Origin of the sequence: Rhizobium sp. B230/85 (assembly GCF_019355735.1) — a bacterium.
Lineage (GTDB): Bacteria > Pseudomonadota > Alphaproteobacteria > Rhizobiales > Rhizobiaceae > Rhizobium > Rhizobium rhododendri.
Genome location: NZ_CP072156.1, coordinates 477,501 through 534,223 on the forward strand (window position 1 = coordinate 477,501; position 56,723 = coordinate 534,223).

The following is a 56,723-nucleotide window of genomic DNA, read 5'->3' on the forward strand; positions in this document are numbered from 1 at the left end:
CGACATTCTTGCCGCCGACCTCGTGGACGACGTCGGCAAGGACCGTGAAGCTTGCAACGACATCCAGCGTCTTTGCCGAAGCCGTTGAGGCCATGGCCGTCAACGCCATCAGCGCTGTGCTGGCGTATGCGATAGTGCGAAGATATGTCACGCTTTCACTCCTGTGTTGGCATCATCAGATGCGGCTCGGAAACAGGCGCCGGACGGCGCCCGAGGGGCAGAACAACAGCGACAGGCAATAGAGGGAGGCGGCGACCAGGATGATCGTCGGTCCCGATGCCAGGCCGAAGTGGAAGGAGACGATCAGTCCGACCAGTCCCGAAAGCGCGGCAACGCATGCCGAAATAGTGAGCATCACCGGCAGGGTTTTCGCCCAGAGCTGTGCGATCGAGGCTGGCAGCATCATCAGGCCGACGGCCATCAGCGTGCCCAGCGCCTGAAAGCCGGCGACAAGGTTGAGGACGACAAGAAACAGGAACAGCACGTGGTAAAACGACCCGTGGCCACGCACCGAGCGTAGGAAACCGGGATCGAAGCACTCGGCCACCAGCGGTCGGTAGACGATTGCAAGCACAATGGCTGTGAATGTTGCGATTCCGCCGACGAAGTAGAGAGCCGTGGCATCGATTGCGAGGATAGTGCCGAACAGCACATGCAGCAGATCGATGTTCGAGCCGCGGAGTGAAACGATCAATACGCCAAGGGCCAGCGATGTGAGGTAGAAGCTGGCAAAACTGGCATCTTCCTTGAGGACAGTGGTGCGGCTGACCAGTCCCGACAGAAGCGCGACAACGAGGCCTGCAACGATGCCGCCGAGACCCATGGCCGGCAGTGACAGGCCACCGGCAATGAGGAAGCCGATGGCCGCTCCTGGCAGGACGGCGTGGCTCATGGCGTCGCCGACAAGGCTCATACGGCGCAGCATCAGCAGGACGCCGACGGGCCCGGAGCCTAGCCCAAGGGCTACGCAGGCGATCAGCGCGCGGCGCATGAAGCCGTATTCGATAAAGGGATGGACAAGGGCTTCGTAGAGCATCACAGGGCTACCGGCTCCGGCTGTTCGATGGAGGCGTTTTCGGCCATGGCGCGCGCTTTCTGCAGGTTTCCGGTTGTCATGGTGCTTTCTGTAGGCCCCCAGCTTACGGCTTCACGGGCCATCAGCAGCGTTTGCGGGAAATGGCTGCGGACCTGCTCGAAATCGTGAAGCACCGCTATGATGGTGCGACCGTCATCGTTCCACTGGTGGATGATCTGCAGCAGGTCACGCGTGGTAGCGGCATCGATAGCGGTGAACGGCTCGTCGAGCACGATCACCTTGGCATCCTGCAGCAGCAATCGCGCAAACAGGACGCGCTGGAACTGGCCGGCAGACAGCGAACCGATATGCTGTCGCTCGAAACCGCCAAGACCGACCGCTTCGAGCGCTGCCCGTCCACGCTCGGCAGTCTCACGCGAAATGCCGCGGAAAGCGCCGCTGCGGTTCCAGGCACCAAGCATGACGGTATCCGCGACGCTCAGGGGAAAATGCCGATCGATCTCGGCCGCCTGCGGCAGGTAACCGAAATCCTTCGGTCGCAGGGCATCGAGATGGATGGCGCCCGACTTGAGCTTGAGGTCGCCCATCAGGCCTTTCAGAAGCGTCGATTTCCCGGCCCCGTTCGGGCCCGCGATGGCGGTCAGGCTTCCCTCTTCGAAGGTCCCGGAGATATTCTTGACCGCCAGGTTCTTTGCATAGGCAATCGAAACGTTTTCAAGGCGGATACGCTGCATCGTCATGGGAGACTTACCGCCCATGCAATAGCCAGCCAGAGCATGGCAAGCAAAATCGCCACGACTAGCAGCCGAGCGACGGAAGAGCGGCCCATCAGCGACCGGCGAAAGGGATCTGAGTTTGGTGACATCGCGATATCCACTGGCATCGATGGTTTGTTATAACATATCATTTTTTCTGTCGACTATAATTTTGGCATCCGAACCGTTTAGCGTGAGCATGCCCGCAAGGTGCGCGTCAGCATTTCATTTCCAGCCGCGTTGCGACGAGCTGCGAGAAGTTCGTGCCCATTGGGTCGTTGAAGAACAGGCTGGTCAGGGTCGCCTGGTTCTGCGCGATGATCTCGTCCGGGTTTGGCCGGACGACCTTGCGGCTGCAGTGGGAAAAGCCGGCGCCCGATGTCGCCATGTCGTTATCGCTGGCGAAATCGACTGCGGTATAAAGTGTCTGGTCGTAGATCCCGAAGATAGCCGTGCCCACCAGCTTGGTCTTGGTCACGGGCTTGAGAGAAAAGGTCAGTATCAGCGCGCCGTCCTTGTAATCGGCCTGTATGGACTCCGGCTTGGCCATGGGGACCGCTTTGCCGTTAACGGTGACGTTGGTGTAGTATTTGTATTGCTCGAGCGAGTTTCGCACCGTCTTGCCGACGGCCAGCAACTCTGATTTGTCGAGCGTGTTGTTTTCGTTCTTGTCGAAGTCCAGAAGCACCGAAGACGAGAAGACATCGTCGAATTTCCAGACGTTGCGAAGCTCAGTCAGTGTTCCGTCCGCCGAGGCGACGGCCTCGAACCTGGCGTCGATAAAGATATGCGGATGGGCAAAGGCTTGGGCGGGTACGCATGCGGCAAATGCTGCCATCAAGATCGTCAAGCGGACCACGAGGTCTCTCCGGGCTAACAGGATAGCGAATGACCGTCGCCGTCTTTTCAATGTTGCGATTTCGACGCGACCGTTGAGCGTTTCAACACTGCAATGGTGGCGACAAGGAGACGACATGGCCTCCCACGCGAAAAGCATTCTGTGCGACTAAGCAGGTCAGAGAGGGCATCTTCTGCGTCAAGCTCCTCCCAGCACGCGGGAAATTGCCCTTCCGCCGAATTTTCGTTTTCGCGCGCCGTCGGGATTTTCGAGTTCCGGCACGAAAATCTTGGCGACGGTTACCGGCATTTCCGGGCCGGATAGAGTAACGGCAACGGCTCTCCCTATCCCCGCCCGCCTCAGCCCGTCGAGTGAAATGGAGAGCAAAACTGCTGGACCACCCGATATCGCTACAGCTTCGATTGGGCGCAGGGCAGGGTCGATCGCAAAGCACTCCAGCGTTTCAACCGGCAGGGGCTGGGTAAAGCAACCGGGATCGATATCGTCGCGGGCGCCGCTGATAAACGTCAAGCGCGATTGCGCGGCTTCGGTAATGGCCCTGATTGCAGCGCGGATCGGATCTGGGTGTGCGCCACTGCCATGGCTGACATCGCGATAAAGCGGCTGGCGTCGCATCGTGATGTCTGCCGGGCCCAAAAGGGCCGAGTAGCAGGGAATTCCGATGTCGCTGGTGATATCGAACATGACGAGTTTCAGCCCGGCTTCGGTGATCTGCCTCTCAAGGCCGGCAATGACGGGGTCGCGGAAGGCGCTGGCGGCGATGCAGCGTCCATGGCGACGCTCGCGGCTTGTCACTTGCCATAAAACATAGGCATCGCGTTCGATCCTTTCCAACAATCCATGCAGCACGGCTTCATCACCGGTGTTGCCGGAGGCAAGGCCGTCCGATGACTGCCAGAACCGGCCCGACTTGGTTCGGTCGAGCACTGCGGCTTCGTAAGGGACATAGGTTGGCTCTCCTGACAGAAGATCGACGCCGGCGATCCATTCGACCGGCTCATCCGGCGCAATGTCGGCTTGTCCGGTGGCAACGAGACCGTCAAGCCGATCAGCCAATGCGCCAGCAGCGGTGAGCGAATTCCAGCTTCCCACGGATTTCTTAACGTCCGGCATGCCGGCGATGGCTCGCTCCAATGCTTCCATGGCAGCCGAGACCTTGGCATCAATATCCGTGATGCCCTTGCCCTGGTTGATGACAATCGAGCGGGCATTGGGTGAGACTGCATTCCAGACGGGAATGCCGATGTTGTCCAGGCCGGTCAGCCTGGAAAGCCGGGTGATGCCGTAGCGCAGCAGCAGCGGCGCAATTCTGCGCAGCGTTTCCTCAGGCGCGCAGCTGCGGTCGGAATAGAGCGATCGCAGGCTTTCGATGTCAATTGAGCTCGATACCAAGGCAACTCCCGTCAGGTCAGCAGGGCTGCGCCCAGAGGCTGCATGGCAGACATTATCGAAAGTTGATGCTACCAGACACCGTCGTGCAATGCGCTGGCTTCCTCGCAAAGAAGAGGCCCGACGACTACAACTTTCCGCTGGCCGGCCGCAAAGACGGTGCGGCAAGGGAGATCAAGCGTTGGGTTTTCCGGATGGTTTCCGGTGATATCCTTCAGCTGACTTTCGCTGAGGCCATAGACGACACGGCCGACGCCTGCCCAATAGGCCGCACCGGAACACATGGCGCAGGGCTCAGCGGAGGTATACATCGTGCAGTCTGCCAGAAACTGGGGCCGGTAGGCCTGCGACGCCCGTGTCATCAGAACGCGCTCGGCATGGCCGGTCATGTCCTGCGTCGGATTATAGGCGTTCTCCTGTTCCAACAGCACCGTGCCATCAGGCCCGGCGAGGATTGCCCCGAACGGATGGTTTCCATTGCTCCGGGCCCGGCTTGCAACCGCAAAGGCATGCCGCAGCAGGCGCTCGTCATTGGCTGCCCAGAAGGCTTGGTCTGTCATGCGATATTCCTTCACGAACGATGAAGATACTTTCGGTGATCGTCCACTGGCTGACAAGAACCCATTTTCGATGCTATCGTGCGAATAAACGCAACGCTCCTGAGGGGGATATCCGCATGCAGCTTATCTCCCAGGCCGCGTTGCTGCTGGACGCGGTGGCGCGTGCAGGCTCTTTCAGACGGGCCGCCGAACGTCTCAACCTTTCTGCATCGGCGATCAACCGGCAGATCCTCCGGCTTGAGGAAGACATCGGGCTTCCACTGTTCGAGCGGCTGCCGCGAGGGATCCGGCCAACGGCTGCTGGCGAGCGCCTGCTGGCCGACATCCGGCGATGGCGGCGGGAACAGGAGCGTGCGGAAGGACAATTGCGTGACCTTAAGGGCCAGCGTCGCGGCTCCATCGCAATCGGGGCAATGGAGTGCTTCGGCAATACACTTCTTCCGGACGTGATCAAGAAGCTCCACAGCGTCAATCCGCTTATTGAAGTCAGCGTACTGATCGGCGGCACAGACGAACTGCTGCGCAAGCTCAATCTCAAGGAACTCGATTTCGCGCTGCTGTTCAATCCGCCGCACAGGATAGCCTCGGATGCCGTTCGGCTGCTAAATGCACGTCCTGGGCTGGTCATGGCGGCAAACCATCCGCTTGCGCTGTCTCAAAGCCTCCGATTGGCTGACTGCTTGCAGTATGGCTTTGTCTTGCCAGACCAGTCTCTTGGCATCCGCGAATTCATCGACAAGGCTTTCGTCGACCTCGGGGTCGAGTTTGCCGGCATGGTCAGCACCAACTCGATCGCCCTGATCAAGTCTATGGTCAAGCTGGGGCAAACCATGGCTGTGCTGAGCATTTTCGATGTCTACGGAGAGCTGGTGCGCGGAGAGCTGGCTTTCGCCACTATCGAGGACCGCAACATCGAAGACGAGATTCTCGCCATCTGTGCTCCGGTCAATCGACCAACCTCGGCAGCGGCCCAGATGATGATCGATCTGGTCGACGAAAGCCTGCGTTCTATCCGCCAGCCCAGTCGGGCGGGCTCGCAGATCTGAGCGTTGCGTTTTTTCGCACGGTGCATGCGCAAATCAATTCTTGTTCAGCACGTGCACCGGTGAAATTCTCTTGCTCGCAAGAGTATCCATCGCATCGGAAACACGCGTGCCCCTGAATTTCAGAACTTTGCCCAAGGCAGAGATCCACATTCATCTTGAAGGCTGTTTTGACACGGCGACGATTGTCAGTCTGGCCGCTGAAAACAACGTGCCTTTACCGCGCCCCGAAGCCGAACTGCTTAAGTTCGACGGCCTCTCCGACTTTCTAGACTTTCTCGATTTCATCTGTGGCCTTTGCCGTACGCAAGAGCAGCTGGCGAGGGCGGCCTACGCCTTTTGCGAGCGAATGCGGGATGCAGGCACCGGATATGCCGATGTCATTGTCAATCCGACCCACTGGAGTGCGTGGAAGGGAAACCTCGGTGGCATGATCCACGGGCTTGACGCGGGCTTTGCTGCTGCTGAAGCGGATGGCCTGCCGCCCGTCGGCCTGTGCATCAGCCTGCTGCGCCAGCAGAGTGCGGCGGAGGCTGTCGAAGTGGTCGAGGAACTTGGCCGCTTGCGCCACCCTCGGGTCGTAGCGCTTTCGGTCGATGGCAACGAGGCTGCAGCGGGCAGGACCGGCGAGAAATTTGCCGAAGCTTTCCGGCTCGCCGGCAGGATCGGCCTGAAGCGCACAGCGCATGCGGGTGAATCCAGCGGCCCTGATGGCGTCAGGGATGCCATTTTCCTGCTTGAGGCCGACCGTATCGACCACGGGGTCCGCGCTATCGAAGATGCGGAACTGATGACGATCCTCGTCGACCGGCAGATCGCGCTGGGCGTTTGCCCAACATCCAACCTGACGCTCGGGCTCTATCCCGATCTTGGCGCCCACCCGCTCGAACGGCTGCGCAAGGCGGGCGTCCCCGTCTCTGTCAACACCGACGATCCCGCATTGCTGGCGACAGATCTTCCGGATGAGATAGCTGGCTGTGCGGCGGCCTACAGCTGGGACAAGGAAACCTGCCGGGCCGTGGCTGCAACCTCCATCAATGCTTCCTTCGCCAATCCCGACATCAAGGCCCGCCTGCTGAAGGATCTCGGCGCATGGTAGCCCGCGGCGCGGTATTCGGCTTCCTGCTGGCATTTAGCTGCGGACAGGCGCAGGCGGCCGAACTCGATCTTGCCGCATGGGCAAGGGCGCTGCCGCAGCATTTTACGGTGTCGGGTGTAAAGAACGAGCCGACCTATCTCGCCGCCATCGATATCGCCCGCGCCGGTGATATTTTCACCATCCGGGGTGGAGCGCCCGCGTGGATGGAGCGTTCTGTCGAGGCGGTCCGTGTCTCTGACGATGGCGCCATAACTCATGACATCTGCCCGGTCGGCATGGATTGCCGTCAAGTGAGCCGGCCAGCCGGCTTCCTCTCCGGCGCTGCACTGCTGTCGGCATCGAGACGCGGCCTGCTGCACGGCACCGCCATGCCAGAGGCCTACGGAGTATTTGAGGTCGTCTGCATTCCGGGCGAGCAACTGTCGATCAAGGATCCGATCCTCGATCCCTGTTTCGAAATCCGAAGCGGTGCAGCGATTGCCGAGAAACATCGCACCAGTCACCGTTTCGACGGTCCGTCTCTCGATCCTGTCTCTTTGCGCATCCAGATCACGTCCTCCGAGCCTGCAGCCTCACCATCCTCTCTCCTCCCAAAGGATAACGCTTCATGATTTCCCTTCGCACTCTCGGCCTCGCCGCAGCCCTGACTGTCTCCGGGCTTTTTGCCTCCACCGCCTTTGCCGATCCGCTGAAAGTCGTGTTGCTGGTTCCGGGCCACGCCAATGATGGCTCGTTCAACCAGGTGGCGCGCGAGGCGGCTGAGAAGCTGCAGAAGAGCGGCGACATCAAGTTCGAGTTGCGTGAAGCGATGGCCGATCCGAGCCAGTCCGAGCCGGTGATCCGTCAATACGCCGCGAAGGGCTACGACCTCATCATCGGCCACGGCATCGAGCTCTCCGAGCCGATCCTGAAGATAGCCAAGGATTACCCGAAGGTGCATTTTGCCGCCTCTGGAGGTCCCGATCTCGCCGATCGCCTTTTGCCGAATGCCGATGGCTGGACTTACGACTTCGGCCAGCAGGGTTATCTCGGAGGCTTCATTGCCGGCAAGATGGCCGGCGTCGAGACCGTCGGAATGGTCGGCGGACCGGAGCTCGCTTTCGTCAAGGCGTCGCATAACGGCTTCAAGCAGGGACTGAAGGAAGGTAATCCGGCTGCAAAGACGATCGAAACCTACACGGGCTCGTTCGACGATGCGCAGAAGGCCGCCGAGGTCACCCGCGGCATGATCGCCCAAGGCGCAAAGCTCGTCTGGACGTCCGGCGACGGGATCGGCAATGGCGTGGCTGCCGCCGCCGTGCAGGACGGGGCCGTGACCATCGGCGTCACCGGCGAAGCCGGCGGAAATGCCGCCAAGGTCAATGTCGCCAGCATCGTGCTCGATATGTACCCGACCTACAAGACCTATGTCGACGACATCAAGGCAGGCACTTTCGGAAAGAAATTCCTGGTTTCCGGCATCGCCAACAAGGGCCTGGTCATGACGAAGATCAACGCTGTCGGCGAAAAGCTGCCGGACGACCTCAACAAGCAGGTCGACGCGCTTGTTGCCGATCTTGCCTCCGGCAAGGTGAAGCTGCCGAACTTCTTCCAGTAGGACCGATGCGTTTGACCTCTGCCCCGATCATAGCCAACGCCGTCACCAAGCGCTTCGGCGCGCTGACGGCGCTCGACCAGGCCTCGATCACGCTCCGGCGTGGCGAGGTTTCGGCGATTGTCGGCGAAAACGGGGCAGGCAAATCTACCCTTGCCAAGATCATCGCGGGCATCCTTCCGGCAGACCAGGCAGCTATCATCAGCAATGGTGTGCCGGTTGCCACATGGTCGCGGCGGGAGGCGGTCGGTGCGGGCATTGCGTTCGTGCCGCAGAACCTGTCTTTCATTCCGACATTGACGATCGTTGAAAACCATCTGCTGGCCGAAAAGGGCTGGCGTCTGCAGCGAAAGTCGGCCGCTTACGCGCTTGGGCGCGCAGCCGAGGAAATGGGCGTCTCGCTCAATCTCACTGTCCCGGTCGAGTCATTGAGCCTTGCCGAGCGGCAGATGGGAGAGATCGTCTCTGCCGTTGCCGGCGGTGCAAAGATACTGTTGCTCGACGAGCCGACATCTTCTCTCGGTCCCGTGGAGGTCAGGCAACTCATTGCCACCATCCGTCGTCTCTGTTCAGGTGGAACGACGATTGGCCTGGTGACCCACCGTATCTCGGAGGTCATGGAAGGCGCCGATCATATCACCGTGCTGCGCGCCGGAAGGGTCGTTCTCGACGGCATCACCGCAGGGCTGAATTCCGATGCGATCGCCCGACTGATGGTAGGCGATCGGGATCGTCGTCCTCCGGCACGCAAGCCTGTGACATCGGACTGGAAGCGCCTTGAAGTCTCGGGTCTCGGCGTCAGGGGAGAGAGCCAGCCCATCCTGACCGAGCTCTCTTTTTCAGTGCGCCAGGGTGAAGTCCTGGCGGTTGCCGGCGTCTCGGGGGCAATGCAGCCGGCATTGGCGCAATGCCTTGCCGGGTTGCGAAAACCCGATGCCGGGACGATCCGCCTCGATGGCAGGGACACCACCGGCGATGCCGCGCGTGCTGCGGCATCTGGGCTTGCCTACATCCAGGAAGACCGTCTGGAAGGCGTTGCGCCCGATCTGGCGAATTCTGAAAATGCCAGTCTGTTCCGCCTCGGGCAGCCCGGCTTCCGCCGCTTTGCGATGCGCAACCGCGCTGCCGAGCGCGCGCTTGGCGAGGCCATCATTGCCGATTTCAACGTCCAGCCGCCCAATCCGGATCTCGCATCGGGAGGGCTGTCCGGCGGCAATCTGCAGAAATTGCTGGTTGGACGCGAACTCGAGTGCAAGCCGGGCATCATCATCGCCCACGGCCCGACGCAGGGGCTCGATCTTGCCGCCGCCGCGTCGATCCGGACGGCAATCGTCAGGGCCGCAGCCGAAGGTGCCGCTGTCGTCGTGATTTCGGCCGATCTCGATGAGCTTCTGGAAATGGGCCATCGCATGATCGTGCTTGCCAATGGCCGCATCACCGCCGAATTCGATCTCGACACTCAGGTGGACATGACTGCGCTCGGGCAGGCGATGATCGACAATAAAACTCTGGAGACCGCCGTATGAGTGATGTGAAGATCGATTTTCCGGCGACCGGAGCTGGCCTTGCCCCGACCGTTGCCGAGCTGATGAGGATGCGCCTTGTCGCCGCCGGCAAGGAAAGGCCGGACATGATCATTCGCGGCGGCAAGGTGCTGGCGCTGCATATTGGCGAAGTCATGGAGCGCGACGTCGTCATTTCCGGCCGTCACATCGCCGCTGTGACGCCGGTCGGCTATTTCGATGCCGACGAGATCGTTGATGCATCAGGCTATTTCGTCGCGCCGACCTTTATCGATACGCATCTGCACATAGAGTATACCAAGCTGGTGCCGGGCGAGCTGGCCCGCCTGTCGGTGCCGCGTGGCACGACGCTGGTTCTGGCCGATGCCAATTGTATTGCCAATGTGCTGGGCGAGGAAGGCCTCGACTTCATGGGCGAGACCAGCACGCCGCTGCGGATCCTCCGCCAAGTCTCCCACAAGGTGCCGCAGGCGCCCGATCTCGAGCTTGGCGGCGCTCATCTGACGACAGAGCAGATCGCCGCCCGCGTCCAGCGTCCGGATGCCGCAACGCTCGGCGAATCCAATCCGTTCAATCTCGATGAGAGTTCCGCGCGGAAGGCCGTTGCAGCGATTACCGCCGGCAAGCGCATCACCGGCCATACGGCACTGCTGGAAAACGAGCCTCTATGGAGCTATCTCGCCGGCGGCGTCAGCGACGACCACAATGCCCATATGACCAAGGATGTCGTCGAGCGCTTGCGCCTCGGCACCATGCTGACCGTCATGGCCGGCAGCATGAACGACAACGTTCCTCACGTCTTCGCCGATATCCCGGCCCTGAAGGACGGGCTCTTCCACATTTCGTTCTGCGCCGACGACAAGCTGGTCGAGGACCTCGATCGTGAGGGACATATCGACCATCACGTTCGCCAGGCGATTGCCTGCGGCGTCGAGCCGCTGAAGGCCTGGCGCATGGCCACCCTTTCTGCCGCTTCCTACTACCGGCTCGATCACCTGCTAGGGTCGATCACGCCCAGTCGCCTCGCCGATATCCAACTCGTCGACGATCTCGCCGAAGCACGGCCTCATCTCGTGATCGTCGGCGGCAAGATCGTGGCTCGCGACGGTCAGCCGCTTTTCGAAAATACCGACCCGGTGCCGGCTTTCACGCGCAACACCGTCTATCTGCATCCGGATATCGATGCCCAATCCTTTGCGACGGAAGCAAAGGGCGACAAGGCCTGGGTGCAGGCCATGGAAATGTACGACGGCTACTTCAAGCGTGCCTTTCACGCGGAGCTTGATGTGATCGACGGCATCGTCCAGTGCGATGTCGAGCGGGATATCCTGAAAGTCGCAATTGTCGACCGCCACCACGCCACCGAGACGGTCGGCGTCGGTTTCGTCAAGGGGTTTGGCCTCAAGCGGGGCGCGATTGCCGCCACTACCAATTGCGAAAACCAGAATCTCGTGATTGTCGGCACCTCCGACGAGGAGATGGAGCTTGCGACCCGCGCCATCGAGCGGATCGGCGGTGGTTACGTGACCGTTGCCGAGGGCCAGGTCCTGGCCAGCGTGCCGCTGGCGGTGGCCGGTTGCATGAGCGACCAGCCTTGGGAGAAGGTGCGGGACCAGTCACTCGCCTGCGACGCGGCAACGCGCACCATCGGCTGCACGATGCGGGCCCCGTTCCTGATCATGTCGTTTATCGGTCTTGTCGGCGTTCCAGATCTGGGGCTGACCGAGCGCGGCCTGGTCGAAACGAAAACGCAGACGTTCACAGATCTGGTCCTGGGTCTCGAGGGCGGCATGGTATGCTGCCGTTGCCCAAGCCATGCTCACGAGGTTCACAGGATGATGGATGCCGTCGGCTTCCAGGCCGTGGAGGTCTAAGGCGCCGTATGCAAAAAGCACCCACAAATCTCCCGCCGCTGCTCGGCGCCGCCTTTCCGCCAAACGGCATCGCGGTGGAATACATCTCCGACCTTCTTACCCTGCAGGCGGTGCTGGACGACGAGATCGCACCCCTGGCCGCCGAAACCGACCGGGTAGGCCGGTACCCGACAAAATCCATCGCAGCCTTGAAACGTTCGGGATTTTTGAAATCCGCCGTCCCCGTCGCTTTCGGGGGACGCGCCGTGCCCCATCGCGTCTCCATGGAGGCGCAGTTGCGTATCGCCATCGCCGATTCCGCAGTCGCCCAAATCTACAAGGTGCATGACGAGATCGTCCGCGAAATCCTGACCTACTGCCCGGCGGATCTGAAGCCACGCCTGTCACGCGCCATCGTCGAGGATAACGCCATTATCGGGCTTGCCGTTGCGGAGGCCGGCCGCAAGGTCGACGACCCCATGACGACGACGGCAACGCCAGCGACCGACGGCGGATTTATCGTTCACGGACGCAAGATATACACGACTGGCGCGGCTGGAGCCGACTACATCGCAACCTGGGCCTACAATGCGGCAGCTCCGGGCGTTGCCGCCAATCCTCTGGCCGGCATGCAGCTCAACCTGATCCCGCCAACGGCTCCGGGCATTACCATCCACCGCGATTGGGATGCCCTCGGCCAGCGCGGCACCGATTCGGGCACGATCACCTTCGACAACGTCAAGACTGACCCTCTTTGGAACGCTACCATTCCCGGCCTGTTTTCTCCGTCCCACCCATCGCTTCGCTATCAGGTCGGCTTTGCAGCCATCATGATCGGAATTGGGATTGCCGCCTTGCGCGAGGCGGCGGGCTTTGTGGCCTCAAGCAGTCGCCCGTGGCCATCGGCCGGCGTCGACAATGCTGCCGACGATCCGCACACGCGCAAGATCATGGGCGAATTGACTGCAGGCCTCTCTGCAGCCTACGCACTTATGCTGATGTCGGCGGATCTGCTCGATGCCTTCGAGCGCGGGGAGGTCAGCCGGGCGGAACTTGCCATCCCGGTCTATGCGGCAAAGGCCGCCGCCAACAAGGCGGCACTCGAGGCAACATCAGAAATCTTCACGCTGATGGGGACGCGCGCGGCAGGCCGCAAAAACGGTTTCGATCGCCATTGGCGCAATGCCCGCATCCTGTCCCTGCACGACCCGGTATCCTGGAAATATGCCGAGATCGGGCGCCACGTGCTGACCGGGTGGGAACCCGATCCGGGCCTTTACCAATGATCTCGCAACTGCTGAAACCGGCAACGCTTCAGATGCGGGCGATCCTTGCTATCGTGCTGGTCGCGGTTGCCCTGGCGCTGTTGATTACGCTCGCCGGTGCCAATCCGCTCGATGCGATCGCGGCCCTCTTCAGTGGGGCTTTCGGCGAACCCTATGTCCTTGCCGAAACGCTGGTGACGGCCACGCCGCTTGCCATCGTCGCCCTCGGCGTCATGCCGGCGCTCCGATCCGGCTTGTTCACCATCGGCTCGCAGGGCCAACTGGTGGCAGGTGCCGCACTCTCCACGGCGGTCATCCAGGCCAATGCCGGTGCAAGTGCGCCCGTGCTTTTGATCCTGGGCTGCCTGTCCGGCATGGCTGGAGGTTTGCTTTTTGCCCTATTGCCCGCTCTCCTGCGCGCCTACATGCACGTCAACGAAATCCTGTCGACACTGCTGTTAAATTACATTGCCGGCTATGGGCTTGTCTGGGTGCTGAAAGGGCCGTTGCGTTCATCGATGCAGACCGCGACGCCGCGCAGCGATGCGTTGCCGGACACTGCGCTGATCGGCACTCTTGTCGATGGCACGCGGCTGCACCTCGGCGTTTTCGCTGTCCTGGTTCTGGCGGTCGCCCTGTGGTTCTGGACCCGAACGCGTTCCGGCCTTGTCTATTCCCTCTTCGCCAGCCGACCACACCTCGCCGCGCGCCTTGGCCTGTCGCCGGCAAGGGCCGTGGTCAGGCCGATGCTGTTTTCGGGCGCCGCCGCCGGGCTTGCCGGCTGGATCCAGGTGGCGGGCGTCGCCCACACACTGTATCCGAGCGTCGATGGCGGGCTCGGATTTTCCGGTATTCTCGTGGCCGTCCTTGGCGGCCTCAACCCACTCGGCATCGTCATTGCGGCAATCCTCTTCGGCGCTTTGTCGACGGGCGCGCAGGGCATGCAGATTGGCACGTCGGTGCCGGCGGCGATTGCTATCGTCGCCCAAGGTTTCGTCCTGCTGGCCGTGACCCTCGCTGTCGGTAAAAATGTCGGTACAGCGAGCGCGGCGCCGCCCATGGAAAAGAGACCGGCGTCCGAAGCCGCAGGAGCCAATCCATGAGCTGGTCCGATCTGGTCTTCTGGCAAATCGTCCTTGGCGGCACCCTTCGGCTGGCGACGCCTATCTTCCTCGCGGCGCTCGGCGAGATGATTACTGAACGAAGCGGCACGATCAATCTTGGCATCGATGGCATCATGACTGCCGGCGCCTTCAGCGCGGTGGTCTGCGCCAGTATCGCCGGCTGGCAGGGCGGGCTGCTCGGAGCCGTTATTACGGGCACCCTCTACGGGTCGGTGATCGCCTTGTCAGTGGTCAAAGGTGGGGCCAACCAGATCATCACTGGCATCGCGATTTCGCTGATAGGCTCTGGGCTCACTTCATTTCTGTTCCAGCTTTGGCAGCCTTCAGGCCAGAGCATGATGTTCGTGCCGCTGGCGCCTAATATCACCATACCTTTCCTCAGCGACCTGCCCTTTATCGGCCCCATCCTGTTCAAGCAGAACCTCATAACCTACGCTGCACTGGTCCTTCTCATGGCTGCCATATGGCTGATGAATTTCACGCGCGTCGGCCTCGTCCTTCGAGCTGTCGGCGACGGGGCGGCTGCTTCCGCTGTTCGCGGCATCGATACCGATCGCGTGCGAATGGTTGCCATCATCGTCGGTGCCGCCCTCATGGGGCTCGGTGGCGCAGCGATCACCATCGGCTTTCTCGGCTCTTTCAACGATGGCCTCACCAATGGCCGGGGCTATGTCGCCCTGGCAGTCGTGATCATCGGTCGCTGGTCGCCGGTTGGCGCCGTTCTCGGTGCATTCCTGTTTGCCTTCTTCGATAGCCTTGGCCTCAGGGCCCAGAGCGGCATGGGTTTCCTGCCAAACGAGGTCTTTTCGATCCTGCCATACGCGATGACGCTTCTGGTGCTGATCTTCACGGCCCGCTCGAAGATTGCCCCGCGCGAACTCGGTAGATGATTGGCAGCCTCTGGTGCCGGTCAGAAAACCAAGGTGCTACCTCGCCGGGAGAGTCGTGGCTTTCGCACATCGGGCGTCGATCAAAAATGTGTTAGATCGGCTTGGCGTGAGGGTGCGGCCTTTGAAAATGGGATTTCTTCGGTATAGGAATTGATCGCAAGCGATGCAGGACCGAGGACGATGAAAAGATGACATTTGCGCCCGAGACTGCCGCGACCGAGATGGACCGAAAAGCGCATGGCTTGATCTATACGACGATCTCCAGCCTGCTGTGGCCGTCCTTTTTCATCGGCGGTCTGATCGGCTCCTATTTCGCCTTCAAGACCTCGGTTCCGCTGTTATGGTTCAACGTCGTTTATCTGACGGTCGTCATTCTCATCAGTCTTTCCGAACGCTTGATGCCCTACGAGCAGACCTGGCTGCGCCGGGACGGCGAGACTTTCAACGATTTCGCCCATACGCTGCTCAACAAGGGTGGTGTCCAGATCGTCGCAGCCATCGGCACCTCCTTTCCAATGGCCGTCGCCACCGTCGCCCAGCCTTTGTTCAGTCCGCCGACGTTTCTCTGGCCCCATAATGCACCATTGTTTCTGCAGGTCATTCTCGGGCTGATTGTTGCCGAATTCGGCCTCTACATCGCCCACCGGGTTGCCCACGAAAACCTGTCGCTCTGGCGTTTCCACGCACTGCACCACAGCGTTGAGCGCCTCTGGGTGATCAATACCGGCCGCTTTCATTTCATCGATTCGCTGCTGAAGATCGCGCTCAGCCAGATCCCGCTCTACCTGCTCGGCGCGCCACTGCCTGTCTTCCTGTGGATCGGTGCGGTCACCGCCTTTGTCGGGCTGCTGACCCACTGCAACATCGATGTCAGGACCGGTCCGCTCGACTGGATACTCAGCACGCCGCGCCTGCATCGCTGGCACCATTCCAGGCTGCTCGCCGAAGGCAACACGAATTATGGTGAAAACCTTGTTCTCTGGGACCAGATCTTCGGCACCTACTATAACCCGCCCCGCCCGTCCTCTGTGAACATCGGAATCAGCGGCAAGGTCGCCAAGGGGTTTCGTGCGCAACTCGCCCAGCCCTTTTCCGCTAAGGGGCGCCGGCAGATCATCGGCAAGGCCCCGAAGCCGACCGACGTCGTGCCGCCCGTTCTGCAAAGCGACTTTGCCAGGCTGGCAAGAAGGCTGCGACTGACCGGCCGCAAATGAATGGCTGACCGGCAGGATGCGGGTGACGCATTTCTGAATTATTTTAGATCTGATGCCCTCTAAATAGGCATATTAAGGTCCAGATACAGCGGCTCTACATTTTATGCATATCAGCCCCGCATATGGCAGTCTTTCCCTTGGCCTAGGGTGGACGCTACTGTCGGCTCAAATCTTGATAGAAGTCCGGGGCGCGAACTTATGGCTTATACGATGACGGCCGGCGGCCAGCGCTTTCGGTTCGACGATCTGAAAGATGTTTTGGCCGTGGCGTCGCCGGCCCGGTCTGGTGATGCTCTTGCGGGGATAGCGGCGCAGTCGGATGTCCAGCGCTTCGCGGCCAAGATGTGCCTCGCCGACCTGCCGCTCTCCACCTTCCTGAACGAGGCCGTCATTGCTTATGAGAATGACGAGATCACGCGGCTGATTATCGACAGCCACGATGCTGATGCCTTTCGACCGATCGCCAGCCTGACGGTGGGCGATTTCAGAAACTGGCTCCTGTCCGAACAGGCGACCCCGGCAGCCTTGAAGGCCATCGCGCCTGCCGTGACGCCGGAGATGGCAGCGGCAGTCTCGAAGCTGATGCGCAATCAGGATCTGATCCTCGCCGCAAAGAAATGCAACACGCCGACGGCTTTCCGCAACACGCTGGGACTTCCCGGCAGGATGGCAGTGCGCCTTCAGCCCAATCATCCAACGGACGACCTCAAAGGAATCCTCGCCTCGACCATCGACGGGCTCCTTTACGGCTGTGGGGATGCCGTGATCGGCATCAATCCCGCCAGCGACAATCCCGCAGTCCTCTCCGGCATCCTGCGGATGCTCGCCGAATTGATCGAGCGCTTCTTGATCCCGACGCAGACCTGCGTCCTGACGCATGTGACCTCTTCGATAGAGATGATCAATGCCGGCGCGCCGGTCGACCTAATCTTCCAGTCGGTGGCCGGTAGCCAGAAGGCCAACAGCTCGTTCGGCATAGATTTGAAAGTTCTGCAGGAGGGGCTGGATGCCGGGCGATCCCTGAACCGAGGCACTGTCGGCAACAATTGCATGTACTTCGAGACCGGCCAGGGGTCGGCTTTGTCTGCAGATGCCCATTTCGGCGTCGACCAGCAGACGATGGAGGCCCGCGCCTATGCCGTCTGCCGGCAGTTCGAGCCACTTTTGGTCAACACGGTGGTCGGTTTTATCGGCCCTGAATATCTCTACAACGGGAAGCAGATCATTCGCGCCGGGCTGGAAGACCATTTCTGCGGCAAGTTGATGGGCCTGCCGATCGGTGCCGACATCTGCTACACCAACCATGCCGATGCCGATCAGGACGACATGGACACGCTGCTGACCCTGCTGGCGACGGCCGGCGTAAATTTCGTCATCGGTGTTCCCGGTGCCGACGATATCATGTTGAACTATCAGTCGACGTCGTTTCACGATCAGCTTTATGTACGCGAACTTCTGGGCCTCAAACGGGCTCCTGAATTCGAGTCATGGCTGCAAAGCAGCGGTATCAGCGATGCCGATGGCCGGCTTCTGCCGCAAAGCGCTTCGAATAACGCGTTGATGTCGCTTGCCGAAGATACGATGATGGGAGCGGCAGCATGAGCAACGGTGACATCCCGGCCGGACGTCGCGCCTCGCTTGCAAACACCGATGGTTGGACCGGGTTGAAGAGCCACACCACCGCCCGCATAGCGCTCGGCCGCGCCGGCGCGTCGTTGCCGACATCGGAAGTCCTGAATTTCGGCCTGGCCCATGCACAGGCAAAGGACGCGGTGCATCTGGCATTCGACGCCGCTGCCATAGCGGCGATTGTCAAGTCGATGGGGCTCGAGCCGTTGCTCGTGGAAAGCGCAGCACCCAGCCGCGAAAGTTATCTGCGGCGGCCGGACCTCGGACGACGGCTTGCAGACGAAAGTCGGGCCAGGCTTTTCGCCGATCGGCAAGAAGGAGCGGATATCGGCATTGTCATCGGCGATGGTTTGTCGGCCACTGCAATCCACCGCAATGTTGAACCTTTGCTGAGGGCATTGACGCCGATATTGCGCGTTAAACATCTGGCGGTTTCGCCGGTTACCATCGCGCGCAATGCCCGCGTTGCTCTTGCCGACGAGGTCGGGGTGGCGCTCGGTGTCCGCTGCGTGCTGATGCTGATCGGCGAGCGGCCTGGCTTGTCGTCTCCCGACAGCATCGGCGCCTATCTGACCTTCGATCCGCGCGTCGGAAAGAACGATGCCGACCGAAACTGCGTCTCTAACATCCGGCCCGGCGGTCTGTCTTTCGGGGAAGCGGCCCACAAGCTGGTCTGGTTGATCGAGGAAGCGTTCCGCGTGCAGGCGACAGGGGTACAATTGAAAGACAACAGTCCGACATTTGTTCTGCTGGGATAGACCGCGTGCCCCTACGGAGTGTGTGAACGACGCTAGGCTTCCATCAATTGTGCGCTGGCTCCGTGATGGCGCGGAAAGGGAATTTGCGGCCACAATGGCAGCGGATGATCGAGCTTTCCTGAAATTTCGAGGCACGTTGCTCGTAGAAGCCACGCGGCATCACATCGATCGCAAAACCAGGGTTTTTCCGGTTGCGGTCGTCGTCCTCGGATGCTTCGGCAAAACCGGAATGTCCGCATTGAGGACAGATGAGCTTTTTTGAAAAGCGGTCGCGCGCGGCCATGTTAGTCTCCGATGTCGCCCCCGGCAGCTCGCACCTCACCGGGGTATCGACAATGCCATCAATCGAAGGGATGGCGGACAAGGTGGGATTCGAACCCACGGTACGCTTTCACGCACACACGCGTTCCAGGCGTGCGCCTTAAACCACTCGGCCACCTGTCCATCTGCACTTCGCATCCGGTAAAGGAGCAATCGTGGGAACGGCGCGATATATACCGAGGAACGCGCGGGGATCAACCCCATAAGCAAGAGTATTTTCGACTTCTCTGCACAAACCGTCCTCCAATGCTCATTGCGCAGATAGCGGCTCTGACATATCCATGGCAGGGGGTGGCCAAGTCGGAGGCAGTAGGCCATTGACCGCTGGATCCGGGCCATTGGAGGAATGGAATGCTTTTTCTGTTGCGCTTGGGAAGCCTCGTCTGCCTGGTCATGGCAACGATCGCGGGAACGATCGATTCCATCCGCTCGGTCGCCTCTTCGTCCGTAGTCATCACATCCTTCGCCGATCTCTGGAAGAGCTTCAGCCCTTCCACCTTCGAGCATCTGCAATCGGCAATGCCAGCCGGGGACGGCGGTAGAAAATTCTATCTGCCAGCCGTAGAGTGGTCTTTGTCGCAGCCGGCCTTCGCCGTGCTCCTGGCGGCATCGTTGCTGCTGTGGATGGTGGGCTACAGGCGGGTCCCGGCCACGGGCCGGTATTTGGCTTAAACCGTCCAGAGTAAGCCCGATAAGGCCAAAATCCTCGTTTCATGGATGGCATATCGAAGGCTATGGTCCAGCGCGTTTGGCGTGGAATAGCATCCCGATGACTAGAAAAGCCGCATATTAGCGTCCTCTGAGGTCAAAAATCAGCCAGCCAAGCTGCCTTTTCGGCAGTTCTCACAAATCTTTACCAACTGAAAAATTTCTGATGAATTTTAGATGTCAGCATGCAAGGATGCGCCCAAGCCAGGCCTCGGGGGAGGTCGGCGGTTCCGCAGACATGTCCCGGAAAACGGGCTTGCGGGAGGACCCCATCATAGCAACAACAGGGCTGCGCTAATGAAAAAATCTGTTTTGACCCTTTTTGCCTTGGCCGCGATGTCGGCGTCGGCTCTCGCTGCGGATATCAAGCCGGCAATCGTTTATGGCACAGGCGGCAAGTTCGATAAATCCTTCAATGAAGCGGCCTACAATGGCGCCGAGAAGTTCAAGAAGGAAACCGGCATCGCTTACCGTGACTTCGAGCCAAGCGGCGATACGCAGGGTGAACAGGCATTGCGCAACTTTGCCAGCAAGGGCTTCAATCCGGTTATCGCAGTTTCCTTTGCCTGGTCATCGGCACTGCAGAAGGTCGGCGCAGAATTTCCAAAGACCCAGTTCGTCCTGATCGACGACCAGGTCGACCTGCCGAACGTCCGTTCAGTTATGTACAAGGAAAATGAAGGCTCGTACCTTGCCGGCGTCATGGCTGCCATGTCTTCGAAGACAGGCAAGATCGGCTTCATCGGCGGCATGGATATTCCGCTGATTCGCAAGTTCGAATGTGGCTACGAGCAGGGCGCGCGTGCGACCAATCCGAAGATCGAAGTGTTGCAGAACATGACCGGCACGACAGGCGCAGCCTGGAACGATCCGGTGCGCGGCGGCGAACTGACCAAGAACCAGATCGACCAGGGTGCGGACGTTGTCTACGCGGCTGCCGGTGCCACCGGTCTCGGCGTCCTGCAGACGGCTGCCGACAACAAGAAGCTTTCGATCGGCGTCGACTCGAACCAGAACTACCTGCATCCCGGTTCGGTTCTGACATCGGTCGTCAAGCGCGTCGACCTCGCAGTCTACGACGCCTTCATGGACTCCAAGAACGGCAAGTTCACGCCCGGTGCCCAGCATCTTGGCCTGAAGGAAGACGGCGTCGCCGTTGCCATGGATGACAACAACAAGCCGCTGGTAACCGCTGAAATGCTGGCTGCCGTCGACAAGGCCAAGGCCGATGTCGTATCCGGCAAGGTCACCGTTCACGACTACACGGCCGACAACACCTGCCCGAAATGAGTTGACGGAAGGGCGTATGGCGAGCCGCCATACGCCCTTTTCATATCCGGACGTGCCGTTTCTGGAGCAGTATAGTGAGCCAACCGCCTGCCATCGAGCTTGTGGGTATCGACAAGAAGTTCGGTGCCGTACACGCCAATAAAAACATAGACCTGACCGTCGCCAAGGGCACCATCCACGGGATCATCGGCGAAAACGGGGCAGGGAAATCGACGCTCATGTCGATCCTATACGGATTCTATCAAGCCGATAGCGGCGAGATCCGTGTCAACGGCAAATCGGTCACCATCCGCGACAGCCAAGCCGCCATCGATGTCGGCATCGGAATGGTGCATCAGCATTTCATGCTGGTCGAAAATTTTACGGTCCTCGAGAACGTCATGCTCGGCGCCGAGGGCGGCGCCTTGCTTGCCAAGGGCGTGGCAGCGTCGCGCGCCGAATTGAAGCGGCTGGAGACGGACTATGGCCTTGATGTCGATCCGGATGCGCTGATCGAGGAGCTCCCCGTCGGGCTGCAGCAGCGCGTCGAGATCCTCAAGGCCATGTATCGCGGTGCCGAGATCCTCATTCTCGACGAGCCGACCGGTGTTCTGACGCCGGCAGAGGCTGACCACCTGTTTAGAATTCTCCGCGTCCTGCGCGACCAGGGCAAGACGGTGCTCCTGATCACCCATAAGCTGCGAGAAATCATGGCGATCACTGATACGGTGTCGGTCATGCGTCGCGGCGAGATGGTTGCGACGCGCACGACTGCCGACACCACCGTCGAGGAGCTGGCTGAACTGATGGTCGGCCGCCGTGTCCTCCTGCGGGTCGAGAAAGGCGCCGCCAACCCGGGCGAGATCGTCATGTCGGTGCGCAATCTCACCGTCAAGGACGGTCGTGGCGTCACGATGGTCGACAATGTTTCATTCGATGTCCGTGCCGGTGAGATCGTCGGTATCGCTGGCGTTGCCGGCAACGGCCAGTCGGAGTTGCTGGAGGCGCTGGCGGGGATCCGCAAGCCGACTTCGGGCGAAATCCTGCTGCATGGCAAGACCATCGACAAGGTCGATCCGGCCCATCTTAGGGCATTGGGACTGGCGCATATTCCGGAAGACCGCCATCACATGGGCCTGGTGCTGCCGTTCGAGGAGTACCAGAATTCCATCCTGGGGTATCATCGGGACCCGGCCTACAGCACCGGTCCCTTCATGAACCTCGAGGCGATCCGCAAGGACGCGGCGCTGAAGATCGAGAAATACGACATCCGACCGCCAAATCCCCGGCTGCGCACCGCCAATTTCTCCGGCGGCAACCAGCAGAAGATCGTGGTCGCCCGCGAGATCGAGCGTGATCCGAAGATGCTCCTGATCGGCCAACCGACACGTGGCGTCGATATCGGCGCCATCGAGTTCATCCATCGCCGCATCATCGAGATGCGCGATGCGGGCAAGGGCGTCTTGCTGGTCTCGGTCGAACTGGATGAAGTCCGCGCACTGTCGGATCGTATCCTGGTGATGTTCGCCGGCCATGTGGTCGGCGAGAAGACGGCTGATGCCGGTGAACAGACCCTCGGCCTGATGATGGCCGGTATTGCCGCGTGAGGCCTGAATGAGTACTGCATCCGTCCGCCTCCCCAGTTGGATCACCTACGGGTTGATTCCAGTCATGAACCTGTTGCTTGCTTTCCTGATTTCCGGGATTGTGGTTTGGATCATCGGCGAAGACCCTGTACAAGCCCTTGTGCTGCTGCTCCAAGGTGCGCTTGGAAACGGCGAGGGCATCGGCTTCACGCTTTTCTATGCGACCAGCTTCATTTTCACAGGGCTGTCCGTCGCCGTTGCTGTGCACACTGGCTTGTTCAATATCGGCTCCGAGGGTCAGGCCTATTTCGGCGGCCTTGGCTGTGCGCTGGTGGCATTGGCGCTCGACCGCTATGTGCCGTGGTACGTAACCATGCCGTTCGCGGTGGTGGGTGCTGCAATTTTCGGCGCAGCCTGGGCCCTCATTCCTGCCTGGCTGCAGGCCAAGCGTGGCAGCCACATCGTCATCACGACCATCATGTTCAACTACATTTGTTCGGCGCTTATGGTCTATCTGCTCGCGCATATTCTTATCGTGCCCGGAAAGATGGCGCCGGAAACGCGCACCTTCCTCGAAGGGGGACAGTTACCGAAGCTCGGATGGCTGATCGAGATGTTCGGCTCGACCATCGGCGCGGCACCCTTCAATGTCTCCTTCCTGATCGCACTGGTGATGTGCGTTCTCGTCTGGCTGCTGATCTGGCGCACAAAGCTTGGCTACGAGATGCAGACCCTCGGCATCAGCCCGTCGGCTGCCATCTACGCCGGCATTCCCTATGCCCGTACGGTCATCATCGCCATGCTGATCTCGGGCGGTCTCGCCGGCATGATGGCGCTCAATCCGGTGATGGGAGCTTCCGCACGCCTGCAGGTCGAGTTCGTCGGTGGCGCCGGCTTCGTCGGTATTGCCGTGTCGCTGATGGGGCGCAATCATCCCGTCGGCATCATCCTGGCAGCCCTGCTGTTCGGCATCCTCTACCAGGGTGGGGATGCGCTTTCTTTCGACATGCCGAACATCACACGCGAAATGATCCTGGTAATCCAGGGTCTTGTCATCCTGTTTGCCGGTGCTCTGGAATATATGTTCCGCCCGGCACTGGTGCGCATCTATCAAAAAATCGCCAGGACGGGAGGATAGCATCATGGATTATTACGACGTCCTCATCAGCATCATCGGGTCCACCGTCCGTCTCTCGGTTCCCCTGATCTTCACGGCACTGGCAGGTCTTTTCTCCGAACGGGCCGGCGTGTTCGATATCGGGCTTGAGGGAAAGATGCTGGCCTCTGCCTTTGCGGCCGCCTGTATTGCCTATCTTACCGGCTCGGCCTGGGCCGGCCTGGCCGGCGGCATCACCGCCTCGGTCGCGCTTAGTCTCGTGCACGGCTTTGCCTCGATCACCAACCGGGGCAATCAGATCGTGTCGGGCGTCGCCCTCAACTTCTTTGTCGCAGGTATCACTATCGTCCTAGGCCAGGCATGGTTCGGCCAGGGCGGCCGCACGCCCCAGGTTTCCGGCGACGGCCGTTTCTCGCCGATCATCCTGCCCGGTGCCGATCAGATCCGCAGCGTACCGGTTATCGGCCCTCTCTATGCCGATGTCCTGTCCGGCAACAACAGCCTGACCTACCTCGCCTTCGTCGCCGTGCCGGTCTCCTGGTGGATCCTCTATCGCACTCGGTTCGGATTGCGGCTGCGCGCCGTCGGTGAAAATCCCGGCGCCGTCGATACGGCCGGTATTTCGGTGAGCTGGCTGCGCTACCGCGCTGTCATCTGCGCCGGTATTCTCTGCGGCTTCTCCGGCACCTATCTGTCGATTGCCCAGTCAGCGGCCTTCATCAAGGACATGTCGGCCGGCAAGGGTTACATCGCCTTGGCAGCGCTGATCTTCGCCAAGTGGAAGCCTGTGCCTGTCATGTTTGCCTGCCTGCTGTTCGGCTTCCTCGATGCTTTCGCCAACTTCATGCAGGGCAAGTCCGTGCCGCTGATCGGCCAGGTGCCGGTACAGATTTTCCAGGCCTTGCCCTACGTCCTCACCTGCATCCTGCTTGCCGGCTTCATTGGCGTCGCGCGTCCGCCGAAGGCTGGCGGCGTGCCCTATACCAAGGAGCGATAGACATGTCGCACGATCTGTTCGAAGCCGCCCGCGCGGCAATGGCCCACGCTCATGTGCCCTATTCGAAGTTCCCTGTCGGCGCTGCCATCCTCGCAGATGACGGCAAGGTCTATGCCGGCGCCAATATCGAGAACATCTCCTTTCCGCAAGGCTGGTGCGCCGAGCCGACTGCCATCAGCATGATGATCATGGGCGGAGGCAGAAAGATCGTCGAGATGGCGGTGATCGCCGAGAAACTGGCGCTCTGCCCGCCCTGCGGCGGTTGCCGCCAGAAGATTGCCGAGTTTGCCGGCAAGGGGACGAAAATCTACCTCTGCGACGAGGCCGGCGTCCAGAAGACCATGACGATGGAGGAGCTCCTACCCTTCAGCTTCGAGACCGATATCCTCGGATGACCGGCGCCCTTATCAGTCTCTTGCGCGACCGGCTGGGTGGCCAGACACCGCGTACCGGTATCATCCTTGGTTCCGGCCTCGGAGCCCTCGTGGAGGAGCTGGATGATGTCGTGCGGATTGCTTATGGCGATCTGCCGGGTTTCCCGGTTAGCGGTGTCTCAGGCCATGCCGGGGAAGTCGTTGCGGGCTCGCTTGGCGGCGAGCCTGTGATCATGCTTTCCGGGCGTGTCCACTACTACGAAAAGGGCGACGCAAACGCCATGCGCGTGCCCATCGAGGTCCTTGCAGGTCTCGGCGTCGAGGAGTTGATCCTCACAAATTCTGCCGGCTCGCTGCGGCAGGATCTTCCGCCGGGCGCGGTTATGCAGATCACCGACCACATCAATTATTCCGGCATGAACCCGCTCATCGGTGTCGACAGCGACAAGCGATTCGTCGGCATGACCAGCGCTTATGACGCCGAACTGGCGTTGCGCATGCACAGCGCAGCCAAAAAATGCCGTATCCCGTTGGGGCAGGGCGTCTACATGTGGTTCTCCGGGCCGAGCTTCGAAACACCTGCAGAGATCCGCATGGCTAGGGTTTTGGGCGCCGATGCAGTCGGAATGTCGACGGTGCCGGAAGTCATTCTTGCGCGTTTCTTCGGTCTGCGGGTTGCGGCGGCATCCGTCATCACCAATTATGGGGCCGGCATGACCGGAGGCGAACTCAGTCATGAAGAGACGAAGGATATGGCGCCGATCGGCGGCGCCCGTCTCGCGGCGATCCTGAAGCAGATGATCGCCGGCGGAGGAGATGAGATATGACGGACCACACGCATCGGGAAACGGCCGCTTTCGCACTTTCCCTGCTCGATCTGACCAACCTGAAAGACGATTGCACCGATACGCAGATCGTCACGCTTTGCGCGCGCGCCCAGACGCCCTTTGGTCATAGTGCTGCAATCTGCATCTGGCCCCGTTTCGTCACCCGCGCGCGCAGTATTCTTGGCACCAACCATGCCGTGAAAATCGCCACCGTCGTTAATTTTCCGGCAGGCGACATGGAGGTTGCCGACGTGGCCGCCGAGACGCGGGAGGCCATCGCCGATGGCGCAGACGAGATCGACCTCGTCATTCCCTATCGCAAGCTGATTGCTGGCGACGAGCAGGCGGTGACCGCAATGGTCGCGGCAATCCGTGCCGAATGTGCGAGCCCCATTCTCCTCAAGGTTATCCTCGAAACTGGCGAACTGAAGGACACGGGCCTGATACGGCGCGCCGGCGAGCTGGCGATCGCTGCCGGCGCCGACTTCATCAAGACATCGACCGGCAAGGTCGCCGTCAATGCGACGCTGGAGACGGAGGATGTCATGCTGCGAACCATCCGTGACAGCGGCCGGAAGGTCGGTTTCAAGCCCGCCGGCGGCATCGGCTCGGTTGCCGAGGCAGCCCTTTACCTCCGTCTTGCCGAGACCATCATGGCACCGGACTGGGCCATGCCGTCGACGTTCCGCTTCGGTGCATCCGGTCTGCTGGATGATATTCTGTCGGTCCTTAGTGGCGGTCCGCCGATCACGCTCGCTGCCGGCTATTAGCAGATGATGCCGCAGGAGTTCATCCGGCGGAAACGTGACGGCGAAGCCCTGCGCGCCGCCGATATCGACAGCTTTATTGGTGCACTTGTCCGTGGCGAACTTTCGGAAGGCCAGATCGGCGCTTTCGCGATGGCGGTGTGGTTCAAGGGCATGTCGCGGGACGAGACGGTGGCACTGACGCTGGCGATGGCCCACTCAGGCGATAGCCTGAGCTGGAAGGGCCTCGATAAGCCGGTAGCCGACAAACATTCGACCGGCGGCATCGGTGACAACGTCTCGCTGGTGCTGGCGCCGGTTGCCGCTGCCTGCGGCTTGGCCGTGCCGATGATTTCCGGTCGTGGCCTCGGCCACACTGGCGGCACGCTGGATAAGCTGGAATCGATCCCCGGATACGACATCACGCCGGATGCGGCGCGTTTTCGCAAGGTGGTCGACGACGCAGGCTGCGCGATCATCGGCCAGACCGCTTCGCTCGCTCCGGCCGACCGGCGCCTCTATGCAATCAGGGATGTGACTGCCACCGTCGATTCGGTACCGCTCATCACGGCCTCGATCCTGTCGAAGAAGCTTGCGGCCGGACTTCAGACACTGGTCCTCGACGTGAAGATCGGCAATGGCGCCTTCATGACATCCCGGGAAGAGGCGGAAGTGCTGGCTCGCTCGCTTGTAGAAGTCGCCAACGGCGCCGGCTTGCGGACATCGGCATTGATCACCGACATGAACGAACCCTTGGCCGACGCTGCTGGAAACGTGTTGGAACTGCGCAATGCGATCGAATGCCTGAAAGGCGATAAACCAGGGACCAGACTTGAAACACTGGTACTGGCTTTCGCCGCCGAGATGCTGCTCGGTGCGAAAATGGCGGCCAGCCTCGAGCTCGGCGAGGAGCTGGCGCGTCAAGCGCTGGCATCTGGTGCAGCCGCAGAAGCATTTTCACGCATGGTTGCGGGTCTCGGCGGACCGGCCGATCTCATGGAGCGGCCAGACGCCTATCTCATTGGCTCGCCTGTCCAGAAAGCCGTTCTTTCCACTTCCGATGGCTGGCTTGCGGGCTGCGACGCACGCGCCATCGGTATGGAGGTCATCGCGCTCGGCGCCGGTCGTCTTCGGCCGGAGGATAAAATCGATCATCGCGTCGGTTTCAGCGATTTTCTGCCGCTAGGGTCATTCGTCCGGAAGGGTGACCGCATCGCCACCGTCCACGCAGCAGAGATGTCCGCCGCCGAAAGGGCGGCTTCCATTGTTTCGGCGACATACACAATCACCGAGGAGCGGCCCGATCAGGAACCGCTCATCGTCGCGCGCATTTCAGGATGACGAGGCTTATTGTTCCAGACGGAGCGCGCCATCCTCGACGCTGTAGGAAGCCAGCTTCTTCAGAAAGCTGACGCCGATCAAGGTTGAACTCAATGCTTCATCCTTCAGGACCAGCGCATCGACGTCGCGCACACGGATACCACCGATATCGATATGGTCGAGGCGCACATAGGCAGCCTTCGTCTGGCCATTGGCGGTGTTGACCGCATTGCGGAAATCGAGCGATGTCATCGCATAGCCAAGATGGCGGGCCGTCGTCTCGTTCAGGGCCACATAGGTAGCGCCCGTGTCGATCAGGCCCTGCACGGACTTGCCGTTGATCTTGAAATTTCCGCTGTAGTGACCTTGCGCATCTGCCCTGAGCTGTACATTGCCGTGGGCATCGACTGCCAGCGCCTGTTGTGAAGGTGCGGAGATGCTGAGAAGGGATGGTACCGGATTTTGGGCCGCGCCACTCGTTTGGAAGAACGAGGGCACCTGGGTGGCGAGCGTCGCGAAAACGCCAGCAAATACGAGGCTCCGTACAAGCATCGACAAGAATCCTTCCTGTATAAACCTGGCGTCATGCGAGGCGTGATGTGTTGCAACCCATATCTTAAGATTACTGCCAAGTTACTAATGCCGCGCGGCAGAATCGAGCAGATTTGAGAAACGAAATGCACAACTACAGGCATAGGTTAAGGAAGTATGAAGCCTATTTGGTCCCATACATCCTGTCGCCGGCGTCGCCGAGGCCAGGGACGATATAGCCCTTTTCGTTAAGGTGACTGTCGATCGACGCAGTGTAGACAGGCACATCGGGATGGGCGTCGGTGAAATTCTTCAGACCTTCCGGTGCGGCCAGCAGGCAGAGGAAACGGATGTTGTGAGCGCCGCGTTCCTTCAGCTTGTCGATAGCTGCAATCGATGAATTACCGGTCGCCAGCATCGGATCGACAACAATGATCAGTCGTTCGGCAATATCTTCCGGCGCCTTGAAGTAATACTCCACCGGCTGCAGCGTCTCATGGTCACGATAGACGCCGATATGTGAGACACGTGCTGAAGGCACGAGGTCGAGCATACCCTCGAGCAAGCCATTGCCGGCACGCAGGATCGACGCGAAGACGAGCTTCTTGCCTTCGAGGATCGGCGATTCCATCTCCTGCAATGGCGTCTCGATGGTTTCCATCGTCAGTTCGAGGTCGCGTGTGACTTCATAGCAGAGCAGTGTCGAAATCTCGCGCAGCAGGCGTCGAAAGCTGCCGGTCGAGGTGTCCTTGCGCCGCATGATGGTGAGTTTGTGCTGCACAAGCGGGTGATTGATAACCGTAACGCCGTCCATGATTTCAGCCTTCCGCTTGGATTCCAGAATAAAGCCTGTTCTTCCACGGAAGTTGCCCTCACCGCAAGAGAACGTGGCGATTCGGTTCCAAGCATCCCCAGTCTCTGATCGCCGACGGTCAAATCATCGCTAGCAGCCTTGAACGTGTCTCATCGTCTACAAAGGCTGCTTCCAGACCGGTGCGGGTCATCGCGTTGATCTCGGCCTCGCTGAAGCCGAATGCCAAACTCGCCAGCGCATATTCGCGTTCCAGCGACGTCTTGAAAAACGGTGGATCGTCGGAGCTGATTGTGACGCGGACCCCCGCTTCCTTCAGACGGCGTAGCGGATGCGATTTGAAGTCGGGAAAGACATTCAGAGCGATGTTGGAGCCGGGGCAGACTTCGAGGACAGTGCCGAGATCTGCGAGGCGCCTGACAAGCTCGCTATCCTCGATCGCGCGAACGCCGTGGCCGATGCGGCTCGGGCGAACGAGATCGAGGGCATCCGACACGCTGAAGGCCCCACAGACTTCGCCGGCATGGATCGTCAGGCCAAGGCCCGCGTCGCGCGCGATATCGAACGCCCGGGCGTAATCGGCAACACGCCCCATGCGCTCTTCACCTGCCATGTTGAAACCGGTAATCAGCGGATTGTCGCTCCGGGCGGCATATTCAGCAGCCTTGATGACGCGCTCAGGGCCGAAATGCCGTTCCCCGGTGACAATCAGCCGGGCCTCGATCCCGGTTCTCGCCTTTGCCGCGTGAATGCCGGCCGATACTCCGGCAATATAGGCATCGGCACCAAGGCCTATGCGGTCGCCGTGGTCCGGAGATACGATCAACTCGCTGTAAATCGTTCCGATAGCCGCCAACTCCTCGAGATAGGTCTCGGTCAGGAGGGCATAGTCTTCCTCTGTGCGGTAGACTGACGCAACCTGGTCGTAGGCGACGATAAATTCCGCGAAATCATTCCAGAGATAAGTACCATCGCGCAGGAAGCCGCTGGTATCGACACCGTATTTCAGCGCTTGCTCTGCCGTCAGGCTCGGCGGGGCGGCACCCTCGAGGTGGCAATGAAGCTCGATCTTTTTCAGGTGCGATGTCACAGAAAGCTCCTCCCGTAGGGTCCAGCGGCAATGCCGAGATGGGCAGCGACGGTCTCGCCGATATCGGCAAAGCTTTGACGAATGCCGATGGCACGCGAGCGGAGGCCGGGTCCGTAGGCGATGATCGGGACGCGCTCGCGGGTATGGTCGGTGCCGCGCCAGGTGGGGTCGCAGCCATGGTCGGCGGTCAGGATCACCAGATCGCCCGCCTTGAGCTTGCGATGCACCTCCGGAAGGCGCGCATCGAATGCCTCGAGTGCGGCAGCATACCCGGCTACATCGCGACGGTGACCATAGACCATGTCGAAATCGACGAAATTGGTGAACACAAGATCGCCGTCCTCGGCATATTCCATGGCCTTCAGCGATGCGTCCATCAAAGCGTCGTTGCCGTTTGCCTTGACCTCCGTCGAGATACCCTGATGGGCAAAGATATCGCCGATCTTGCCGATCGCATGGACTTTTCGGCCCCCGGCGACCAGCCGATCCAGCAGCGTCGGCTCCGGCGGCAGGACGGAAAAATCACGACGGTTACCGGTGCGCTCGAAATTTGCAGCCGTATTGCCGACGAACGGTCTGGCAATGACACGCCCGATATTGAATTCATCGAGCAGCGCCCGGGCGATGCGGCACACATGCAGCAGGCGATCGAGCCCGAAACTAACCTCGTGCGCGGCTATCTGGAATACTGAATCCGAGGACGTGTAGCAGATAGGCCTGCCGGTCCGCATATGCTCTTCGCCATGGCGGGCAATGATGTCGGTTCCCGATGCGTGGCAATTGCCGAGGATGCCGGGGATTTCGGCAGCACGGCAGAAGCTCGCCACGAATTCCGGGGGGAAGGCGTCGCCCTCCGCTGGAAAATAGCCCCAGTCGAAGGTTACGGGCGTACCGGCGATTTCCCAATGACCGGAGGGTGTGTCCTTGCCGCGCGACACTTCATTGGCGCATCCATAGAGACCATAAATGCGCTCCGGCATCGTCATTCCGGCGGGGTAGGCACCAGCCGCACTCTTGGCGATCTGCATCAGCCCCAGCGCCGACATGTTAGGGAGCATCAGCGGACCCGCGCGAAGGCCTGCACGGTCTGCCGCTCCTGCGGCGCAAAACTCGGCAATATGGCCAAGCGTATCGGCGCCCTGGTCGCCGTAGGATGCTGCGTCCGGGCCACCGCCGACGCCGAAGGAATCAAGAACGAAGAGAAAAGCGCGCGCCATGAGCTACCCGACAAAGACGATCAGTATCCGCAACGGATCTTCCGGCGGCTTGCAGGCGAGTACCCATATAGTGGCAGTAGGCACTTGGCAATTTCAGCGGGTGTCGTCGTCCTGCGTCAGTGCTTTAGCAATCGTCGCACTTGATCGAAGTTCCGGTGCGCTGACGGTAGAAATATTGCCGCTGCATAGTGATCGAATTCATGCCCGCCGGTAGGAAGTCCGGTCCAAAGCTGATGAGCTTGTAAGGCACCCCAAGCTCGGTTCTGACCAGGAACGAATTTGGTTTGTTGAGTGCTGTCGGCACCCCTGTCACAGCACTGTTGACCGCATAGGCAGTCGTCCCGTCCTGCTCCCACGACCAAAGCACCGTAGCCTTGCTGCTGGCATCGATCTGGATGCCGGTGATCTTCAGCGTCATGCCGGTAGTGGCGTAAGGCACAAAGATTGCATTGACGACGGATGGCATGGTCGAGAGGATAGATTTCGATACCGTCGACTGCTGCGTAACAATATCTGCGACAGTTCCTGCCGCGCGGCTCGTTCGCTGGGCAACGCTGAGCGCGACCGTCGTCTGCAGCGCGCCGAGGTACAGAAGCAGCAGGACCGGAACGAGTATGGCGAATTCGATGGCGCCAACACCGCCCTTGTCGCGCACCAGACGCAAACCGAGGCGCGCAATACGGCTATCGAGCGCCCGTTGCAGCCTCCGGCGAATCCCGTAACTGTGTAGATCCGGGGCGCTCAAGGGTATTTCTCGTTTTGAAAGGCCGTTGTGGCGATAATCAGGAAGTCGGTCGGCATCGAACCGTTGGCCGGTCGGATTGTGGTGATATAGGGCCGCACGATATCGGTTGTAATCTTCCAACGATAATAAGCTCGCACCATGTTGATGGAACTTGGGCCGCCTGGCGCAAATTTGAAGCCCGACGGATCTATGTCGGCGTACGCGGCAGTGGAGACGCGAGGAATTTTCACTGGAATGTCGGCGAAGGACGTGTAGGTCTCAACATCAAGATACAATTTCGCCGGTGTGGCGATCTCGCTCGGGGAGCAGCTGATCATGATGGCAATCTCGGCGCAGAATGCGGTCCGAAACTTCGTTTGATCCATGTCGGTCGCGGTGCGTCCCATCGCGTAGGTAATCTGTCCGGTGCGAAGCTTTCTCGACAGCGTATCCGTGGCATTGACCACCAGTTGTTCGGCAGTGAAGGCGACGAATGTCTCGATGATCGCAAAGATTATGATGAAATAGGGGACCGCCAGCAGGGCAAACTCAATTGCCGTCGCCCCATCTTTCGAGCGGACGATGAGTCTGAGGCGCTTCAGGATAGGATGCCGGACTAGCGCGGTGTCACCTTCGTCCTGCCCATCCACCGTCATCATGATTTCCACGCTTCTATCAACGCGCGGACCCTATGCGGACTTCATTGATATTCCGTTGCGTTTTCTCTTAAACTTCCGATGCCAAGACATCGTCTATGGCGTGGCGGCAACTGGTGCGGCAGCGCTGCTTTGCTGAGCGTGAACCTCGCAGTTCGGTGTGCAGGAAAGAACGGAGCGCTCCGTCTGGCGATAGACGCGAACCGTATTGCCTTCGTCGATCGATACAAGAATACGCTCGTCGACAATCGCGTTGCCGTCGGAGTCGAGAAGAACGATGTTCGTCGTGCCGAAACTGCGACCTGTCAAAACAATCGTCTTCGGATCCGCGACAGTCGCATCGGCCACCTGCGAGTTTCCGATGATCACTTTGCTGACCGGGCGATCTAGCCTCAGGATGCGCGCATGATCCATGAACACCCGCAGCATGTTGTCCCCGGCCACGGAGATCCCTGGCAAGAGTCCTGTCGCTGCGACGATGCAGCCGAATAAAACGGATCTGCCTTGCTGGAACATGAAGGGGGGCCTCTCGGGCGAATTCTCGGTGCTCGTACGCAACAGAATGAAAAGTATTAGTAAACTAAGCGTTAATATGCCGAATAATGCGTCGATTGATGAAGGTTGACGGCATCATATGCGTAGAAATGGGATTTTGAAGGTGAAATCTATGTATCGTAAGGAGCCGTCTGATTTACTCTGTGACATGTCTGTCGCTGCTGCGGCCGTGCAAAAGATGACTCGAAACAATACTATACGTTAATCACTCTCTTCGTTAACTACCATGATCGCGAAAGCCTATTATCATTTTGTTTACTACTTTTTTTAAGTCGATTGAAACAGCCGTTCGATAATTTCCCCTCATCCGATCAACGGCAAACAGTTGGCGGACTTGCTGTCAACATGTGGAGTAGGAGTTTCCATGACCAAGCTTTTCGCGCGTTTCTTGAAAGACGAATCCGGTGCGACTGCAATTGAATACGGCTTGATCGCTGCTCTGATCTCCGTAGCCCTGATCGCCGGTGCAACCACGCTCGGCACTGCCTTGAACAACCAGTTCAAGAATATTGCCCTCAAGTTGAACTACGCAGGCTGATAAGTCTCGCCGATAAATTTGAATGAAAAGCCGCATCCCCTCAGGGCAGCGGCTTTTTGCCATTTACGGCGTCGTAGACCGGTCATTCTTCCTTAGGCAATGGCTGTTACCATCATAGCGACTTTATGGAGATAAGCATGATCGGGGCCGCAATTTTCTTGATTTTTCCGCTTTGCATGGCGGTTGCTGCATTCTCCGATCTTTTCACCATGACCATCCCCAATCGGGTTTCCGTCATCCTCGTCGGGGCATTTCTGCTGGTCGCCCCCTTCACGGGCCTACCGCTGGCAGTAATCGGAATGCATTTTCTGGGTGCACTGATTGTCTTTGCCGTTTGCTTCGGCTTCTTCGCGCTCAACATTATGGGCGGTGGCGATGCCAAGCTCCTGAGCGCCGCCGCATTGTGGTTCGGGTTCGACCAGTCTCTTCTGGAATTCGTCGTGTATGTCAGCGTCGTCGGCGGCATTATGACATTGCTGATCTTCGCCATGCGCGCCCGCGCCGACATCCTTTCCGTCATCGGTATGTCGATACCCCAATCCCTAACACATGCTAAGAAGATACCGTACGGCATCGCGATCGGCATTGGCGGGTTTATCGCTTTCCCGTCGTCTCCCCTGTTTCTGGCTGCTCTCAATCAGTCATGATCTCGGGGTTGGAACGAAGTCTGTATTCATGACTTCTTAAGCTAAGTTGTAAGTCATTCATTAACCATAAGTATACCAATTGCGGTGCATCCTTGCTGGCGAACAGTCTTGTTCCCAAGGATGAATAATGAAACCCGCTCGCCTGATCATTCTCGTTGTTGCAGTTGGCGCGGCAGGTCTTGCCGGCATACTGGCAATGCGCCTTGCGGGCGGTCGCAATGTCGTTCCGGAAGTTGCAACGGTGATGCAGAGGGAACCTTCCGTCAAGGTTCTGGTCGCAGCCGCCAATTTGCCCATCGGCTCACGCTTGAACGATAGCTCGATACGCTGGATGGACTGGCCGGAAGCGGGTGTCGTCAAGGGCGTCATCACCGAGACGGACCGTCCGGATGCGTTGAAAGACATGCTCGGCGCAGTGGTTCGCCTGCCGATCTTCGAAGGCGAACCGATCCGCGAGGAAAAGGTCGCCGATTCCAACAGCCGCATCCTTTCCTCGCTGCTGCCCGCCGGCAAGCGGGCCGTGGCCACGGAAATCTCGGTCGCGACAGGCGCGGGTGGCTTCATTCTTCCCAACGACCGCGTCGATATTTTGATGGTTCGCAAGGGCGATTCTGCCAAGTTTCAGACAGAGACGATTCTGAGCAACGTGCGCGTGCTCGCTATCGACCAGCAGATCGAGCAGAAGCCTGATGGCTCGAAGTCAGCCGTCGGTGCGACCGCGACGCTGGAACTGACCCCCGACCAGGCGAAGGTGCTGGCGACGGCACAGCAGATGGCTGACAAATTGTCCATGGCACTGCGCTCGGTCGCAGATGCGCAGGAGCCCGACACAGGCGCTGCCGACTACCTGTTGTCTGGAGACAGTGGTGCATCTGTCGTGCAGGTCATCAAATCCGGCGCCATCGTCCCAAGCGGCGCGGCGATCAAGGTACAATGAAAAAGGGCGCGACCATGCGGATGACTAAACCAGGGACTAGCCGTTCGCTCTCGGCGCTGCTCGCATTCTCTGTCGCCTTCGGCGGTCTGCCCCTGCAGATCGTGCCGCACTTCCTGTCGGTAGACGAAGCTCTGGCCGAGACGTCCGACAGTATCGTGACCATCGCCGGGATCGGTAACCACAAGCGGCTGAATCTCGGTCTCAACAAGGCATTGGTCGTCGATCTGCCTGCCGATGCCCATGACATCCTCGTCTCCGACCCGACGATGGCCGATGCGGTGACACGGACCTCGCGCCGCATCTACCTGTTCGGCAAGACGGTCGGCCAGACCAACATCTTCGTATTCGGCGCCAATGGCGAGGAAGTCGCGACCCTCGACATCTCCATCGAGCGCGACATCACAGGTCTGCAGGCCAATCTCAAGCGCTTCATTCCAGACTCTGATATCCATGTCGAAATCGTCTCCGACAACATCGTCCTGACCGGCACCGTCCGCACGCCGATGGATTCGTCGCGCGCCGTCGACCTTGCGCAGGCGTTCCTCAAGGGTGGCGAAGCAACGACCCGAAACACGACCGCCAGCGGCAGCGGATCCAGCAGCGCAGTGGCGATTTTCGCTGAAAACCGGCAGACGTCCTCCATCAAGAACTTTTTGCAGATCGATGGCGAAGACCAGGTAACGCTGAAAGTCACCGTTGCTGAGATCAAGCGGAGCGTCCTGAAGCAGATTGGCTTCGATAACCTTGTCGGAAATTCGTCCGGCCTGACGGTCGCCCAACTTGGAAACATCAACACAAATTCCACCACAGGCCTGATTGGCGGTGATCCTGCTGTCGCGGCCGGCAATGGTGGCTTGGCTGCCCTTTTCAAATTTGCGGTCGGCAAGTACGACATCCACAGCTACATGAACGCATTGGAGCAGGCCAAGGCCATTCGCACCTTGGCGGAGCCGACGCTGACGGCAATTTCCGGGCAGGCGGCCACCTTCAATTCCGGTGGCCAGACCCTCTATTCCTCGACCGACAGCGATGGCAAGGTCACGATCACCCCTTACACCTACGGCATCAGCCTCTCGTTCACGCCCGTGGTGCTCTCTGCCGGTCGCATCAGCTTGCACATCAACACACAGGTTTCCGAACCGGTCGGAACGGCCGGTACGGCGACCTACAATCAGCGCGCTGCCGACACGTCTGTAGAGTTGCCATCCGGCGGCTCCATCGCGCTTGCCGGCTTGCTAAGCGACAACATCCAGCAGACCACCAACGGCACTCCGGGTGCATCCAAGATTCCGATCCTCGGCGCCCTGTTCCGGCAGAAAAGCGTCGAGCGAGACGAAAGCGAACTGGTGATCATCGCCACGCCCTATCTCGTGCGCCCCGTTGCTCGCAATGCGCTGTCACGTCCGGACGATAATTTCTCGCCCGCCAACGATGCAGGCGCCTTCTTCCTCAACCGTGTCAACAAGGTCTATGGCCGCCGTGACACTCCCGTCGCGGATGCTGAGTTTCATGGCTCCGTCGGCTTCATCTACAAGTAGGGGCGCGTGATGACGATCCGCCAGTCAACCAACGCCGAGAGAGATGTCGCCATGTCCCGCACCCGAATGCATGTTTTGAACGTAAGCGGCTTGAGGGTAGCGTCTGCAGCAATGCTGGTCGCTGTCCTCGCCGGCTGCGCCAACCACGACGACATGACGACCGGCTCTGTCCACGACGATTACCGCCAACGTCATCCCATCGTCCTGACGCAGGCCGAACATAACGTCGACATTCCGGTTGCCGCCAGCGATCGTCGCCTCACCCAAGGCACGCGGGATATGATCCGGGGCTTCGTCCAGGACTACAAGGCCCACGCGACCGGCACTGTCGAAATCATGACGCCGCAGGGTGCGATGAACAGCCAGGCGATTGCCGACGTGCGCCATCAGGTTCGCCAGGAACTGGTGGCCAGCGGCATCCCGTCCCGGCGCATCGCTGATAGCTTCTATCCTGCGGGTGGAGCAGGCGACGCGGCGCCGATCCGGCTGCATTTCATGGCCACCACCGCGGTTACGAACGCTTGCGGGCAGTGGCCTGAAGATCTGGCGGACAAACCCTTCGACAACCAGAATTACTATAACTTCGGCTGTGCGTCTCAAAGCAACCTGGCGGCACAGGTAGCCAACCCTACCGATCTCGTCGCGCCAAGGGCGCAGACACCGATCGATGCGGAACAGCGCGGCAAGGTGATCGAGAGCTATCGCAGCGGCTCCACCCCGACGAGTTCATCGTCGATAGGCGGGTTCAGCGGCAGCGGCGGATGATCTTCAGGCTGGAGGCTCTGACCGGGAAACACGACAGGACACGACCATGAGCGCGATCGATTACGATATCCAGATGGAAAAGGCGGATGCGGCCAGTCCCCGCATCGGCGATCTCGAGAGCATGCGTCCTCTTCCGCGCATCTCCGTGCATGCCTTTTGCGAGAGCGAATCGCTGCAGCAGTTGATGGAGCGTTTTGGCAACGACCGGCGCATGGCAAAGGTCAGCCTGCGCATCACCAGCGGCGGCGCTGCGGCTGCGGCGAACATGTTTTCCAGCGCCCCGACGCCGAACCTGATCATTATCGAGACTCGCTCTCCGCCGGCATCCATCCTGACCGATCTCGCCCCGGTTGCTGCGGTCTGCGACCCCAGCACCAAGGTCGTTATCGTCGGCTACCACAACGACATCACGCTCTATCGCGAACTGATGCGCAACGGCATCTCGGAATACATGGTCCAGCCGGTAGCAATGTCCGACCTTATGGCGGCGATGTCGACGATCTTCATCGATCCGGATGCCGAGCCGATCGGCCGCAGCATCGCATTCATTGGCGCCAAGGGCGGCGTCGGGGCTTCGACGATTGCTCACAACTGCGCTTTCGGCATCTCCAACCTGTTTTCCACCGAGACTATACTTGCAGACTTGGATCTCCCTTTCGGCACGGCAAATATCGATTTCGACCAGGATCCGGCCCAGGGGATAGCCGAGGCAGTCTTTGCGCCGGACCGTCTGGACGAGGTCTTTCTCGATCGCCTGCTGACGAAGTGCTCGAAGCACCTGTCGCTGCTGGCCGCTCCGTCGATGCTCGACCGCGCCTATGATTTTGAAGGCCATGCCTTCCAGCCCGTGCTGGACGTGTTGCAGCGAAGCGCGCCAGTGACAGTGCTGGACGTGCCGCATATGTGGTCGGAATGGACCCGGGCTGTACTTTCGAGCGTCGACGACGTGGTGATTTGCGCCATGCCCGACCTCGCAAATCTTCGCAACGCCAAGAACATGCTGGATGCTTTGCGCAAGATGCGGCCGAACGACAAGGTCCCGCATTTGATCCTCAACCAGGTGGGTATGCCGAAAAGACCGGAAATTGGTATCTCGGAATTCTGCGAGCCACTGGAAGTCGATCCGATCGCTATCATTCCATTCGACGTAGCCCTGTTCGGCAACGCGGCGAACAGTGGCCGGATGATTTCGGAGGTCGACGCGAAGTCGCCGATCGCCGAGACATTCTCCCAGATCTCCCACATCGTTACCGGCCGCATCGCAATGAAGAAGTCCCGCAAGGGAGGCCTGATGGGTCTTCTGAAGCGGAAATAAGACGACGACCGAGAAGAATTGGAACGACCATGTTTGGTAAGCGCGGAAACGATGGGTTTGGAAAAGGCGACGGCGCACCCGCGCCGCTGCAGCCGCGTACGTCGACCGCCGCAGTCTCGGCCTCCACGGTGTTGATGGAGCCCTCCCGCGAAAATACCCAGCGCCAGCAGGTCGCCTCACCACCGATCCAGACGCCGCAGCGCCGGCGCCCGCAGCGTACCGAGGAATATTACGATACCAAGGCGCAGGTCTTCGGTGCTCTGATCGATACCATAGACCTGTCCCAGCTTTCCAAGCTCGATGGCGAAAGCGCGCGTGAGGAAATTCGCGACATCGTCAACGACATCATCACGATCAAGAATTTCGCGATGTCGATCTCCGAGCAGGAAGAGCTGCTCGATGACATCTGCAACGACGTACTGGGGTACGGTCCGCTCGAGCCGCTGCTGGCCCGCGACGATATTTCCGACATCATGGTCAACGGCTCCGGCCAGACCTTTATCGAAGTTGGCGGCAAGACGATCGAATCGGAAATCCGCTTTCGCGACAATAGCCAGCTGCTGTCGATCTGCCAGCGCATCGTCAGCCAGGTCGGCCGTCGCGTCGACGAATCCAGCCCCATCTGCGATGCGCGCCTGCCGGATGGCTCGCGTGTCAACGTCATCGCGCCGCCACTGGCGATCGATGGCCCGGCTCTGACAATCCGTAAATTCAAGAAGGACAAGCTGACTCTCGACCAGCTCGTCCGCTTCGGCGCGATCACGCCGGAAGGCGCCATCATCCTGCAGATCATCGGTCGGGTCCGCTGCAATGTGGTTATCTCTGGCGGTACCGGCTCGGGCAAGACGACGCTGCTCAATTGCCTGACGCGTTATATCGACGAAGACGAGCGGATCATCACCTGCGAAGACACAGCAGAACTGCAATTGCAACAGCCGCACGTAGTACGTCTCGAAACACGCCCGCCGAATATCGAAGGTGAGGGCGAGATCACCATGCGCGACCTCGTCAAGAACTGCCTGCGCATGCGCCCTGAGCGGATCATCGTCGGCGAAGTGCGCGGGCCCGAAGTGTTCGACCTTTTGCAGGCGATGAACACTGGCCATGACGGATCCATGGGAACGATCCACTCGAATACGCCTCGTGAATGTTTGAGCCGTATCGAGTCGATGATCGCGATGGGCGGTTTTACCTTGCCTGCAAAGACTGTGCGCGAAATCATCGCCGGCTCCGTCGACGTCATCATCCAGGCTGCACGCTTGAGAGACGGATCCCGCCGCATCACCCAGATCACCGAGGTCATCGGGATGGAAGGTGATGTCATCATCACCCAGGATCTGATGCGCTACGAAATCGAAGGCGAAGACGCCAATGGCCGCATCGTCGGTCGCCACGTGTCGACCGGCATCGGTAAGCCGCATTTCTGGGATCGCGCCCGTTACTACAATGAGGAAAAGCGATTGGCAGCGGTGCTGGACGAGATGGACAAACAATCGAAGTAGGGTTTGACCGATGTTCGGCATTGATTCCACCATCCTCCTCATCGTGCTGCTAGCAGCCATATCTGCGGCTGCGTTGAGCTACAGCTTCCTGTTTTCGAGTATGGAAACCGACAAGAAGACGGCCAGTCGCGTCAGTCGCGTCAAGGCGACAGAAAGCGAGCTGAACAAGGTCAGTGCGGCGCGGGACCGCGTCCAGGAGTTGTCGAAGCGTCGGAGGTCCGTGCAGGATTCGCTGAAAGACCTCGAAAAGCGGAATCTGGAAAAAAGCAAGAAATCACAGTCCCTGAAGGCCCGACTGGCTCAAACAGGCCTGCCGATCACCATCGGTCGCTTCTATCTGTTCAGCGCTCTTTTTGCTCTTGTCGTCATGCTTGCCGCCTTCATCCTGGGCGCGCCGCTGGCGATCGTCCTGGGATTGCCGTTTACCGCCGGTGTCGGTCTCCCCCGGTGGATCATAGGTTTTCTCGTCAAGCGCCGGCAGAACAAGTTCCTCAACGAGTTTCCGAATGCGCTCGATGTGATCACCCGCTCGCTGCGCTCCGGCCTGCCGCTCAACGACGCGATCCGCCTTGTGTCAGCCGATGCGCGCGAGCCGGTCAAGACGGAGTTTCGCCAATTGGTGGAGGCCCAGCAGGTCGGTCTCAGCATGGCGGATGCCTGCGCCCGCATGGCTGTCGGACTTCCGCTGCAGGAGGTCAACTTCTTCGCCATTGTGATTGCAATCCAGTCGCAGTCCGGCGGCAACCTGTCGGAAGCGCTCGGAAATCTCGCGCGTGTCCTTCGTGAGCGCAAGAAGATGAAGGCGAAGGTGCAGGCCCTGTCGATGGAAGCCAAGGCATCGGCCTGCATCATTGGCGCCCTGCCGTTCATCGTCGCCACGCTCGTCTATCTGACGTCGCCACAATATATCATGGCCCTCTTTACCGATCCGCGCGGCCATCTCATCCTGATGTTTGCCGGAGTTTGGATGGCTCTCGGTATGTTCGTCATGCGCCAAATGATCAATTTCGACATCTGACCGAAGGTTGCCACCATGTCCGACATTGCCAGCCAGTTGACCGATCCCAGCCTGATCCTTGCGGTCGTGGTTTCGATCGCTGTGTTCGCAACGTTCTACACGCTGGCCATTCCCTATTTCGACCGCGGCGATCTGAACAAGCGCATGAAGGCAGTCTCGACCGAGCGCGACCAGATCCGCGCCCGCGAAAGAGCGCGGATGAACGACGGCGGCAAGGCGACGCTGCGCAACCAGAACAACCAGTCGGTCCGCAATATCGCCGAGCGCTTCAATCTGAAAGAGGCGCTGGTCGACGCCAACACCGTCAACCGACTGCGGGCGGCAGGGCTACGATCCGAAAATGCCTTGAACACTTTCCTGGTTGCGCGCTTCCTGCTGCCATTTTTGTTCCTCGCCCTTGCTGGCTTCTGGGTCTTCGGTCTCGGCAATCTCGAAAGCAAGGGCTTCATGATCCGCGTTCTCGCGGTGCTAGGCGTTGGATATCTCGGTTTTTACGCGCCAAATATTTATGTGTCGAACCGCATGGGAAAGCGCCAGAAGTCCATCAAGCGGGCGTGGCCGGATGCTCTGGATCTGATGCTGATCTGCGTCGAGTCGGGAATTTCGGTGGAAGCCGGCATGCGCCGTGTCTCGGAAGAGCTAGCCGAGCAATCCCCGGAACTCGCAGAAGAAATGGTGCTGACCAACGCGGAACTGTCGTTCCTTCAAGACCGCCGTACCGCACTCGATAACCTGGCTGTCCGCACGCAGTTGGAGAATGTCAAATCGGTCACCCAGGCGCTGATCCAGGCCGAGCGTTACGGCACTCCCGTTGCCCAGGCCTTGCGCGTGCTTGCCCAGGAGGGGCGTGACGACCGGATGAACGATGCCGAAAAGAAGGCTGCGGCTCTGCCGCCGAAACTGACCGTGCCGATGATCGTATTTTTCCTGCCGGTGCTGATCGCCGTCATCCTCGGACCGGCCATCCTCCAGGTCATGGACCGGTTCCACAACTGACGTTTCAGGATCAACCGGTGCAAGGGCCTATCGTGTCACACCTGGAGGCCGGATAAGGGCTTCCGTCAGTTGACAGGTCTCGGCGCGCCGTCCTTGCTGGCAAGCTTCTGCCAGGAATTCTGCTGGGCCAGCATGGTGCGCAGATAATTGACGTTGGCATTGGCCTGCTGCTGCGTCAGTTCCGACCGGGCGATCTGCTCGGCCTCGGGAAAGCGCCCCTGGAGGCCGACGACAAGCGCCAGGTTTTGTCGGACGCGACTGTCGGCAGTCGGCTGGGCGACGGCTGAGCGCAGGTAGGTCTCGGCCGTCTTCAGATCTCCGGTCAGGACATAGGACATGCCGAGATTGGATAGGATCGAGGGCTCGTTCGGTTGCAGGTCCAGTGCGTCGCGATATTTACCCCTTGCTTCGGTGGCGCGGCCGAGCTGATCGAGGATAGCGCCCTGCGCTGAGACCAGCCGCCAGTCTGGCCGGTCAGGTGTCTGGGCGCGCTCGATTGTGGCGAGAGCCTCATTCAATTGTCCTGCCGCCGCCTGTGCCTTGCCGTAGGCAGCCAGAACGCCACGGTCGTTGGGATTGGCGATTGCCACCTGCTGCATGACAGCGAGGGACTGGGCATTGCGACCGCTGGCGCGCAGTGCATTGGCGTAATTGACGCCGACAACGGGGTTCCGCGGGTTTGCGTCGTATGCCTTGCCGAGCGCTGCCGTGCTGCCGGAGAGCTCGCCGGGGCTCATGTCGTCGGCAGACTTCGACATTTTCGGGATTGAGCCTGTGGTAGTCTTGTCCGTCGTCGTCGCGCAGCCGGCAAGCAGTAGTGCTGCCAGCAGGGCGACGCTGGCCTGAAGGCTGCGGATTGTCGAAAAAGAGGGTGCCGAAGCGGTCATGGCGCGATCCGTGAAATCGATTGGTCCTGCGCCAGATCCATAAAGACAGCAGATAATAGTGTGGCGCAATCTTCGCTCCAGCAATAATCTGTTAACCCTAACAGATCGTTAATTTACCGACTCAGGCGGATCGAAGGATCATCATGGCCCCCTACCAGTATATCGACCGAGCCACACCCTTTAATACCAAGGGTGGCAAGACCCTCCCGGTCTTCGCAGTCACGCCCGCGCATATCGAAACAGGCACCATCGATCCTATCGCTCTCGATTGGGCTCGAAAGACCGGCTACAAGGCGGATAGCGGCACTTTGCTACTTATCCCGACGGAGGAGGGGCACCTCGGCGGCGCCTTGTTCGGCCTCGGGGCCAACCCCTCGGAACAGCCCTATCTCACCGGCCGTCTTGCCCGCTCGCTGCCGCCCGGCGACTGGCACATCGAGACCGCCCCGCTTACCGCCCATCGGCTGGCACTGGGATTCGGCCTCGGCAGCTATCGTTTCGACCGCTACAAGGCGGACAAGACGGTTGCACCGACGCTGATGATCCCGCGTGATGCCGATGCTGCCGATATCAGGCGGCAGCTGGCGGGTGTGTTTCTTGCCCGCGATCTGATCAACACGCCCACCAACGATATGGGCCCGGGCCATCTGGAAGAAGTCTTCCGGGCGCTCGCCGCCCACTACAATGCTCAATGCACCGTCATTACAGGCGACGACCTGCTGACGCAGAACTTTCCGCTGGTCCATGTCGTCGGCCGCGCCAGCGCCGACGCGCCGCGGTTACTTGAGCTGCGCTGGGGGAAGAAAGGCCATCGTCGCATCACGCTCGTCGGCAAGGGCGTGTGCTTCGATACCGGCGGCCTTGACATCAAGCCGTCCGCCTCGATGCTTCTGATGAAGAAGGACATGGGCGGTGCCGCCAATATCCTCGGTCTGGCGCTGATGATCATGGATGCAAAACTCAAGGTCGACCTGCGCGTCATCATACCGGTTGTTGAAAATTCGATTTCCGCCAACGCTTTCCGACCCGGCGACATTTACAAGAGCCGCAAGGGCCTGACTGTCCAGATCGACAATACCGATGCGGAAGGCCGCCTCATCCTGGCCGACGCACTGGCCTACGCCGATGAGGAGTCGCCCGATCTCATGATCGACATGGCCACATTGACGGGGGCTGCGCGCGTCGCACTCGGCCCCGACCTGCCGCCGCTCTTTACCGATGACGAAGGCCTTGCAGATGACCTCGCCGAAGCAAGCCTGGAGACGGACGATCCCCTGTGGCGGATGCCGCTCTACATGGGCTACGACAAGGATATCCGGACCAAGTTTGCCGATATCACCAATGCTCCGGCCGGCGGCATGGCAGGCGCCATCACGGCCGCACTGTTTCTCAAGCGCTTCGTCACCAATACCAAAAGCTGGGCGCATCTCGATATCTATGGCTGGGCACCAAGCGAGCGCCCGCATTCGCCGGGCGGCGGCGAGGCACAGGCTATCCGAGCCCTTTACCATTATATACGGCAGAAAGTCCGGTAAGGGGCGGGATCCGGAAACGCCTCTTGAAATGGTCACGAACTCGCAGGACAATGAAACGGCTGCGTAACGGACCCCGGAGTGCGTCTTGTCCCTTGAACTGACCGCTTCCCAGGCATTGGGGCTGTGGCATGGCGTTACCATGGAGCAGGTTCATCTCGACAAGCGGGATCTCACCTTGCGACAGATGGCGATCCTGCTGCAGATCTATCTGGTGCCGCCGCCCCACACGGTTCGTGGACTGGCGGCGACTTTGGGTGTCAGCAAGCCGGTCATCACCCGCGCCCTCGATACGATGGGGGCGATGGGCCTTGTCGACCGCGTGCGGGACGCCAAGGATCGCCGCAATGTCATCATCAAGCGCACAGTCACGGGCGCGCTTTATCTGGAAAAACTCGGCGATCTGGTCATCGGCCAGAGCCGCCGGCTCACCTCCTGAAGGATAAAAAGATGAAACTTGACCGCCGCCTCAATGCCTATCGTCCGGATCTCGCCGACATTGCGCTCGAGGGGATGGTGAATGCCGAGCGCTTTGTCACCGGAAACCCGGCGCTGATCAGCGTACCGGTCATCGGCCTGCGTCCCAGGGCGGACATGGCGGCGGGCATCGACACTGAATTTCTACGCGGCGAGGCGGTGACTGTGTTCGAGCGCAAGGACGGGTGGTGCTGGGTAAAGGCAGCGTCTGACGGGTATGTCGGCTATCTGCCGGAGGATGCCCTGTCGGTCGCCGGAGCCAATCCGACGCATGTCGTCTGGCCCCAACGCAGCCCGCTTTATCCGAAGCCGGAGCTTCGCAAGCCGCACGTCGCCGTGTTGTCCATGGGAAGCCGGGTCTGCGTGACGGAGGAGGCGGAAGTTCGGGGAAATCGATACGTCGTTCTGGACGATGGTACTGCGCTCTATGCCAAGCATGTACGACCGATCGGCGACGCGGTAGAAAGTGACTACGTCACCGTCGCTGGCCGCTTTATCGAGACGCCCTATCTCTGGGGCGGCCGCTCCGGGCTGGGCATCGATTGCTCCGGGCTGGTCCAGTTGGCGATGGCCATGGTGGGTAAAGCTGCGCCCCGCGATGCCGACATGCAGGCGGCTGGCCTCGGCGAACCGATCGAGCGGGGCGACCTTCGCCGCGGCGACCTCGTGTTCTGGAAAGGGCACGTCGCAATCATGGAGGATGCCGAGACGATCATCCATGCCAACGGCCTTACGATGACGGTTGCCCGCGAGAACTTCGCCGACGCCGTGGAGCGGATCGGCTGGCTCTACGAGCAGCCGACGGGATACCGTCGTCCCACTGCCTGAAGGTAGTATCAGGCAGGTTTGCGCACCGCGCCCTGCCTTGCCACGGCGGGGCCAATGGCCTATCTATAATGTTATAGAGATGGTTCGAAGACATTGGTTCAGCGAACTGCCGTCATTGTTTTCAACGTTTCAATAATGGCTTCCGAGCGGAGCCTTCGTCCCGACCATCTCCGGCTTGCCTCGATCGGTTAGCCTTCTTTCTATGACAGACGAATGCGGCGTCATTGTTCCATCAGGTGATGACGACGCGTATTCGCCCGCCGCTCCAACTCACATCAACGAAGGACACGCGGCATGCCGAAAACTGCAAAAGACTCATTTTTCAAGACGGACAAGACCGGCAAGCGCGATAAGAACGCCGCCGATGCGCCTCCCTTTCGCACCATCGCCCACGAGGAGTCCGCCGCGCGTTTGCGCAAAACCGCGCGCCTCAAGGAGCAGCGCCTGTTGAAGGAAGCCGAAGACGCCAAGCTGGAGCCTGTCGAAAAGGTGAAGAAGGCAGCTCCGAAGAGCGTCTGATCGAACAGGCGACCTATCGATAGGTCGTGTTCGATGAACGGAAAGCTCTCGTTCAATTCAGTCCCGGTTAAGGCGCGGAAGCGTAATTTACCGGGGATGGTTCGAACGAAAGGTCATCAGATATGCGATACTCTTTGATAGCTTCCGCCGTAGTTTGGACGGGTCTCGCCGTCTCCGCAGCCCAGGCAATGCCCGTTGGCCCGTCTACGTTCAACACGGATAACGCGCCGATCGTTCAAGTCGATTACGCCTGCGGTCGGGGATGGCACGAATCGTGGAATGGCGAATGCCGGCCGAATGAATGGCGTCGCGGTCCGCCGCCTTTCTGGGACCGCGACCGCTGGGCCCCGCATCATCACCATCATTGGGACGAGTATGGCGGAGGCGATGGAGACTGGGGCCGTCCTCCACCGCCCCGCTGGTAAAGTCCACCGTTAAAAAGGGATTGCCGTTGCGAGATGGCAGTACCTTTTTTCACGATATCTTCCGTTTGCGTTCGAGGAAAACAAGATAGCCGGTCATGCCGAACGACATGATCGCCATCCCGAACCACGTGAAGGCATAGACCAGATGGCTGTTCGGGAAAACGATCTGTGTCAGCCCGCCGACGGGTAATCCGCCTGGATTGGGCTCGGAATCCGCATCGATGAAATAGGGCGCAACGTCCGTCAGGCCCCGGGCAGCGGCCATCGCCGCCACGTCGCGGGAATACCAGCGCTCGTCTTGCGGCACGTTCGACCGCAGCAAAGTGCCCTTCGGTTCGTTGATGCGCAGAAGGCCGGTGATGGTGGTGGGTGTCGAGATTTCTCCTTCCGGCCTCGTTTTCGGATTGCGCTTGTCCGTCGGAACGAAGCCACGATTGATCCAAGTTATCGTTCCGTCCGCGGATTTCATCGGGGCCAGCACCCAGAAACCGGGACCGAGGTTCGTCACCGCGTAGACCTGGGTCTCCTTGTCGTTCATCAAGGTTCCGGCAATGCGTACATGGCGATATTCGTCGTCATTGGCGTTTATCGAAGACCATGTCGAAGGGCCGGGTGCGGGCTGCGGCGGAGCGTGCACCCGAGCATCGACGCGGGCAATCAGGTCCAGCTTCCAGTGCAGCCGTTTAACCTGCCAGGTTCCAAGCCCGATGAAGACAGCAGTCAACAGCAGCAGGCAGATAACCCACATTACCAAGGCAAATCTTGACCGGTGGGACGTCGAAGGGGGCGCGGAAACAGGTGTCATGGCGCGAGGCTCCATCGGAGGCGCGTAACCGGCGAGCAGGTGCTCAAGCCGGAGAGGCCGGGCGATCCTGGACCGCCCGGCAGTGCTTTACGGCATGTTGCGCATCATGTCCGGGGACATCGGCATCATGTTGACGTTTAGGTTGTGCATGACCCAGAGCGAACCGCTGAGCGCAATCACGACGATCACCACGGTGAAAGTCAGCGCCAGTGCGTTCCAGCCGCCTTCAGACTTGGTGTTCATGTGCAGGAAATAGACCATGTGGACGACGATCTGTACGGCGCCGAGTGCCATGACGATGCCGGCGGTCGTTACCGGGCTTTCGATGACCTTTGCCATCACCAGCCAGAACGGGATGACGGTCAGGATTACCGAGAGGACAAACCCGGTCATGTAGCTCTTGAACGTACCGTGAGCCGCTTCGTGCCCGCCATGGCCATGGCCATCGTGCCCGTGTGTCGCGTGTCCGTGATCGCTGCCTGCAGTGTGTGGAGTGTGCGTGTTCGAGCTCATCCGAGAACCCCCATGAGATAGACGAAGGAGAAAACGCCGATCCAGACGACGTCGAGGAAGTGCCAGAACATGCTGAGGCACATCAGGCGGCGCTTGTTCTCGTGGATAAGGCCATGTTTGGCGACCTGAACCATGAGGGTGACGAGCCAGACGATACCGCAGGTGACGTGCAGTCCGTGGGTGCCGACAAGCGTGAAGAATGCCGACAGGAATGCACTGCGCTGCGGGCCGGCACCCTCGAGGATCAGGTGGTAGAATTCGTTGAGCTCGAGCGCAACGAAGGCGATCCCGAAGAGGCCGGTGATCCCCAGCCACAGCAGGGTCGACCGGGTGTTGTTCTTCTCCATGCTCAGCATGGCAAAGCCATACGTGATCGAGGAGAGCAGCAGCATCGTGGTATTGATCGCCACGGTCGACAGCTCGAACAGGTCGGCTGGCGAAGGGCCGGCCGCATAGGAGCGGCCGAGCACGGCGTAGGTTGCGAAGAGCACTGCGAAGATCAGGCAGTCGCTCATGATGTAGATCCAGAAGCCGAGCATCGTGCTCTCTTCCGGGTGGTGCTCTTCCTTCAGGTAGAAGGCAGGCGTTTTGCCATTTGCGGCAGCGTCTGCATGCATTGCTGTCATTGTCTTATACCCGTTCTGCAAGCAGCTTGGTCCGCGCGTTTTCGGTTCTGATCACTTCTTCGACCGGAATGTAGAAGTCACGCTTGTAGTTGAAGGTATGGGCGATAGTAACGACCACCATGGCGACGAAGCCAAGTGCTGCCATCCACCAGATATGCCACACCATGCCGAAACCGAAGACGATGCTGAGGATACCGAGGATAATGCCGGCGCTCGTGCTTTTCGGCATGTGGATCGGCAGGAAGCCTTCCGTCGGACGAACATGACCGCGAGCCTTCATGTCCCACCACGAGTCGTGATCGTAAACGATCGGGGTGAGGGCGAAGTTGTAGCTCGGGGGTGGCGACGAAGTCGACCATTCCAGGGTACGACCGCCCCAGGGGTCGCCTGTGAAGTCGGCAAGAGCTTCGCGGTTCTTGATGCTGACGAAGATCTGGATCAGGAACGAAGCAATACCGATGGCAATCAGGCCGGCACCGAAGGCTGCAATAACGAAGTAGATCTGCAGCGACGGATCCTCGAACTGGCTGAGGCGGCGGGTGACGCCCATCAGGCCAAGGATGTAGAGCGGCATGAAGGCGAAGTAGAAGCCGACCAGCCAGAACCAGAAGGACATCTTGCCCCAGAACGGATCGAGCTTGAAGCCGAATGCCTTCGGGAACCAGTAGTTAATGCCTGCGAACGCGCCGAACACCACGCCGCCAATGATGACATTATGGAAGTGGGCGATGAGGAACAGCGAGTTGTGCAGCACGAAGTCGGCCGGCGGAACTGCGAGCATGACGCCCGTCATGCCACCGATGACGAAGGTCACCATGAAGCCCATGGCCCACAGCATCGGAACCTCGAAGCGAATGCGACCACGATACATGGTGAAGAGCCAGTTGAAGATCTTCGCCCCTGTCGGGATCGAGATGATCATCGTGGTGATGCCGAAGAACGAGTTTACGCTGGCGCCCGAGCCCATCGTGAAGAAGTGGTGCAGCCAGACGAGGTAGGAAAGGATGGTGATGACGACGGTGGCGTAGACCATCGACGCGTAACCAAACAGGCGCTTGCTGCAGAATGTCGCAACGACTTCCGAAAACACGCCGAATGCCGGCAGGATGAGGATGTAAACTTCCGGGTGACCCCAGATCCAGATGAGGTTGACATACATCATCGGGTTGCCGCCGAGGTCATTGGTAAAGAAGTTTGTTCCGGCGTAGCGGTCGAGCGACAGCAGGGCGAGAACGGCGGTCAGTACCGGGAAGGCGGCGACGATCAGGACGTTGGTGCAGAGAGCCGTCCAGGTGAAGATTGGCATCTTCATCATGGTCATGCCCGGCGCACGCATCTTGACGATGGTGGCAATCAGGTTGACGCCCGACAAAAGGGTACCAATACCCGCGATTTGCAGACCCCAGATATAGTAATCGACACCGACATCGGGACTATAGGCGCTTTCCGACAGCGGCGGGTAGGCCAGCCAGCCAGTACGTGCGAACTCGCCGATGAACAACGAGATCATGATCAGCATTGAGCCGGCCGTGGTCATCCAGAAGCTGAAGTTGTTCAGGAACGGGAACGACACGTCGCGCGCGCCGATCTGGAGCGGAACCGCAAAGTTCATCAGGCCGGTTACCAGCGGCATTGCCACGAAAAAGATCATGATCACGCCGTGCGCGGTAAAGATCTGGTCGTAGTGATGCGGCGGCAGATAGCCTTCGGATCCGTTGAATGCCATTGCCTGCTGCGTGCGCATCAGGAGGGCATCTGAGAAGCCACGCAACAGCATGATGATCGCGAGCACCATGTACATGATGCCGATCTTCTTGTGGTCGATGCTGGTGAACCATTCGTTCCACAGATAGCCCCACAGCTTGAAGTAGGTCAGCAAGCCTAGAACGGTGGCGCCGCCGATTGCCACGACGATGAACGTCACGATCAGGATCGGTTCGTGATAGGGGATCGAGTCGAGGGTCAGTCGACCGAAGATGAACTTCAAGAGGTCCGGGTTTGAGAACATGGATTGCCTCTGTCCTTATGAATGTCTTGTTCTGAATACGCAGTCACGGAGATCATTTGCTCGGCGTGGCAGGGGCGGCGGAACTGTTGCCCATGTCCATGCCCGGCATCGATGTGTCGCCGTGGTCCATAGTGGCCGGCGCGACGTCATTGGCGGCATCGCGATTGTCGTGAATCAGTTTTTCGCGGTTTTCATGGCTTTCCTTACCCGCACCACCGCTGGCATCGATATGCATCATCTCGTTCATGCACATTTTGCCGGGAGTAGCGCACATGTTGAGGATGGAATTGTAGAGACCGTCGCCAACAGAGGAAAAGTACTGAACCGGGTCCTTGATGCTCGGCTTGGCGAGCTCGGCGTAGCTGGTCGTATCCAGCGCCTTGCCTTCGCTCTTGGCCTTCTGGACCCATTGGTCGAAAGCCGCCTGGTCGAGGCCATGGAATTTGAAGCGCATGTTCGAGAAGCCAGCGCCGCTGTAGTTGGCGGAGATGCCCTCGAATTCGCCCGGCTTGTTGATCACGGCGTGCAGTTTCGTTTCCATTCCCGCCATGGCGTAGATCTGGCCAGCCAGCGCCGGGATGTAAAACGAGTTCATGACCGTGCCGGACGTGATCTTGAAGTTGATTGGCGTATTGACCGGTGCTGCCAGCTCGTTGACTGTCGCAATTCCGAGGTCAGGGTAGAAGAACAGCCATTTCCAGTCGAGCGCCACGACCTCGACGGTCATCGGCTTCACGTCCTTGGCAAGCGGCGTTGCGCTGTCAATGCGGTCTAGCGGCCGGTAAGGGTCGAGCTTATGGGTGCTGATCCACGTGACGGCGCCAAGAGCGATGATGATCACCAGCGGAGCCGACCAGATCATGACCTCGAGACGCGTCGAATGATGCCAATCGGGATCATACTTGGCATCCGTGTTCGACTGACGGTATTTCCAGCCGAAAAAGAAGATCAGGAAGATCACCGGAATGATGATGAGGAGCATCAGCACCGTGGAAATCACGATGAGGTCGCGCTGCTGAACGGCGATGTCGCCGGATGGCGCCATGACCACCATGTTACAGCCCGCTAGCAGGACCAGCATGGAAAGGGCGGATAAACGGCTGAAGATTTTCGATGCTCTGTGCACGTCGCAAGCTCTTTTTGTTTCGACACTGCCGTGACTTAATTGACGGAGGTCATGAACGATATGAGGTGTTTCGTCGCAGCGCAGCAAGCTTACTGCGTCGCGGCAACGTCGGTATTGCACCTACCGGCAAAAGGTCGAGAAATCCAGACAGATTTACATGCCGAAAGCGTTTCTCGGAAGTGAATATATCCCACCCGTGACAAATCTCCATCGGTTGGTCGAAACAAAGCCTCTGGATCTTCGAAATGGCGTAAATCGTGCGATTTTAACGTCTCGATGATCAGATTAGCAGTTTCTGACTTGATAACGGGCAGAGTTAGGCCGAACATCGCTTTCGGGGCGAGTTCGTGGAGGAGCGAGCCCAGGGGCAGGGAGGTTTCACTATGGCTAATTTTACGCATGTGAGCGCAGAACCGACATCATCCGGACTGGAGCGGGATGCCCGCAAGATACACTCGGACAGACCAGTCGCGGCCGGCAATATCGCCATCGGAGTGATCATTGGTCGCACGTCTGAATTCTTCGATTTCTTCATCTACGGCATCGCCTCGGTGCTGGTCTTTCCGAAGCTGTTCTTTCCGTTCGCCGATGCCCTGCAAGGCACGCTTTATTCGTTCCTCATTTTCTCGCTGGCCTTCATTGCCCGACCAATCGGCTCGGTCATCTTCATGGCGGTCGATCGGACCTACGGGCGCGGCGTGAAGCTGACGATCGCGCTTTTCCTGCTCGGAGGATCGACTGTCTCCATCAGCTTCCTGTCCGGCTATGATGAGATCGGCGTCGCGGCCATCTGGCTGCTGGCCGCATTTCGCATCGGCCAAGGTCTTGCGTTGGGGGGAGCCTGGGATGGCTTGGCATCGCTGCTTGCGCTGAATGCGCCAGCCAATCGCCGTGGCTGGTATGCGATGATCCCCCAGCTTGGAGCCCCCATCGGCTTCATGATTGCCAGCGCGCTGTTTGCCTATTTCGTCTTCAGCCTGTCGACCGAGGATTTCCTTTCCTGGGGCTGGCGCTATCCGTTCTTCTGCGCTTTCGCCGTCAATGTCGTTGCGTTGTTTGCCCGGTTGCGGCTGGTGGCGACGCCGGAGTTCGGCTCGCTGCTGGAGCGGCACGAGCTTGAAGCAACCAAGGTCGTCGACATGCTGAGTGCTCATGGACGCGATGTCGTCATCGGTGCCTTTGCACCGCTCGCAAGTTTCGCGCTGTTTCACCTGATGACGGTCTTCCCGCTCGGCTGGGTGACGCTTTACAGCGAGCAGGCGCCGGCCTCCTTCCTGATGGTCGAGTTCGTCGGAGCGATCTTTGCCATTGTCGGCATCGTCTGTTCCGGGCTGATTGCCGATCGCATCGGTCGTCGCGGACAACTGGCCGTCTGCGCAGTGCTGATCGCGATCTTCAGCTTTATCGCCCCGCACCTGCTCGATGGTGGCCAGACCGGCCGCTACACCTTCGTCATCATCGGCTACTCATTGCTCGGCTTGTCCTTCGGCCAGGCGGCCGGTGCTCTCGCCTCGCGCTTCCGCCAAACCTACCGCTACACGGGCGCTGCAATCACCTCGGACCTCTCCTGGCTGATCGGCGCCGGCTTTGCGCCCTTCGTGGCGCTCAGCCTGTCCAGCCAGTTCGGCATTGCATTTGCCGGCTACTACCTGCTGTCCGGCGCGCTCTGCACGCTCGCTGCCCTGGCGTTCAGCCGCCGCCTGGAAACGCTGGATACCTGATAGGTACTGGCTAATTGCAAAGGCCGCGGCGTCAGAGATGCCGCGGTATTTCTCTGCTGGTCGCAGCTTAGGGTGTGATCGTCACGCTAGCAGTTCGTCCCGCCACCAGCGCAGTGCCTGCAGGCACGTCCGAGAGGGCGACGCGCACCGGCACGCGCTGGGCGAGGCGAACCCAGGTGAAGGTCGGCGTGACGTTGGCCAGCAGGCTGCTCGTTTCCGTGCGCTCCCGGTCCTCGATGCCTCCCGCGATGCCGACAACGCGGCCCTTCAGGGCGTCCTTCGTTCCCATCAGATGCACGACGGCGCCATCGCCGACCTTGATCCGATCCAGCTTGTTTTCCTCGAAATAGCCATCGATGTAATAGGAATCTGCGTCGATCAGCGCGGTGACGGCACTCCCGGCGGTCACATAGTTGCCAGGCTGGAGCGAGAAGTTGCTGAGAATCCCGTTGACGGGTGCCCGCACGGTCGAGCGGTCGATATTCAGCTGTGCGGTGTCGCGGCTGACCACCGCTTCCTCCAGCGCGGCCTGATCCTGTGCGACGGTGGCCTGCGTCTGTTGGATCTTCTGGCGCGTTACCGACCCGTCGCCAAGGCGCTGGTAGAGTTCGAGGTCGCTCTTGGCCATGCCGAGCGCCGCCTGAGCACTGGTGATTTGCGCTTCGGCCTGCCGCAGGGCAAGCGAGAAGCGCGCCTGGTCGATGCGGAAGATAACATCGCCCTTCTTGATGCTCTGGTTGTCCTTGACGTCGACCTCGGTCACGAAGCCCGAGACATCGGCAGCCACCCGCACGACGTCGGCGCGTACCTTGCCATCCCGCGTCCAGGGCGCGTTCATATAATAATCCCAGAGGTGCCACCCAAGGACGCCAGCCAGAACGACGACAACGGCGGTGAGCAGGAAACGACCTGAAAATGCCAGGAACTTCATAGGGGTATCCGATTGATTGTCAGCACGAGGGCGCCGAGCAGGCAGAAATAGAGGGCGGTATCGAACAACGGCCGATGCCAGACGAGGCGATAGAAGCCGGTTGTTGCCAGCGCCCGCCTGAGGATTGCGTTAATAAAGAAGGCGATGACGGCCATCGCGCCCAGTGTCGGGATATAGACCCCGTAAATGTCGACCTCCGGTCTCATGCCGCTTTCTCCGCTGTGGTCACATCCGGGGCGGCCCGGTTTTCGTTGGCCGCAAAGATCGGTGCGTCGGGAAAGAGGTTGTATCGCAGCCCGGTCATCGCACGCCGGGCGCCGGCGGCTTCCGTCGATATCGCGTCTGCGCCGAGGATGGCGAGCGAGCGATCGAGCGTTGCCAGAAGGTTGCCGGATGGATCGTCTGCTGCATCTCGCTTCGCCCGGTAGTGGTCCGCCACCGAGACGAGGACAGCATCCACGGCCGCGCTGTCGGTTGCCGACAGCGACGGCCTGAGCCGCTGCAGGTCGACCGTATTAAGGCCGTTGCGCAGATCCTTCAGGACATCGTTCGGCGTCAATGCGGCGCTTGCCGGCAATGAGGCAAGACGTGGCGCTGCAAGGCCGAGGCGATCGACCATGCGATGCAGGAGCCCGGTAACATCACCGTCCTTTTGCCGCCGTGTCGCAGCGGCTATGTCCGCCCAGCCGGCTTGGAGAAGGCGGCGGGCGCTCCACTCCGCTCCAACGCTGCGCACCAGTGCTGTCGTGCAGCAGGCAATGACGAGCCCGATAATCAAAGCCGTATTCGAGTTGAGAAATGTCTGCAGGTCGAGGCTCAGTCGTCCCTGTAGCGACAGCATGTTCGGCAGGTTGACGCCGAAGCCGAGGCCGAGAAGCATCGTCTTCGGCTGCGCCATCAGGACACCGGCAGGAATGAGGAAGAGGCCGAGCGCGGCCGAGAGCGCCCAGTAGCTGTAGACCATCGGGAATACGCCGAACTCGAGGACGAAGGCTGCCACGACGGCGGCAAGGCTCGCCGTGATGAAGCCCCGGATTGCCGGTGTCGGATCGTCCATGGCGGCAAACAAGCAGCAGATGACGCCGGCCATCATCGCCGCCGTACTTCCCTGCGGCCAGCCTGTGAGGATCCAGGCGGCGGTCGCAATGCAGGTCGAAAGCATCGCCACGAGTGCCGAATAGATCGCCATGCCGTAGTCCTTGTGCATCGGCTGTGTATCGAGCGACGGGCCGAAGCGGTTCCATCTCAAGGCGTGCCGCGATCCCGAGGCGATGTCCGACTTGAGGTCGATGCAGTCGCTCCAGATCTGGATGAGATCCCGCATGCGCGCGACGACATTCTGGACCAGCAGTTGGGCCCAGGGCGGCCGGTCGTCAGTGTCGTTTTCCGCCTCCTCCATCAGCGTCAGAAAAGTCTGCCGCTGGTCGGGCGAGAGTGGCTGGCCGCTCTCGAGCCAGTCGGACACAGCATCGATCAGCCGGATCATGGCCGGCGTATATGTGGTCACACGCGACAGGGTAGCGAGCACGTCTGCAAGACCGGAGGTCACGGGAAGCAGCACGATCATGCGGCGTTGCAGCGCGCGAGCGCAGTCCACCATGTCTCGATGGCTGGAGGTGTCGTAGGAAA

Annotated in this window: 59 protein-coding genes and 1 tRNA gene (2 of these 60 cut by a window edge); 36 read left to right on the top strand and 24 right to left on the bottom strand. The window is 60.0% G+C overall.

The genetic code is table 11. From position 1 onward, the window contains the following. From J5289_RS02245 to J5289_RS02270, 6 genes are all read right to left on the bottom strand, one after another. Positions 1–109, bottom strand: partial view of a metal ABC transporter substrate-binding protein gene (locus tag J5289_RS02245; protein WP_142830238.1) — the beginning only. 749 nt of this gene lie to the left of the window's left edge; the window shows 109 of its 858 coding nt (coding positions 1–109); the start codon lies at positions 107–109; its stop codon lies off the left edge, out of view. 66 nt (positions 110–175) lie between these two features. After that, positions 176–1,036 carry a metal ABC transporter permease gene (locus tag J5289_RS02250; RefSeq protein WP_209182250.1) on the bottom strand — a complete coding sequence of 287 codons (861 nt, stop codon included), beginning with the start codon at positions 1,034–1,036 and terminating at the stop codon, positions 176–178. Beyond that, complete coding sequence (locus J5289_RS02255) at positions 1,036–1,776, bottom strand: metal ABC transporter ATP-binding protein (protein WP_209182252.1); 741 nt, start codon at positions 1,774–1,776, stop codon at positions 1,036–1,038. The genes J5289_RS02250 and J5289_RS02255 overlap by 1 nt, the downstream gene beginning before the upstream one ends. Positions 1,777–2,008: 232 nt before the next feature. Then, complete coding sequence (locus J5289_RS02260; protein WP_209182254.1) at positions 2,009–2,650, bottom strand: DUF1007 family protein; 642 nt, start codon at positions 2,648–2,650, stop codon at positions 2,009–2,011. Positions 2,651–2,827: 177 nt separating this feature from the next. Continuing rightward, a complete protein-coding gene (locus J5289_RS02265) occupies positions 2,828–4,042 on the bottom strand; it encodes a YcaO-like family protein (RefSeq protein WP_247748938.1) in 1,215 nt (404 codons plus the stop codon). Positions 4,043–4,110: 68 nt separating this feature from the next. Then, a complete protein-coding gene (locus tag J5289_RS02270; protein ID WP_209182255.1) occupies positions 4,111–4,599 on the bottom strand; it encodes a nucleoside deaminase in 489 nt (162 codons plus the stop codon). Positions 4,600–4,715: 116 nt separating this feature from the next. Between J5289_RS02270 and J5289_RS02275 the strand changes: the two genes are divergently transcribed. From J5289_RS02275 to eutC, 12 genes are all read left to right on the top strand, one after another. Further along, positions 4,716–5,645: a LysR family transcriptional regulator gene (locus J5289_RS02275; protein ID WP_209182257.1), complete on the top strand. Its 930-nt coding sequence runs from the start codon at positions 4,716–4,718 to the stop codon at positions 5,643–5,645. Positions 5,646–5,751: 106 nt separating this feature from the next. Beyond that, the gene (gene add, locus J5289_RS02280; RefSeq protein WP_257623381.1) at positions 5,752–6,741 is read left to right on the top strand and encodes an adenosine deaminase; all 990 of its coding nucleotides are present in this window, start codon (positions 5,752–5,754) and stop codon (positions 6,739–6,741) included. Next, complete coding sequence (locus J5289_RS02285) at positions 6,735–7,352, top strand: hypothetical protein (RefSeq protein WP_209182259.1); 618 nt, start codon at positions 6,735–6,737, stop codon at positions 7,350–7,352. Before add ends, J5289_RS02285 begins: the two co-directional genes overlap by 7 nt. Next, entirely contained in the window at positions 7,349–8,338 is a 990-nt protein-coding gene (locus J5289_RS02290; protein WP_209182261.1) for a BMP family protein, read from the top strand. Before J5289_RS02285 ends, J5289_RS02290 begins: the two co-directional genes overlap by 4 nt. A gap of 5 nt (positions 8,339–8,343) precedes the next feature. Beyond that, a complete protein-coding gene (locus J5289_RS02295) occupies positions 8,344–9,861 on the top strand; it encodes a sugar ABC transporter ATP-binding protein (protein ID WP_219276562.1) in 1,518 nt (505 codons plus the stop codon). Further along, the gene (locus J5289_RS02300) at positions 9,858–11,732 is read left to right on the top strand and encodes an adenine deaminase (protein WP_209182265.1); all 1,875 of its coding nucleotides are present in this window, start codon (positions 9,858–9,860) and stop codon (positions 11,730–11,732) included. The genes J5289_RS02295 and J5289_RS02300 overlap by 4 nt, the downstream gene beginning before the upstream one ends. 8 nt (positions 11,733–11,740) lie before the next feature. Continuing rightward, positions 11,741–12,997, top strand: a complete 1,257-nt coding sequence (locus tag J5289_RS02305; protein ID WP_209206863.1) for an acyl-CoA dehydrogenase family protein — start codon at positions 11,741–11,743, stop codon at positions 12,995–12,997. After that, positions 12,994–14,079 (top strand): ABC transporter permease, encoded by a 1,086-nt coding sequence (locus J5289_RS02310; protein WP_209182268.1) that lies wholly within the window; start codon positions 12,994–12,996, stop codon positions 14,077–14,079. The genes J5289_RS02305 and J5289_RS02310 overlap by 4 nt, the downstream gene beginning before the upstream one ends. Further along, a complete protein-coding gene (locus J5289_RS02315; RefSeq protein ID WP_209182270.1) occupies positions 14,076–14,990 on the top strand; it encodes an ABC transporter permease in 915 nt (304 codons plus the stop codon). The genes J5289_RS02310 and J5289_RS02315 overlap by 4 nt, the downstream gene beginning before the upstream one ends. A 221-nt stretch (positions 14,991–15,211) precedes the next feature. Then, positions 15,212–16,204: a sterol desaturase family protein gene (locus J5289_RS02320; RefSeq protein ID WP_209182443.1), complete on the top strand. Its 993-nt coding sequence runs from the start codon at positions 15,212–15,214 to the stop codon at positions 16,202–16,204. Positions 16,205–16,402: 198 nt separating this feature from the next. Further along, positions 16,403–17,806, top strand: a complete 1,404-nt coding sequence (locus tag J5289_RS02325; RefSeq protein WP_209182272.1) for an ethanolamine ammonia-lyase subunit EutB — start codon at positions 16,403–16,405, stop codon at positions 17,804–17,806. Then, entirely contained in the window at positions 17,803–18,591 is a 789-nt protein-coding gene (gene eutC, locus J5289_RS02330) for an ethanolamine ammonia-lyase subunit EutC (RefSeq protein ID WP_209182274.1), read from the top strand. The genes J5289_RS02325 and eutC overlap by 4 nt, the downstream gene beginning before the upstream one ends. Before the next feature lie 43 nt (positions 18,592–18,634). On the opposite strand, the gene J5289_RS02335 is transcribed toward eutC, so the two are convergent. Next, positions 18,635–18,874, bottom strand: coding sequence for a hypothetical protein (locus J5289_RS02335; RefSeq protein WP_111215837.1), 240 nt, complete (start codon positions 18,872–18,874; stop codon positions 18,635–18,637). Between the two features lie 71 nt (positions 18,875–18,945). Continuing rightward, positions 18,946–19,035, bottom strand: a tRNA-Ser gene (locus tag J5289_RS02340). 228 nt (positions 19,036–19,263) lie between these two features. On the opposite strand from J5289_RS02340, the gene J5289_RS02345 reads away from it, so the two are divergent. The 9 genes from J5289_RS02345 (at position 19,264) to deoA (ending at position 27,877) form a co-directional block, all read left to right on the top strand. Continuing rightward, positions 19,264–19,584 carry a hypothetical protein gene (locus J5289_RS02345; protein ID WP_209182276.1) on the top strand — a complete coding sequence of 107 codons (321 nt, stop codon included), beginning with the start codon at positions 19,264–19,266 and terminating at the stop codon, positions 19,582–19,584. A 333-nt stretch (positions 19,585–19,917) separates the two neighbouring features. Continuing rightward, positions 19,918–20,910 carry a BMP family protein gene (locus J5289_RS02350; RefSeq protein WP_142829973.1) on the top strand — a complete coding sequence of 331 codons (993 nt, stop codon included), beginning with the start codon at positions 19,918–19,920 and terminating at the stop codon, positions 20,908–20,910. Positions 20,911–20,984: 74 nt separating this feature from the next. Next, positions 20,985–22,496, top strand: coding sequence for an ABC transporter ATP-binding protein (locus J5289_RS02355; RefSeq protein WP_142829975.1), 1,512 nt, complete (start codon positions 20,985–20,987; stop codon positions 22,494–22,496). A gap of 7 nt (positions 22,497–22,503) precedes the next feature. Then, positions 22,504–23,613, top strand: a complete 1,110-nt coding sequence (locus J5289_RS02360; RefSeq protein ID WP_209206861.1) for an ABC transporter permease — start codon at positions 22,504–22,506, stop codon at positions 23,611–23,613. Between the two features lie 4 nt (positions 23,614–23,617). Then, the gene (locus J5289_RS02365) at positions 23,618–24,589 is read left to right on the top strand and encodes an ABC transporter permease (protein WP_209206858.1); all 972 of its coding nucleotides are present in this window, start codon (positions 23,618–23,620) and stop codon (positions 24,587–24,589) included. Between the two features lie 2 nt (positions 24,590–24,591). Further along, positions 24,592–24,984 carry a cytidine deaminase gene (locus tag J5289_RS02370; RefSeq protein ID WP_209206856.1) on the top strand — a complete coding sequence of 131 codons (393 nt, stop codon included), beginning with the start codon at positions 24,592–24,594 and terminating at the stop codon, positions 24,982–24,984. Further along, positions 24,981–25,790 carry a purine-nucleoside phosphorylase gene (locus J5289_RS02375; protein WP_209182280.1) on the top strand — a complete coding sequence of 270 codons (810 nt, stop codon included), beginning with the start codon at positions 24,981–24,983 and terminating at the stop codon, positions 25,788–25,790. The genes J5289_RS02370 and J5289_RS02375 overlap by 4 nt, the downstream gene beginning before the upstream one ends. Further along, complete coding sequence (gene deoC / locus J5289_RS02380) at positions 25,787–26,560, top strand: deoxyribose-phosphate aldolase (RefSeq protein WP_209206855.1); 774 nt, start codon at positions 25,787–25,789, stop codon at positions 26,558–26,560. The genes J5289_RS02375 and deoC overlap by 4 nt, the downstream gene beginning before the upstream one ends. 3 nt (positions 26,561–26,563) lie before the next feature. Beyond that, the gene (gene deoA, locus J5289_RS02385; RefSeq protein ID WP_209182284.1) at positions 26,564–27,877 is read left to right on the top strand and encodes a thymidine phosphorylase; all 1,314 of its coding nucleotides are present in this window, start codon (positions 26,564–26,566) and stop codon (positions 27,875–27,877) included. 6 nt (positions 27,878–27,883) lie between these two features. On the opposite strand, the gene J5289_RS02390 is transcribed toward deoA, so the two are convergent. From J5289_RS02390 to J5289_RS02420, 7 genes are all read right to left on the bottom strand, one after another. Then, entirely contained in the window at positions 27,884–28,408 is a 525-nt protein-coding gene (locus tag J5289_RS02390; protein WP_209182444.1) for a TIGR02281 family clan AA aspartic protease, read from the bottom strand. Between the two features lie 163 nt (positions 28,409–28,571). Next, positions 28,572–29,201, bottom strand: a complete 630-nt coding sequence (gene upp, locus J5289_RS02395) for a uracil phosphoribosyltransferase (RefSeq protein ID WP_111215855.1) — start codon at positions 29,199–29,201, stop codon at positions 28,572–28,574. Between the two features lie 118 nt (positions 29,202–29,319). Next, positions 29,320–30,288, bottom strand: coding sequence for an adenosine deaminase (locus J5289_RS02400; protein WP_209182290.1), 969 nt, complete (start codon positions 30,286–30,288; stop codon positions 29,320–29,322). Then, positions 30,285–31,505, bottom strand: a complete 1,221-nt coding sequence (locus tag J5289_RS02405) for a phosphopentomutase (RefSeq protein WP_209182292.1) — start codon at positions 31,503–31,505, stop codon at positions 30,285–30,287. Before J5289_RS02405 ends, J5289_RS02400 begins: the two co-directional genes overlap by 4 nt. Positions 31,506–31,629: 124 nt before the next feature. Continuing rightward, entirely contained in the window at positions 31,630–32,208 is a 579-nt protein-coding gene (locus tag J5289_RS02410) for a TadE/TadG family type IV pilus assembly protein (protein WP_209182445.1), read from the bottom strand. A 38-nt stretch (positions 32,209–32,246) separates the two neighbouring features. After that, positions 32,247–32,888 carry a TadE/TadG family type IV pilus assembly protein gene (locus J5289_RS02415; protein WP_209182446.1) on the bottom strand — a complete coding sequence of 214 codons (642 nt, stop codon included), beginning with the start codon at positions 32,886–32,888 and terminating at the stop codon, positions 32,247–32,249. Positions 32,889–32,981: 93 nt separating this feature from the next. Beyond that, positions 32,982–33,401, bottom strand: coding sequence for a pilus assembly protein N-terminal domain-containing protein (locus tag J5289_RS02420; protein WP_142829991.1), 420 nt, complete (start codon positions 33,399–33,401; stop codon positions 32,982–32,984). Positions 33,402–33,804: 403 nt separating this feature from the next. On the opposite strand from J5289_RS02420, the gene J5289_RS02425 reads away from it, so the two are divergent. The 9 genes from J5289_RS02425 (at position 33,805) to J5289_RS02465 (ending at position 42,696) form a co-directional block, all read left to right on the top strand. After that, positions 33,805–33,978, top strand: coding sequence for a Flp family type IVb pilin (locus J5289_RS02425; RefSeq protein WP_209182294.1), 174 nt, complete (start codon positions 33,805–33,807; stop codon positions 33,976–33,978). Between the two features lie 137 nt (positions 33,979–34,115). After that, positions 34,116–34,625: a prepilin peptidase gene (locus J5289_RS02430; RefSeq protein WP_209182301.1), complete on the top strand. Its 510-nt coding sequence runs from the start codon at positions 34,116–34,118 to the stop codon at positions 34,623–34,625. Between the two features lie 127 nt (positions 34,626–34,752). Beyond that, positions 34,753–35,562 carry a Flp pilus assembly protein CpaB gene (gene cpaB, locus J5289_RS02435; RefSeq protein WP_209182305.1) on the top strand — a complete coding sequence of 270 codons (810 nt, stop codon included), beginning with the start codon at positions 34,753–34,755 and terminating at the stop codon, positions 35,560–35,562. Further along, complete coding sequence (locus tag J5289_RS02440; protein ID WP_374108248.1) at positions 35,559–37,100, top strand: type II and III secretion system protein family protein; 1,542 nt, start codon at positions 35,559–35,561, stop codon at positions 37,098–37,100. Before cpaB ends, J5289_RS02440 begins: the two co-directional genes overlap by 4 nt. A gap of 9 nt (positions 37,101–37,109) precedes the next feature. Next, on the top strand, positions 37,110–37,865 hold the full coding sequence (locus J5289_RS02445) for a CpaD family pilus assembly protein (protein ID WP_209182307.1): 756 nt from the start codon (positions 37,110–37,112) through the stop codon (positions 37,863–37,865). Positions 37,866–37,911: 46 nt separating this feature from the next. After that, complete coding sequence (locus tag J5289_RS02450) at positions 37,912–39,180, top strand: CpaE family protein (protein WP_142830001.1); 1,269 nt, start codon at positions 37,912–37,914, stop codon at positions 39,178–39,180. Positions 39,181–39,209: 29 nt separating this feature from the next. After that, entirely contained in the window at positions 39,210–40,682 is a 1,473-nt protein-coding gene (locus J5289_RS02455; protein ID WP_209182309.1) for a CpaF family protein, read from the top strand. Positions 40,683–40,692: 10 nt separating this feature from the next. Continuing rightward, on the top strand, positions 40,693–41,700 hold the full coding sequence (locus tag J5289_RS02460) for a type II secretion system F family protein (protein ID WP_142830005.1): 1,008 nt from the start codon (positions 40,693–40,695) through the stop codon (positions 41,698–41,700). Between the two features lie 15 nt (positions 41,701–41,715). Further along, positions 41,716–42,696, top strand: coding sequence for a type II secretion system F family protein (locus tag J5289_RS02465; RefSeq protein ID WP_209182311.1), 981 nt, complete (start codon positions 41,716–41,718; stop codon positions 42,694–42,696). Positions 42,697–42,761: 65 nt separating this feature from the next. On the opposite strand, the gene J5289_RS02470 is transcribed toward J5289_RS02465, so the two are convergent. Continuing rightward, positions 42,762–43,583: a tetratricopeptide repeat protein gene (locus tag J5289_RS02470; RefSeq protein ID WP_142830009.1), complete on the bottom strand. Its 822-nt coding sequence runs from the start codon at positions 43,581–43,583 to the stop codon at positions 42,762–42,764. Positions 43,584–43,726: 143 nt separating this feature from the next. Between J5289_RS02470 and J5289_RS02475 the strand changes: the two genes are divergently transcribed. The 5 genes from J5289_RS02475 to J5289_RS29815 all read left to right on the top strand — a co-directional run bounded on the left by J5289_RS02475 (position 43,727) and on the right by J5289_RS29815 (position 47,364). After that, entirely contained in the window at positions 43,727–45,118 is a 1,392-nt protein-coding gene (locus J5289_RS02475; RefSeq protein ID WP_209182318.1) for a M17 family metallopeptidase, read from the top strand. An 85-nt stretch (positions 45,119–45,203) separates the two neighbouring features. Then, positions 45,204–45,554, top strand: a complete 351-nt coding sequence (locus J5289_RS02480) for a MarR family winged helix-turn-helix transcriptional regulator (RefSeq protein ID WP_209182319.1) — start codon at positions 45,204–45,206, stop codon at positions 45,552–45,554. A gap of 11 nt (positions 45,555–45,565) precedes the next feature. Next, positions 45,566–46,420, top strand: a complete 855-nt coding sequence (locus tag J5289_RS02485; protein WP_209182327.1) for an NlpC/P60 family protein — start codon at positions 45,566–45,568, stop codon at positions 46,418–46,420. A 294-nt stretch (positions 46,421–46,714) separates the two neighbouring features. Further along, on the top strand, positions 46,715–46,939 hold the full coding sequence (locus J5289_RS02490; RefSeq protein WP_142830017.1) for a hypothetical protein: 225 nt from the start codon (positions 46,715–46,717) through the stop codon (positions 46,937–46,939). Positions 46,940–47,127: 188 nt separating this feature from the next. Beyond that, positions 47,128–47,364 carry a GCG_CRPN prefix-to-repeats domain-containing protein gene (locus J5289_RS29815; RefSeq protein ID WP_374108580.1) on the top strand — a complete coding sequence of 79 codons (237 nt, stop codon included), beginning with the start codon at positions 47,128–47,130 and terminating at the stop codon, positions 47,362–47,364. A 49-nt stretch (positions 47,365–47,413) separates the two neighbouring features. On the opposite strand, the gene J5289_RS02495 is transcribed toward J5289_RS29815, so the two are convergent. From J5289_RS02495 to cyoA, 5 genes are all read right to left on the bottom strand, one after another. After that, entirely contained in the window at positions 47,414–48,169 is a 756-nt protein-coding gene (locus J5289_RS02495; protein ID WP_209182328.1) for an SURF1 family protein, read from the bottom strand. A gap of 87 nt (positions 48,170–48,256) precedes the next feature. Beyond that, positions 48,257–48,682, bottom strand: a complete 426-nt coding sequence (cyoD, locus tag J5289_RS02500; RefSeq protein ID WP_142830023.1) for a cytochrome o ubiquinol oxidase subunit IV — start codon at positions 48,680–48,682, stop codon at positions 48,257–48,259. Beyond that, positions 48,679–49,308, bottom strand: coding sequence for a cytochrome o ubiquinol oxidase subunit III (gene cyoC / locus J5289_RS02505; RefSeq protein WP_209182330.1), 630 nt, complete (start codon positions 49,306–49,308; stop codon positions 48,679–48,681). The genes cyoD and cyoC overlap by 4 nt, the downstream gene beginning before the upstream one ends. A 4-nt stretch (positions 49,309–49,312) precedes the next feature. Then, a complete protein-coding gene (cyoB, locus tag J5289_RS02510; protein ID WP_142830027.1) occupies positions 49,313–51,316 on the bottom strand; it encodes a cytochrome o ubiquinol oxidase subunit I in 2,004 nt (667 codons plus the stop codon). Between the two features lie 52 nt (positions 51,317–51,368). Next, positions 51,369–52,397 (bottom strand): ubiquinol oxidase subunit II, encoded by a 1,029-nt coding sequence (cyoA, locus tag J5289_RS02515; RefSeq protein ID WP_209182447.1) that lies wholly within the window; start codon positions 52,395–52,397, stop codon positions 51,369–51,371. A 428-nt stretch (positions 52,398–52,825) separates the two neighbouring features. Between cyoA and J5289_RS02520 the strand changes: the two genes are divergently transcribed. Beyond that, positions 52,826–54,163 carry an MFS transporter gene (locus tag J5289_RS02520; RefSeq protein WP_142830030.1) on the top strand — a complete coding sequence of 446 codons (1,338 nt, stop codon included), beginning with the start codon at positions 52,826–52,828 and terminating at the stop codon, positions 54,161–54,163. 67 nt (positions 54,164–54,230) lie between these two features. Here J5289_RS02520 and J5289_RS02525 read toward each other — a convergent pair whose 3' ends face one another. The 3 genes in view from J5289_RS02525 to J5289_RS02535 are tightly spaced (each overlapping or abutting the next) and all read right to left on the bottom strand, a layout consistent with a single transcriptional unit that may run on beyond the window. After that, on the bottom strand, positions 54,231–55,094 hold the full coding sequence (locus tag J5289_RS02525; protein ID WP_209182333.1) for an HlyD family secretion protein: 864 nt from the start codon (positions 55,092–55,094) through the stop codon (positions 54,231–54,233). Next, positions 55,091–55,300 (bottom strand): DUF1656 domain-containing protein, encoded by a 210-nt coding sequence (locus J5289_RS02530; RefSeq protein ID WP_209182335.1) that lies wholly within the window; start codon positions 55,298–55,300, stop codon positions 55,091–55,093. The genes J5289_RS02525 and J5289_RS02530 overlap by 4 nt, the downstream gene beginning before the upstream one ends. Then, on the bottom strand, positions 55,297–56,723 hold the 3' portion of the coding sequence (locus J5289_RS02535) for an FUSC family protein (RefSeq protein ID WP_209206854.1). Its footprint extends 655 nt past the window's final position; 1,427 of the gene's 2,082 nt are visible here — the last part of the coding sequence; the start codon falls outside the window, past its right edge; it ends in the stop codon at positions 55,297–55,299. Before J5289_RS02535 ends, J5289_RS02530 begins: the two co-directional genes overlap by 4 nt.

Coding starts and splice junctions, on each gene's coding strand:
- J5289_RS02405 (WP_209182292.1), bottom strand. CDS start 31,505: ATGGCGCGCGCTTTTCTCTTCGTTCTTGATTCCTTCGGCGTCGGCGGT.
- J5289_RS02425 (WP_209182294.1), top strand. CDS start 33,805: ATGACCAAGCTTTTCGCGCGTTTCTTGAAAGACGAATCCGGTGCGACT.
- J5289_RS02255 (WP_209182252.1), bottom strand. CDS start 1,776: ATGACGATGCAGCGTATCCGCCTTGAAAACGTTTCGATTGCCTATGCA.
- J5289_RS02285 (WP_209182259.1), top strand. CDS start 6,735: ATGGTAGCCCGCGGCGCGGTATTCGGCTTCCTGCTGGCATTTAGCTGC.
- J5289_RS02455 (WP_209182309.1), top strand. CDS start 39,210: ATGTTTGGTAAGCGCGGAAACGATGGGTTTGGAAAAGGCGACGGCGCA.
- J5289_RS02275 (WP_209182257.1), top strand. CDS start 4,716: ATGCAGCTTATCTCCCAGGCCGCGTTGCTGCTGGACGCGGTGGCGCGT.
- J5289_RS02495 (WP_209182328.1), bottom strand. CDS start 48,169: ATGACACCTGTTTCCGCGCCCCCTTCGACGTCCCACCGGTCAAGATTT.
- J5289_RS02325 (WP_209182272.1), top strand. CDS start 16,403: ATGGCTTATACGATGACGGCCGGCGGCCAGCGCTTTCGGTTCGACGAT.
- J5289_RS02350 (WP_142829973.1), top strand. CDS start 19,918: ATGAAAAAATCTGTTTTGACCCTTTTTGCCTTGGCCGCGATGTCGGCG.
- J5289_RS02390 (WP_209182444.1), bottom strand. CDS start 28,408: ATGCTTGTACGGAGCCTCGTATTTGCTGGCGTTTTCGCGACGCTCGCC.
- cyoD (WP_142830023.1), bottom strand. CDS start 48,682: ATGAGCTCGAACACGCACACTCCACACACTGCAGGCAGCGATCACGGA.
- deoC (WP_209206855.1), top strand. CDS start 25,787: ATGACGGACCACACGCATCGGGAAACGGCCGCTTTCGCACTTTCCCTG.
- J5289_RS02270 (WP_209182255.1), bottom strand. CDS start 4,599: ATGACAGACCAAGCCTTCTGGGCAGCCAATGACGAGCGCCTGCTGCGG.
- J5289_RS02305 (WP_209206863.1), top strand. CDS start 11,741: ATGCAAAAAGCACCCACAAATCTCCCGCCGCTGCTCGGCGCCGCCTTT.
- J5289_RS02375 (WP_209182280.1), top strand. CDS start 24,981: ATGACCGGCGCCCTTATCAGTCTCTTGCGCGACCGGCTGGGTGGCCAG.
- J5289_RS02485 (WP_209182327.1), top strand. CDS start 45,566: ATGAAACTTGACCGCCGCCTCAATGCCTATCGTCCGGATCTCGCCGAC.
- J5289_RS02300 (WP_209182265.1), top strand. CDS start 9,858: ATGAGTGATGTGAAGATCGATTTTCCGGCGACCGGAGCTGGCCTTGCC.
- cyoB (WP_142830027.1), bottom strand. CDS start 51,316: ATGTTCTCAAACCCGGACCTCTTGAAGTTCATCTTCGGTCGACTGACC.
- J5289_RS02525 (WP_209182333.1), bottom strand. CDS start 55,094: ATGAAGTTCCTGGCATTTTCAGGTCGTTTCCTGCTCACCGCCGTTGTC.
- J5289_RS02460 (WP_142830005.1), top strand. CDS start 40,693: ATGTTCGGCATTGATTCCACCATCCTCCTCATCGTGCTGCTAGCAGCC.
- J5289_RS29815 (WP_374108580.1), top strand. CDS start 47,128: ATGCCCGTTGGCCCGTCTACGTTCAACACGGATAACGCGCCGATCGTT.
- J5289_RS02295 (WP_219276562.1), top strand. CDS start 8,344: ATGCGTTTGACCTCTGCCCCGATCATAGCCAACGCCGTCACCAAGCGC.
- J5289_RS02335 (WP_111215837.1), bottom strand. CDS start 18,874: ATGGCCGCGCGCGACCGCTTTTCAAAAAAGCTCATCTGTCCTCAATGC.
- deoA (WP_209182284.1), top strand. CDS start 26,564: ATGATGCCGCAGGAGTTCATCCGGCGGAAACGTGACGGCGAAGCCCTG.
- J5289_RS02290 (WP_209182261.1), top strand. CDS start 7,349: ATGATTTCCCTTCGCACTCTCGGCCTCGCCGCAGCCCTGACTGTCTCC.
- J5289_RS02370 (WP_209206856.1), top strand. CDS start 24,592: ATGTCGCACGATCTGTTCGAAGCCGCCCGCGCGGCAATGGCCCACGCT.
- cyoC (WP_209182330.1), bottom strand. CDS start 49,308: ATGACAGCAATGCATGCAGACGCTGCCGCAAATGGCAAAACGCCTGCC.
- J5289_RS02365 (WP_209206858.1), top strand. CDS start 23,618: ATGGATTATTACGACGTCCTCATCAGCATCATCGGGTCCACCGTCCGT.
- J5289_RS02490 (WP_142830017.1), top strand. CDS start 46,715: ATGCCGAAAACTGCAAAAGACTCATTTTTCAAGACGGACAAGACCGGC.
- J5289_RS02445 (WP_209182307.1), top strand. CDS start 37,110: ATGACGATCCGCCAGTCAACCAACGCCGAGAGAGATGTCGCCATGTCC.
- J5289_RS02430 (WP_209182301.1), top strand. CDS start 34,116: ATGATCGGGGCCGCAATTTTCTTGATTTTTCCGCTTTGCATGGCGGTT.
- J5289_RS02470 (WP_142830009.1), bottom strand. CDS start 43,583: ATGACCGCTTCGGCACCCTCTTTTTCGACAATCCGCAGCCTTCAGGCC.
- eutC (WP_209182274.1), top strand. CDS start 17,803: ATGAGCAACGGTGACATCCCGGCCGGACGTCGCGCCTCGCTTGCAAAC.
- J5289_RS02475 (WP_209182318.1), top strand. CDS start 43,727: ATGGCCCCCTACCAGTATATCGACCGAGCCACACCCTTTAATACCAAG.
- upp (WP_111215855.1), bottom strand. CDS start 29,201: ATGGACGGCGTTACGGTTATCAATCACCCGCTTGTGCAGCACAAACTC.
- cpaB (WP_209182305.1), top strand. CDS start 34,753: ATGAAACCCGCTCGCCTGATCATTCTCGTTGTTGCAGTTGGCGCGGCA.
- J5289_RS02420 (WP_142829991.1), bottom strand. CDS start 33,401: ATGTTCCAGCAAGGCAGATCCGTTTTATTCGGCTGCATCGTCGCAGCG.
- J5289_RS02345 (WP_209182276.1), top strand. CDS start 19,264: ATGCTTTTTCTGTTGCGCTTGGGAAGCCTCGTCTGCCTGGTCATGGCA.
- J5289_RS02530 (WP_209182335.1), bottom strand. CDS start 55,300: ATGAGACCGGAGGTCGACATTTACGGGGTCTATATCCCGACACTGGGC.
- J5289_RS02315 (WP_209182270.1), top strand. CDS start 14,076: ATGAGCTGGTCCGATCTGGTCTTCTGGCAAATCGTCCTTGGCGGCACC.
- J5289_RS02360 (WP_209206861.1), top strand. CDS start 22,504: ATGAGTACTGCATCCGTCCGCCTCCCCAGTTGGATCACCTACGGGTTG.
- J5289_RS02415 (WP_209182446.1), bottom strand. CDS start 32,888: ATGATGACGGTGGATGGGCAGGACGAAGGTGACACCGCGCTAGTCCGG.
- J5289_RS02310 (WP_209182268.1), top strand. CDS start 12,994: ATGATCTCGCAACTGCTGAAACCGGCAACGCTTCAGATGCGGGCGATC.
- J5289_RS02465 (WP_209182311.1), top strand. CDS start 41,716: ATGTCCGACATTGCCAGCCAGTTGACCGATCCCAGCCTGATCCTTGCG.
- J5289_RS02450 (WP_142830001.1), top strand. CDS start 37,912: ATGAGCGCGATCGATTACGATATCCAGATGGAAAAGGCGGATGCGGCC.
- J5289_RS02520 (WP_142830030.1), top strand. CDS start 52,826: ATGGCTAATTTTACGCATGTGAGCGCAGAACCGACATCATCCGGACTG.
- J5289_RS02440 (WP_374108248.1), top strand. CDS start 35,559: ATGAAAAAGGGCGCGACCATGCGGATGACTAAACCAGGGACTAGCCGT.
- cyoA (WP_209182447.1), bottom strand. CDS start 52,397: ATGCTGGTCCTGCTAGCGGGCTGTAACATGGTGGTCATGGCGCCATCC.
- J5289_RS02250 (WP_209182250.1), bottom strand. CDS start 1,036: ATGCTCTACGAAGCCCTTGTCCATCCCTTTATCGAATACGGCTTCATG.
- J5289_RS02320 (WP_209182443.1), top strand. CDS start 15,212: ATGGACCGAAAAGCGCATGGCTTGATCTATACGACGATCTCCAGCCTG.